Origin of the sequence: Pseudomonas sp. Irchel 3E20 (assembly GCF_900187645.1) — a bacterium.
Lineage (GTDB): Bacteria > Pseudomonadota > Gammaproteobacteria > Pseudomonadales > Pseudomonadaceae > Aquipseudomonas.
Genome location: NZ_FYEE01000001.1, coordinates 512131 through 569801 on the forward strand (window position 1 = coordinate 512131; position 57671 = coordinate 569801).

The 57671-nt window shown below is 62.4% G+C and carries 39 protein-coding genes and 3 pseudogenes (2 of these 42 only partly in view); 22 read left to right on the forward strand and 20 right to left on the reverse strand.

Annotated elements, in window-relative coordinates:
• The 5 genes from CKW13_RS02195 to CKW13_RS02215 form a co-directional block, all read left to right on the forward strand.
• On the forward strand, nt 1–29 hold the end of the coding sequence (locus CKW13_RS02195; protein ID WP_095106520.1) for a LysR family transcriptional regulator ArgP. It extends 859 nt beyond the left edge of the window; only the last 29 of its 888 coding nucleotides appear in the window; its start codon lies off the left edge, out of view; the stop codon is at nt 27–29.
• A gap of 124 nt (nt 30–153) precedes the next feature.
• Complete coding sequence (locus CKW13_RS02200) at nt 154–1146, forward strand: NAD(P)-dependent oxidoreductase (protein ID WP_095106522.1); 993 nt, start codon at nt 154–156, stop codon at nt 1144–1146.
• A gap of 81 nt (nt 1147–1227) precedes the next feature.
• Entirely contained in the window at nt 1228–2097 is an 870-nt protein-coding gene (locus tag CKW13_RS02205) for an ATPase (protein ID WP_095106524.1), read from the forward strand.
• 114 nt (nt 2098–2211) lie between these two features.
• Nucleotides 2212–3048: a cache domain-containing protein gene (locus CKW13_RS02210; RefSeq protein ID WP_095106526.1), complete on the forward strand. Its 837-nt coding sequence runs from the start codon at nt 2212–2214 to the stop codon at nt 3046–3048.
• A gap of 206 nt (nt 3049–3254) precedes the next feature.
• Nucleotides 3255–4145: a helix-turn-helix domain-containing protein gene (locus CKW13_RS02215; protein WP_095106528.1), complete on the forward strand. Its 891-nt coding sequence runs from the start codon at nt 3255–3257 to the stop codon at nt 4143–4145.
• On the opposite strand, the gene CKW13_RS24380 is transcribed toward CKW13_RS02215, so the two are convergent.
• Nucleotides 4146–4322, reverse strand: a complete 177-nt coding sequence (locus CKW13_RS24380; RefSeq protein ID WP_176465026.1) for a hypothetical protein — start codon at nt 4320–4322, stop codon at nt 4146–4148.
• Between the two features lie 141 nt (nt 4323–4463).
• A complete protein-coding gene (locus CKW13_RS02220; RefSeq protein ID WP_095106530.1) occupies nt 4464–5369 on the reverse strand; it encodes a LysR family transcriptional regulator in 906 nt (301 codons plus the stop codon).
• A gap of 113 nt (nt 5370–5482) precedes the next feature.
• Here CKW13_RS02220 and CKW13_RS02225 point away from each other — a divergent pair, with 113 nt between their 5' ends.
• Nucleotides 5483–6367 carry an MBL fold metallo-hydrolase gene (locus CKW13_RS02225; protein WP_095106533.1) on the forward strand — a complete coding sequence of 295 codons (885 nt, stop codon included), beginning with the start codon at nt 5483–5485 and terminating at the stop codon, nt 6365–6367.
• A gap of 26 nt (nt 6368–6393) precedes the next feature.
• Nucleotides 6394–7008 carry an NAD(P)-dependent oxidoreductase gene (locus tag CKW13_RS02230; RefSeq protein ID WP_095106535.1) on the forward strand — a complete coding sequence of 205 codons (615 nt, stop codon included), beginning with the start codon at nt 6394–6396 and terminating at the stop codon, nt 7006–7008.
• Nucleotides 7009–7125: 117 nt separating this feature from the next.
• Here the strand turns inward: CKW13_RS02230 and CKW13_RS02235 are convergent, their stop codons facing one another.
• The gene (locus CKW13_RS02235; protein ID WP_095106537.1) at nt 7126–8049 is read right to left on the reverse strand and encodes an AraC family transcriptional regulator; all 924 of its coding nucleotides are present in this window, start codon (nt 8047–8049) and stop codon (nt 7126–7128) included.
• Between the two features lie 337 nt (nt 8050–8386).
• On the opposite strand from CKW13_RS02235, the gene CKW13_RS02240 reads away from it, so the two are divergent.
• Together CKW13_RS02240 and CKW13_RS02245 are read left to right on the forward strand one after the other, a co-directional pair.
• Nucleotides 8387–8719, forward strand: a complete 333-nt coding sequence (locus tag CKW13_RS02240) for an antibiotic biosynthesis monooxygenase family protein (RefSeq protein ID WP_095106538.1) — start codon at nt 8387–8389, stop codon at nt 8717–8719.
• Nucleotides 8720–8761: 42 nt separating this feature from the next.
• Nucleotides 8762–9001, forward strand: coding sequence for a hypothetical protein (locus tag CKW13_RS02245; RefSeq protein WP_095106540.1), 240 nt, complete (start codon nt 8762–8764; stop codon nt 8999–9001).
• Here the strand turns inward: CKW13_RS02245 and CKW13_RS02250 are convergent.
• Complete coding sequence (locus tag CKW13_RS02250; protein WP_095106541.1) at nt 8994–9623, reverse strand: flavin reductase family protein; 630 nt, start codon at nt 9621–9623, stop codon at nt 8994–8996. The two genes, CKW13_RS02245 and CKW13_RS02250, sit on opposite strands and share 8 nt — an antisense overlap.
• A gap of 172 nt (nt 9624–9795) precedes the next feature.
• On the opposite strand from CKW13_RS02250, the pseudogene CKW13_RS02255 reads away from it, so the two are divergent.
• A pseudogene (locus CKW13_RS02255) lies at nt 9796–9990 on the forward strand (hypothetical protein); the annotation flags it as partial.
• A gap of 146 nt (nt 9991–10136) precedes the next feature.
• On the opposite strand, the gene CKW13_RS02260 reads toward CKW13_RS02255, so the two are convergent.
• From CKW13_RS02260 to CKW13_RS02295, 8 genes are all read right to left on the reverse strand, one after another.
• On the reverse strand, nt 10137–11456 hold the full coding sequence (locus CKW13_RS02260; RefSeq protein WP_095106543.1) for an MFS transporter: 1320 nt from the start codon (nt 11454–11456) through the stop codon (nt 10137–10139).
• A gap of 424 nt (nt 11457–11880) precedes the next feature.
• Complete coding sequence (locus CKW13_RS02265; RefSeq protein ID WP_095106545.1) at nt 11881–13212, reverse strand: sigma-54 dependent transcriptional regulator; 1332 nt, start codon at nt 13210–13212, stop codon at nt 11881–11883.
• The gene (locus tag CKW13_RS02270) at nt 13206–15014 is read right to left on the reverse strand and encodes an ATP-binding protein (protein ID WP_371856205.1); all 1809 of its coding nucleotides are present in this window, start codon (nt 15012–15014) and stop codon (nt 13206–13208) included. Before CKW13_RS02270 ends, CKW13_RS02265 begins: the two co-directional genes overlap by 7 nt.
• Before the next feature lie 69 nt (nt 15015–15083).
• Nucleotides 15084–17804: an RHS repeat-associated core domain-containing protein gene (locus CKW13_RS02275; protein WP_095106549.1), complete on the reverse strand. Its 2721-nt coding sequence runs from the start codon at nt 17802–17804 to the stop codon at nt 15084–15086.
• Nucleotides 17801–22357: a SpvB/TcaC N-terminal domain-containing protein gene (locus tag CKW13_RS02280; RefSeq protein ID WP_095106551.1), complete on the reverse strand. Its 4557-nt coding sequence runs from the start codon at nt 22355–22357 to the stop codon at nt 17801–17803. The genes CKW13_RS02275 and CKW13_RS02280 overlap by 4 nt, the downstream gene beginning before the upstream one ends.
• Nucleotides 22357–27153 (reverse strand): neuraminidase-like domain-containing protein, encoded by a 4797-nt coding sequence (locus tag CKW13_RS02285; RefSeq protein WP_095106553.1) that lies wholly within the window; start codon nt 27151–27153, stop codon nt 22357–22359. The genes CKW13_RS02280 and CKW13_RS02285 overlap by 1 nt, the downstream gene beginning before the upstream one ends.
• 3 nt (nt 27154–27156) lie before the next feature.
• A complete protein-coding gene (locus tag CKW13_RS02290) occupies nt 27157–30687 on the reverse strand; it encodes a Tc toxin subunit A (RefSeq protein ID WP_095106555.1) in 3531 nt (1176 codons plus the stop codon).
• A 232-nt stretch (nt 30688–30919) separates the two neighbouring features.
• Nucleotides 30920–32443 carry a fumarate hydratase gene (locus tag CKW13_RS02295; protein ID WP_095106557.1) on the reverse strand — a complete coding sequence of 508 codons (1524 nt, stop codon included), beginning with the start codon at nt 32441–32443 and terminating at the stop codon, nt 30920–30922.
• A gap of 434 nt (nt 32444–32877) precedes the next feature.
• Here CKW13_RS02295 and CKW13_RS02300 point away from each other — a divergent pair, with 434 nt between their 5' ends.
• Nucleotides 32878–33984: a diguanylate cyclase gene (locus CKW13_RS02300; protein WP_095106559.1), complete on the forward strand. Its 1107-nt coding sequence runs from the start codon at nt 32878–32880 to the stop codon at nt 33982–33984.
• Nucleotides 33977–34909 (forward strand): iron-sulfur-binding ferredoxin reductase, encoded by a 933-nt coding sequence (locus CKW13_RS02305; RefSeq protein WP_095106561.1) that lies wholly within the window; start codon nt 33977–33979, stop codon nt 34907–34909. The genes CKW13_RS02300 and CKW13_RS02305 overlap by 8 nt, the downstream gene beginning before the upstream one ends.
• A 170-nt stretch (nt 34910–35079) precedes the next feature.
• On the opposite strand, the gene pyk is transcribed toward CKW13_RS02305, so the two are convergent.
• On the reverse strand, nt 35080–36531 hold the full coding sequence (gene pyk, locus CKW13_RS02310) for a pyruvate kinase (RefSeq protein ID WP_095106564.1): 1452 nt from the start codon (nt 36529–36531) through the stop codon (nt 35080–35082).
• 148 nt (nt 36532–36679) lie between these two features.
• Between pyk and CKW13_RS02315 the strand changes: the two genes are divergently transcribed.
• Both CKW13_RS02315 and CKW13_RS02320 read left to right on the forward strand, forming a co-directional pair.
• Nucleotides 36680–37054 (forward strand): tol-pal system YbgF family protein, encoded by a 375-nt coding sequence (locus CKW13_RS02315; protein WP_095106566.1) that lies wholly within the window; start codon nt 36680–36682, stop codon nt 37052–37054.
• Nucleotides 37055–37286: 232 nt separating this feature from the next.
• The gene (locus CKW13_RS02320; protein WP_095106568.1) at nt 37287–37646 is read left to right on the forward strand and encodes a PilZ domain-containing protein; all 360 of its coding nucleotides are present in this window, start codon (nt 37287–37289) and stop codon (nt 37644–37646) included.
• 45 nt (nt 37647–37691) lie between these two features.
• Here the strand turns inward: CKW13_RS02320 and CKW13_RS02325 are convergent, their stop codons facing one another.
• Nucleotides 37692–38045, reverse strand: coding sequence for a DUF6124 family protein (locus CKW13_RS02325; protein WP_095106570.1), 354 nt, complete (start codon nt 38043–38045; stop codon nt 37692–37694).
• Between the two features lie 461 nt (nt 38046–38506).
• On the opposite strand from CKW13_RS02325, the gene CKW13_RS24120 reads away from it, so the two are divergent.
• Nucleotides 38507–43618, forward strand: a complete 5112-nt coding sequence (locus CKW13_RS24120) for a hypothetical protein (protein WP_141233938.1) — start codon at nt 38507–38509, stop codon at nt 43616–43618.
• A gap of 106 nt (nt 43619–43724) precedes the next feature.
• Complete coding sequence (gene sbcB, locus CKW13_RS02340; protein ID WP_095106576.1) at nt 43725–45152, forward strand: exodeoxyribonuclease I; 1428 nt, start codon at nt 43725–43727, stop codon at nt 45150–45152.
• Between the two features lie 87 nt (nt 45153–45239).
• Here sbcB and mvaT read toward each other — a convergent pair whose 3' ends face one another.
• Nucleotides 45240–45617, reverse strand: a complete 378-nt coding sequence (mvaT, locus tag CKW13_RS02345) for a histone-like nucleoid-structuring protein MvaT (RefSeq protein WP_095106578.1) — start codon at nt 45615–45617, stop codon at nt 45240–45242.
• 326 nt (nt 45618–45943) lie between these two features.
• Here mvaT and purU point away from each other — a divergent pair, with 326 nt between their 5' ends.
• Both purU and CKW13_RS24930 read left to right on the forward strand, forming a co-directional pair.
• A complete protein-coding gene (gene purU / locus CKW13_RS02350) occupies nt 45944–46792 on the forward strand; it encodes a formyltetrahydrofolate deformylase (RefSeq protein ID WP_095106580.1) in 849 nt (282 codons plus the stop codon).
• Between the two features lie 23 nt (nt 46793–46815).
• Complete coding sequence (locus CKW13_RS24930) at nt 46816–46986, forward strand: hypothetical protein (protein WP_371856206.1); 171 nt, start codon at nt 46816–46818, stop codon at nt 46984–46986.
• Here CKW13_RS24930 and CKW13_RS02355 read toward each other — a convergent pair.
• The 4 genes and pseudogenes from CKW13_RS02355 to CKW13_RS24940 all read right to left on the reverse strand — a co-directional run.
• A pseudogene (locus tag CKW13_RS02355) lies at nt 46983–47720 on the reverse strand (DUF2334 domain-containing protein); the annotation flags it as partial. The gene CKW13_RS24930 and the pseudogene CKW13_RS02355 overlap by 4 nt on opposite strands.
• Nucleotides 47713–48834, reverse strand: a complete 1122-nt coding sequence (locus CKW13_RS02360) for a glycosyltransferase family 1 protein (RefSeq protein ID WP_095106584.1) — start codon at nt 48832–48834, stop codon at nt 47713–47715. The gene CKW13_RS02360 and the pseudogene CKW13_RS02355, both read right to left, overlap by 8 nt.
• A gap of 123 nt (nt 48835–48957) precedes the next feature.
• Nucleotides 48958–49722 (reverse strand): methyl-accepting chemotaxis protein, encoded by a 765-nt coding sequence (locus tag CKW13_RS24935; RefSeq protein WP_371856214.1) that lies wholly within the window; start codon nt 49720–49722, stop codon nt 48958–48960.
• Between the two features lie 93 nt (nt 49723–49815).
• A pseudogene (locus CKW13_RS24940) lies at nt 49816–50847 on the reverse strand (cache domain-containing protein); the annotation flags it as partial.
• A 194-nt stretch (nt 50848–51041) separates the two neighbouring features.
• Between CKW13_RS24940 and CKW13_RS02370 the strand changes: the two are divergent.
• Nucleotides 51042–52529: a helicase HerA-like domain-containing protein gene (locus CKW13_RS02370; RefSeq protein WP_095107024.1), complete on the forward strand. Its 1488-nt coding sequence runs from the start codon at nt 51042–51044 to the stop codon at nt 52527–52529.
• A gap of 32 nt (nt 52530–52561) precedes the next feature.
• Here CKW13_RS02370 and CKW13_RS02375 read toward each other — a convergent pair whose 3' ends face one another.
• The gene (locus CKW13_RS02375; protein WP_095106588.1) at nt 52562–53017 is read right to left on the reverse strand and encodes a DUF721 domain-containing protein; all 456 of its coding nucleotides are present in this window, start codon (nt 53015–53017) and stop codon (nt 52562–52564) included.
• A gap of 305 nt (nt 53018–53322) precedes the next feature.
• Between CKW13_RS02375 and secA the strand changes: the two genes are divergently transcribed.
• The 3 genes from secA to CKW13_RS02390 form a co-directional block, all read left to right on the forward strand.
• The gene (secA, locus tag CKW13_RS02380; RefSeq protein WP_095106590.1) at nt 53323–56058 is read left to right on the forward strand and encodes a preprotein translocase subunit SecA; all 2736 of its coding nucleotides are present in this window, start codon (nt 53323–53325) and stop codon (nt 56056–56058) included.
• 136 nt (nt 56059–56194) lie between these two features.
• On the forward strand, nt 56195–57412 hold the full coding sequence (argJ, locus tag CKW13_RS02385; RefSeq protein ID WP_095106592.1) for a bifunctional glutamate N-acetyltransferase/amino-acid acetyltransferase ArgJ: 1218 nt from the start codon (nt 56195–56197) through the stop codon (nt 57410–57412).
• Between the two features lie 74 nt (nt 57413–57486).
• Nucleotides 57487–57671, forward strand: the 5' portion of a protein-coding gene (locus CKW13_RS02390; RefSeq protein ID WP_095106594.1) for a glutathione S-transferase. The gene runs 448 nt beyond the window's last position; the window shows 185 of its 633 coding nt (coding positions 1–185); the start codon lies at nt 57487–57489; its stop codon lies beyond the right edge, outside the window.

A 57671-nucleotide genomic window follows, 5' to 3' on the forward strand; every position in this document is an offset into this window, starting at 1 on the left:
GCTCAACCAAACAATGGCTGGTGGCTTGAACACCCATGCCAGCGTCAACAACAACCCAGTAGTAGCTGCAAGTTGCAAGCTCAAAGCTAAAGCCAAGGCTTGAGGCTTGAGGCTTACAGCTCAAAGCTTGCAGCTGCTTTTTAAGGAATATGAATGAAAATTCTGGTCACCGGCGCAAGCGGCTTTATTGGCGGGCGTTTTTCCCGTTTTGCCCTGGAGCAGGGCCTACAGGTACGGGTCAACGGGCGTCGGGCCGAAGCGGTCGAGCATTTGGTGCGCCGTGGTGCCGAGTTCGTCCAGGGCGATTTGAGCGATGGCTTGTGGGTGCGCGAGTTGTGCCGCGACGTCGATGCGGTGGTGCATTGCGCCGGTGCGGTGGGGCTGTGGGGGCGTTATCAGGACTTTCACGACGGCAACGTGCTGCTGACCGAAAACGTCGTCGAGGCGTGCCTCAAACAAAATGTGCGGCGCCTGGTGCACCTGTCTTCGCCCTCGATGTACTTCGACGGCCGCGATCACTTGGGCCTGACCGAAGAGCAAGTGCCCAAGCGCTTTAGCCACCCCTACGCGGCCACCAAGTACCTGGCTGAGCAGAAAGTCTTCGGCGCCCAGGAGTTCGGCCTCGAAGTGCTGGCCCTGCGCCCACGCTTTGTCACCGGCGCCGGCGACATGAGCATCTTCCCGCGCCTGCTCAAGATGCAGCGCAAGGGGCGCCTGGCGATTGTCGGCAACGGCTTGAACAAGGTGGACTTCACCAGCGTGCAAAACCTTAACGAGGCCTTGCTCGCCAGCCTGCTGGCCAACGGCTCGGCCCTGGGCAAGGCGTACAACATCAGCAACGGCGCGCCGGTGCCGCTGTGGGATGTAGTCAACTACGTGATGCGCCAGATGCAGGTGCCCCAGGTCACCCGTTACCGTTCCTACGGCCTGGCCTACAGCGCTGCGGCGCTCAACGAAGGGCTGTGCAAACTCTGGCCCGGGCGCCCCGAGCCGACGCTGTCGCGCCTGGGCATGCAGGTGATGAACAAGAACTTCACCCTGGACATCAGCCGCGCCCGGCATTACCTGGGTTATGAGCCGAGCGCCAGCCTGTGGTCGGCCCTTGATGAGTTTTGCGCCTGGTGGCAAGCCCAGCACCCTGCCTGAAAACCGCCGCGCCCGCTCAACGGGGCGGCTTAGGGGTTTATACTCGCGCCATTCATTCCGGCCGCTCACAAAGGTTGCCCCATGCGTAACGATGCACACGACGACTTCGATGACGTTCCGAGCCTGCGGGCCGACCCCCTCGATGACGACTTCGCCCCCAACCCCGCAGCCCGCGAACGCACCAGCGTGCACTCGCGGCCCGTACCGGCGGCCAAGGTCAAGGTGCCGAGTACCGGGCCGCTGTGGGCGTTGGTCGGCGCGCTGTTCTTCGCCTTTGTCGGCCTGGCCTGGTGGAGCTTCCAGCAAATCTCGCTGATGGAGCAGCAACTGGTGGCAACCCAGGAAAGCTTTGCGCGCATCAGCGAAGAAGCGGCAGGGCGCTTGCAGGCGATCTCCGGCAAGGTGGTGGCCAGTGAGTCGAACGTCAACAGCGGCAGCGAAGCGCTGAAACTGCAAATCAAGCAACTGGAAAGCAAGTTGCTGGAGCAGAACAACCAGTTGCTCGAACAGAACAAGCAACAACAAGGCGTGGCGGGGCAGGCCACCGACCTGGACAAACGCCTGGCGCAGATCAGCAGCCAAGCCAACACCCACGCCACTGAATTGCAAACCGCCACCAGCCAGTTGCAGGCGCAGGTCAAGGCCCTGGGCACCGAACTGGCCGCCCTCAAGAGCGCCCAACCGGACACCAGCAAGGTCGATGCCCAGCTCAAGAGCCTGGGTGGTGAGATCGCCGCGCTGAAAAAACAGGGCAACCCGAGCGCGGCCATCGAACGCCTTGAACAAGACCTGCTGGTGCTCAAAAGCGAGCAGGACAACCGCCCGGCCAGCCCGGCAGGTGGAGCCAGTACGGCGGAGTTCGACGCCTTTCGCGGCCAGGTCACCCGCAACATCAACACCTTGCAAAGCCAGATCCAGAACCTGCAACAACAGATCAGCGCCCGCCGCTGACCTCTGGCCCACCCGGGCGGCGATGCCGCCCCGACCCTACAAAACCTGAATACCCTCCCATAGCCGCCAACCCGTCTACGCTGTTCACACGTCAACAGGAGCGAGGAATGGGCAATGAAGTACCTGCACAAAATGGCATGGTTGGGCTGTTTGCTGATGTTGCCGCTGGCGCCGGCCCACGCGGCCGATGATGGCCAAGCCGCGCGGGCCTTGCTGGAAAAGGCCCTGGCCTACTACCACGACAACGGCGACAAGGCCTTCGCCGCCTTCAGCCGTCAGGGTGAGTTCGTCGACAAGGACCGCTACGTATTTGTGGTCGACACCAAGGGCACGATGCTCGCCAGCGGCGGGCCGTCGTCGGCGCTGATCGGCCGCGATGTCAGCGAAGTGCTCGGCCCAGACCTGCAAAAAACCTTCAAGGACGCCCTGAAAATCCCCGAGGGCAATGGCATCCAGCAAGCCGAATACCGCTGGCGCAACTGGGCCGACGGCAAGGTCGAGCGCAAGCATGTGTACTACCAGCGCATCGGCCAGCGCATTCTTGCCGTCGGCTACTACCTGCCACGGGCTTCGGCCGAACAGGCCAAGGCGCTGCTCGACAAGGCCGCCGCCGACCTGGCCAAGGACGAAAAGGGCACGCTGGCGGCCATCAACACCCTCAAGGGCGGTTACCTGGAAGATGACCTCTATGTTTTCGTCGTCGACCTCGACACCCGCCGCTACGTGGCCCACGGCACCCAACTGCGGCTTATCAACACCGACTTTGGCAAGGTCGTAGACCCCGAGGGCAAACCCGTGGGCGAGCCGATCCTGGCGTTGATCGCGGGGCAGGATGAGGGCGAATACCAATACCGCTGGAAAAACCCGGTCACCGCCAAGGTGGAAAACAAACACGCCTACCTGAAAAAGGTCGGGCACTTCCTGGTGGCGGTGGGGTACTACAGCCCTTGAGGTCACGCACCAAGCGCTGTACCTGACAAAGCCGCCCCACGGGCGGCTTTGTTCATGGGGCCGTCAGACGTTGCCTTGAGAAAAGGCTGAACTGGCGCCCAATGCTTGCATTTTGGCCATGGCTCCCCTTCAAATGCAGGAGCAATGATGGGTAACCCGCTCAGCGGTATGTAAACCGCTCCACTCCCAGAGGCCTGGATGCAGTTATGAACAAGCCTGCCCTACCTTCCATCCCAGTGTTCACGCTCTATGGCGAAAGCCTCGGCTGGCCGACCCCGGACCTGCTGCACTGTGAAACCATCTCCCACCGCAGCCGCGAGCACCAATGGGAAATCAAACCCCATCGCCACGCCGACCTGTGCCAGTTGTTGTTTGTGCACAAGGGCCAGGCGCAGATCGAGGTCGACGGCCAGCACTGGCAGGTGGACGAGGCGGCGATCCAGATCCTGCCACCGCAGAGCGTGCACGGTTTTCGTTTCAGCGAAGAGGTCCAGGGTTATGTGCTGACCCTGGCCGCGCCCTTGCTCGCCCATTTGCAGGCGCAACTGGGCCAGGCCCTGGGCACCCTGACCGTGGCCGAAAGCTACCCGGTGGGCGCCGACGGCGATTACCTCGAAGGGTTGTTTGGCGCCTTGCAGCGTGAGTACGTCGGCCATCAGCCGGCGCGGGACATGCTCATGCATTCACTGCTCAGCGTGATCGTGGTGTGGCTGGGGCGCCAGGTGCAGCAGCGGCGCCAGGGTGAACAACGCCCGCAACGGGCGCGCGAGTACCTCAACGGCTACCTGCAACTGGTCGAAACCCACTACCGCGAGCATGTCAAAGTCGAAGACCTGGCCCATCAACTGGGCATCTCGGTGTCGCACCTCAATGGCACTTGCCGCGAACTGGCGGGGCAACCGGCGTTGCAGATCATGCACGAGCGCCAGTTGCTCGAAGCCAAGCGCCTACTGACCTACACCAGCATGACGATCTACGAAATGTCCGAAGCCCTGGGTTTTTCCGACCCGACCAACTTCACCCGCCTGTTCCGCCGGCGCGTGGGCATCTCGCCCAAGGCTTTTCGCGACCGCCTCAAAGCCGGCCCGCGCGGCTGACTACCTCAGCGCATTGAGGGTTGCGGTGTGTGGGATGCAATGCTCGGCACCGCAACTGGCGGCAATGCGCGGCTCCTGGCGTGCCTGCTCGACGCGATAGGCCGCGGCGCCGTACAGCGCCAGGGTGAACGTGCAGGTGACAAAAATGGCGAAGAATCTTCTTGTTTTGATGTTCATGGCAGCGACCTCTGAACGAATACCCGGGGGGTACAGGTTTGAGCATAGGCCAGCCGTGGGTAGATGCCATGAGATTGCTATCGGGGTATTCAGGCCGCTGATGGGCCTGTTGTTTCTGTAGCAAGCGGGCAAGCCCGCTTGCTACAGGCCCACGTCCCAAATCGGTTCCTGGGGAAAGCGCAGCACCAGAAAATCCAGCACGCTGCGCAGCGCCGCCGGCATGTGTTTGCGCGAGGCGTAGACCGCGTAGATGTTCATCTGCCGCGGTTCGGCTTGCGGCAGCAGGCGGATCAACTCGCCGCTGTGCACATGCACGCCGGCCTGATAGCTGGGCAGCATCGCAATGCCGGCGCCGGCCAGGGTGGCGCGTAACAGGGTGCTGGCCTCGTTGGCGCTGATGTTGCCCTGTACCGGCACCGACAGCGGTTCGCCGCCCTGCTCGAAGTGCCACAGGCTCTTGCCGAAGTAGGAATGGGTCAGGCAATTGTGCTGGCTCAGGTCCTCGACCCGCCGGGGCGCCGGGTGTTCGCGCAGGTACGCCGGGGCGGCGCACACCAGCGAGCGGCACACCGTCAGGCGCCGGGCGATGAGGTTGGGGTCCAGGTCGTTGCTGGTGCGGATCGCCAGGTCGATGCGCTCGTCCACGAGGTTCACCGTACGGTCGAGCATTTGCAGGTCGATGCTCACCCCGGGGTAGCGCTTGACGTACTCGGCCATGGCGTCGGCCAGTTGCGCCTGGCCGAACGAGGTGCTTACGCTCAGGCGCAGCAGGCCGCGCGGGGCGTCATCCGGCTCGCTGACGGCGGCTTGCATGTCGGCGCTCAATTCCAGCATCTGCCGGCAGCGCGGCAGGATTTCACTGCCGGCGGCGGTCAGGCTCAACTTGCGCGTGGTGCGGTGCATCAGGCGCGCACCGACCCAATCTTCCAGTTCCGCCAGATACCGCGACACCACCGGCCGCGACAGGTCTAGGTGCTCAGCGGCGGCCGACTGGCTGCCCAGGTCCACCACCGTGACAAACACCCGCATTGCGTGAAGACGATCCATGATTTGCCCGCTTTCAGAAACAAACTATGTTCGAGCATCGCATTTTTCAGTGCCAATGACCTCACTAAGCTGCACCGATGCCATTCCCGGCCACCGCCTTCTGGAGCACTGCCATGATCGGATTTTCCACCCTCAAGCGCCTGTTACTGGCCACCGCCGCCCTCGGTTTTGCCGCCCACGCCGCCGCCAGCGAACCGGCCCTGAAGCTGGACGTGTACAACCCCGGCGAGGCGGCGATCTTCCCGGTCAGTTCGGTGCTGGTCAGCGGCCAGAAGGACGCCATCCTGGTCGATGCCCAGTTCGGCAAGGCCCAGGCCCAAGCCGTGGTCGACAAGATCCGCGCCAGCGGCAAGCACCTGACCACCATCTACATCAGCCACGGCGACCCGGATTACTACTTCGGCCTGGACACCCTGGTCGCCGCGTTCCCCGACGCCAACGTACTGGCCTCTGCGCCGACCGTGGCCCACATCAAGGCCACCGTGGCCGGCAAACTGGCCTTCTGGGGGCCGCAGATGGGCGCCGACGTGCCGCACAAAACCATCGTGCCCCAGGTGCTTGAAGGCAACAGCCTGACGCTCGAAGGCCAGTCGTTGCAGGTCATTGGCCTGGACGGCCAGCAGCCGGACCGCAGTTTTGTGTGGATCCCCTCGATCAAAGCCGTGGTCGGTGGGGTGGTGGTGGCCGAGAACATTCATGTGTGGATGGCCGACACCCAGAGCGCCCAGTCCCGCGCCGATTGGCTGGCGACCCTGCAACGCATCGAAAGCCTGCAACCGGCTACGGTGATTGCCGGCCACTATTTGGGCCAGGGCAGCCGTTCATTGGCGGCGGTGCGCTTCACTAGCGACTACATTCAAGCGTTCGACCAAGAGGCCGCCAAGGCCAAGGACGCCGCGCAACTGATTGCAGCAATGAAAAAACGCTACCCCGACCTGGGCGATGACAGCTCCCTGGAGCTGAGTGCCAAGGTCGCCAAGGGCGAAATGAAGTGGTGAAGCGAGTCCAACCAACGGAGAACGTCATGAGCACAATCGCAATTATCGGGGCCACCGGCCGCGCCGGCAGCCAATTGCTGGAAGAGGCCTTGCGCCGGGGCCATAGCGTCACAGCCATCGCCCGCAATACCGCCAGCCTTGGCCAGCGCCCCGGGGTGGTGGCCAAGGAGGTCGACGTACTGGACGCCAACGCCCTGCAAGCGGCCCTCGCCGGGCACGATGCGGTCATCAGCGCCGCACACTTTGCCACCATCCCTGCCAGTGCCATCCTCGGCCCGGTCAAACAGGCTGGGGTCAAGCGCCTGCTGGTGGTGGGTGGCGCCGGCTCATTGTTGCTGCCCGGCGGTGGAAAAGTCATCGACAGCCCCGGTTTCCCCGAGGAGTACCGCGCCGAGGCCAGCGCTGGCGGCGTCTACCTCGACACGCTGCGCCAGGAGCGGGACTTGGACTGGACCTTCCTTTCGCCCTCGGCGGAGTTCGTCGAAGGCGACCGCACCGGTAAATTCCGCCTGGGCCAGGATGAGTTGCTGATCGACGCCCAGGGCCGCAGTTGGATCACGTTCGCCGACTTTGCCATCGCAATGATCGACGAACTGGAAAACCCCCAGCATTCGCGGCAGCGATTTACGGTGGGGTATTGAGCCCCTGAGCCGGTAGCTTTCATGTGGGCGTGAGCCTGCTTGCGATAGCGGTGGTTCAGGCACATCGCTCTCGCGAGCAGGCTCGCTCCCACAGCGGTTCACGCTTACACAAAGTCCTCAGGAGCGCAGCCGCGCCAGATCCCGCAACGGGGGCGCGCCGAACAGGCGGCTGTATTCGCGGCTGAATTGCGAAGGGCTTTCATACCCCACCCGGTAACCCGCCGCCGAGGCGTCCAGGCCTTCGGCCAGCATCAGGCGGCGGGCTTCCTGTAGGCGCAATTGCTTCTGGTACTGCAACGGGCTCATGGCCGTCATGGCCTTGAAACGGTGGTGCAGGGTCGACACGCTCAGGTTCACCGTGCGCGCCAGGTCGTCGATGCGCAGCGCTTGCTGATAGTTGCCGTTAAGCCATTTGATCGCCTGGCCGATGCGGTGGCTCTGGCTATTGGCGCTGGCGATTTCATACAGGCGATAACCCTGGGGGCTGCGCAACAGGCGATAGAGAATTTCGCGCTGCACCAGGGGCGCGAGCATGGCCACGTCCTTGGGCGTGTCCAGCAGGCGTGCCAGGCGCAGCACCGCGTCCAGCATCGCCGGGTCCAGGGGTTCCACGTACAACCCGCGGCCCGTGGGCCGGGCGGGTACGCCCAAGGGGCCGGCGTCGGCGATCAATGCGGTGATTTGTGCCGGGTCGATGTCCAGGCGCAAAGCCAGGATCGGCTCCTCGCTAGTGACATTGACCACCCGCCCGCTCAGGGGCATCGACACCGAGACCACCAGGTAATTGAGCGGGTCGTAGTTGAACAACTCGTCGGCCAGGCGCACTTCCTTGCGGCCCTGGGCGATGACGCACAGCGCCGGTTGCGCCAGCACCGGGGCGAACTCATGGCAATGGCTGTGGCGCGACATGAACAGCGAACCGATGGCCGTGGCGTAGGTGCCGTCCTGGGCGGTGTTGCGGGCGATCAGCGCGGCCAGCTCGGCGCGCTGTTTTTCCCGGTCGGCGTCCAGCGGGGCCGGGGGGTTCTGGGGCGACAGCATGGCGGGCATCCTCGGCGGCGATCGGGGGAAACCCGCACAGCTTATGTTTGTGCAAGGCCAGCGGGTAGACCATTGCTGCACAAAAGTTGCCTGATCCTGCCGGGTTTTGCGCCTATCGCCGCCGCCCAGGACCCGCCAGTGGTAAAACTTGCTTGAAACCGCGACCCTCGCGGCCTTCGAAGGCCGACCGCCGGCACCAGCACGAAAAAACGCCCGGCGCAGGATCGTGCAATAAACCGGCAGAAATCGACTAACGGCCCTGGTCCGCGCCCCTTAACCTTTGATCCTGCCGTCACCCGGCTCCGGGTGGCGCATCGACACCTGCGGAGGATCTCCCATGACCATGCCTTTACCCGTCAGCCACATGGCCCTGGTGCGTGCCCGCGCCGGGCGCTCGATGGACCTGGGCGCGCGCCTGAGCAGCCTGATCGAACCCACCCTCGGTGCCCCTGGTTGCCTGCACTTTGCCTTGCAGCATTCGCTGTGCGACCCGGACCTGTGGCAGGTCTGCGGGTTTTGGCGCGACGCGCAGGCCATGACCGCCCACTTCAACTCGCCCGCCCTGAACGTGTTCGCCCAACTGGTGCAGGACGGCGTGGTCGAGCGCCTGGATTTCCACACCTTCAGCGAGGTGTCCCGCCCACAGGACATGCAGCGCCTGGCCGGTTGAGCCGCTAGAATGGCCGCTTTTCATTTGCCCAGGAGCAGTGACATGGCACGTAGAGAGTTCGCGCAATTCGAGGCCGTTTCGGCCGCTGTGCGGGGGGAGGAGGGCTACCACGCCGCCATCGCGGTCAAGGGCCTGGGCGCTTCGGGGGCGCCGCGTTTCCATAAGGTGCTGGCCGAGCAGACGTTCAACACCGCCCTGGCCGCCGACGAAGCCGCCGAGCAGTCATTGGCGTTGCTGGGCGATGTCGACGACGAAGGCGAACTGGTCTGGCGCGCTATTTGACCGCGCCGGGTCGGTACATCTTGAACAGGGCCTCGGGGCCTACCTGGAAGTAATCCGCCGGGCCGCCGCCGCGCAGAATCGGCTCGGCGGCGGCGGTGTCGTAGACGCCGTCCTTGAGCAACCACTTGGCGATATGCACCGCCACCACTTCGCCCAGCACCAACCAACTCGGCACCAGCGCCTGGTCGGCCCGTTGCAGTTGAATGATCTGGGTGACCTTGCATTCAAACGCCACCGGGCTCTCGCCCACCCGCGGCACCGCGATCACCTTCGACGCCACCGGCGTCAACCCCGCCAACGCGAACTCATCCACCTCGGCCGGCACGCTGGCGCAGCTCTGGTTCATCTGTTCGGCCAACGGCCGCGTGGCCAGGTTCCAGACGAACTCGCCGGTCTGCTCGATGTTGTTGAGGCTGTCTTTGCGCCCGACGCTGGAGAACCCGATGATCGGCGGAATGTAGTTGAAGGCGTTGAAAAAACTGTAGGGCGCCAGGTTCAGGCGGCCGTCGCGGTCCTGGGAAGAAATCCAGCCAATGGGCCGCGGGCCGACGATGGCATTGAACGGGTCGTGGGGCAGGCCGTGGCCGTGGGCGGGTTCGTAGAAATGGATGTCGTCCGGCATGGGCGGGTTCCTGCTGGGTGGCTCGGGGAGGCGCCATAGTGCTATCGGGGGCGGTGCAATTCCATGGGGAACATGGAATTTTCATACATCGGCCACCTATTTTTCACAGCGCCCACTTCAGTCTGCGCCCTAGCTCGACACCTTTGCGGTGAACACGCTGCCGCAGATCACCCTAGTGTTCTGGATCATGAAGAACAGCGCCACGACCCTGGGCGACTTCCTGACCCAACCCCATGAAAAGGGTGGGCTGGATTTCGGCACCATCGGTTCGTCGGCGGTATTGGCGTTGGTGCTGGTGGCGATGATCGCCGGGGCGTCGTATGCGCAGCGCCGCTATGGGCGCCCGGTGGCGCCTGAGTTGAGCTGAAATCGGTTAACCGTGGGTGTAGCAAGCGGGCTTGTGTGGGAGCGGGCTCGCCCGCGATGGCGATGGCACATTCACAGTGAATGCCGGCAGTTAAACCGCCCTCGCGGGCGGGCCCGCTCCCACAACAAACCCATGGCTACAACAGGTCAGTCTGTCTCGATCCGCGAGTGGGTGCGGGTGTCTTTCATCGTGGCGTAGACCATCAGGGAGATGGCGATGCACCCGGTCACGTACCAGTAGTAGCCGGTTTCCATGCCTACGCTCTTGAACCACAGGGCGATGTATTCAGCGGTGCCGCCGAAGATCGACACGGTCAGCGCATACGGCAGGCCCACGCCCAGGGCGCGGATTTCGGTGGGGAACAGCTCGGCCTTGACCACGGCGTTGATCGAGGTGTAGCCGCTGACAATAATCAGCGCCGCCATAATCAGGAAGAACGCGCCCCACCAGGTCTGGATGGTGTGCAGGGTGGTGAGGATCGGCACGGTGAACAGGGTGCCGAGCACGCCGAAGGCGATCAGGATCGGGCGCCGGCCCACTTTGTCCGAGAGCCCGCCGATGATCGGTTGCAGGCACATGAACAGGAACAGCGTCGCTGCCGAAATGGTGGTGGAGTCGGAGATGCTCATGCCCACCGTGTTCACCAGGTACTTCTGCATGTAGGTGGTGTAGGTGTAGAACGCCAGGGTGCCGCCCATGGTCAGGCCGACCACGGTCATCAGTTCCTTGGGATGGCGCAGCAAGGTGCGCATGGAGCTTTCCTTGGCTTTTTTCTTCTTGGTGAACGACTCGGTTTCTTCCATGCCACGGCGCAGGTACAAGGCCACTACCGCGCACAGCGCGCCGATGGCGAACGGAATGCGCCAGCCCCATGCGTACAGTTCTTCGGTGGTCAGCACTTGCTGCAACACGATCAGCACGCCCAGCGCGATGAGCTGGCCGGAGATCAGGGTCACGTACTGGAAGCTGGAGAAGAAGCCGCGACGTTCCTTGGTCGCCATTTCGCTCAGGTAAGTGGCCGAGGTGCCGTACTCGCCGCCCACGGACAAGCCTTGCAGCAGCCGCGCGAACACCAGCAAGATCGGCGCGCCGACGCCAATGGTCTCGTAGCCGGGGGCCAGGGCAATAATCAGCGAGCCGAAGCACATCAGCAGCACGGAGGCCATCAGCGCCGATTTACGGCCCACACGGTCGGCGTACAGGCCCATCAGCCAGCCGCCGATGGGGCGCATCAAAAAGCCCACGGCGAAAATCGCGGCGGTGTTGAGCAACTGCGCGGTGGTGTCGCCCTTGGGGAAGAAGGTCTTGGCGAAGTACAGCGAGAACGCGGCGTAAACGTACCAGTCGTACCACTCGACCATGTTGCCCACCGAGCCACTGAAAATCGACTTGATGCGGCTGGAGGTGGTTCTTTCTTTTGCGGGCGCAGCGGTCGCCCCGCCAGGCAGGGTATTGGAGTTATCCATTGAAGGATCCTTCATCGTCATTGTTGTTGTGGAGCGCGTCGAAGCGCAGCCTGGCAGGGCTATAGCAGAACCCGTGCCAGCAACCGAAGGCCCGGGCTAGAGGGGTTTGACAGGTTTTGTGAGCGGTAAACCGCTGACGGCGGGAGATGGATGAGCGGAAAACCGCCTATGCCGAACGGGTGACAGGCCGATGTTGGAGGGGGCAAGCCTTTGTGGGAGCGGGCCTGCCCGCGATGGCGGCAACCGGGGCAATGAAGAGGTTGGCTATTAGGGCCCTATCGCGGGCAGGCCCGCTCCCACAGTTGAACTGGGGTGTGGGTGGGATTTTCATTTTCCTCTGTGGGAGCGAGCCTGCTCGTGATGGCGGTGACGAATGGCAGGGGTAAGACAGTTGCCCCACAGCGGCCCGATCTTTTTACGCAGGCTATGGCCCTAGAAACATCTCCCGGGTCAGCCCGTGGCGTTGCATTTTTTCGTTGAAGGTACGCCGGGGCAGTTGCAGTTCGGCGAGGACGGCTTTGATGTCGCCGTGATGGCGGGTCAGGGCGGCGCGCAGGCATTGGGCCTCGAAGGCTTCCTGGCGGGCGGCGAGGGATTGATTGGGCTGCGGCTCGTCCTCGGCCGGGGCTTGCAGGCCCAGCACCTGGCGCTCGGCGACGTTGGCCAGTTCGCGCACGTTGCCCGGCCAGTCGTGGCTGAGCAGGCGGCTCAGTTGCGCGCCGCTGCTAGGGGCGGCGTTGCGGCCCAGGCGTTGGGCGGCGGCGTGGAGGAAGTGCTCGTAGAGCAGGGGAATGTCTTCGCGGCGCTCGCGCAGGGGCGGCAGGCGCAGTTCGGCAATGTTCAGGCGATAGGCCAGGTCTTGGCGAAAGCGCCCCGCGCGGGCCTCATCCAACAGGTCCGGTTTGGTCGCGGTGATGATGCGCAAGTCCACGCTGATGCTCTGGTTCGCGCCCAGGCGTTCAAGCTTGTGTTCCTGCAACACCCGCAGCAATTTCACTTGCTGGGCCAAGGGCATGCTCTCGATTTCATCGAGAAACAGCGTGCCGCCGTCGGCGTACTCGAGCTTGCCGATGCGCTTGCCCTGGGCGCCGGTGAAGGCGCCGCTTTCATGGCCGAACAGCTCGGCCTCGAACAGGTGTTCGGGGATCGCCGCGCAGTTGAGCGCCACGAAGGGTTTGTCGGCGCGCGGGCCGAAATCGTGCAGGCAACGGGCGATCAGTTCCTTGCCGCTGCCGGTTTCGCCACGGATCAGCACATTCACCGGCAGCGCCGCCAAGTCCAGCACCTGGCGGCGCAGGGTCTGCATGCTTTGCGACACACCCAGCAGGCGCGCATCCAGGCGTGCACGGTGGTCGGCCTGGGTGTGCAGGCTGCGGTTTTCCAGCACCAGGGCGCGTTTGTCCAAGGCGCGGCGCAGGCTGGCCAGCAGGGTTTCGGGGCTGAAGGGTTTTTCCAAAAAGTCGTAGGCGCCGTCGCGCATGGCCTCCACTGCCATCGGCACGTCGCCGTGGCCGGTAAGCAGGATCAGCGGCAGGTCCGGGTCCAGGGCGCGCACCTGCTCCAGTAACTCCAGGCCGCTCATGCCGGGCATGCGCACATCGCTGAGGATCACCCCGGGAAAATTCCGCGGCAGTTGTTCAAGGCATGCCTGCGCACGGGCAAAGCACTGCACCGCGAACCCCGAAAGCCCCAGCCATTGCTCCACGGCGTCGCGGATACTGGCCTCGTCATCCACCACCATCACGGCGTTCAACATGGCGCGCTCACCTCAAGGGCAATCGGCAGGGTCAGGGTGAACAGCGCACCGCCCGGAATGTTGGCCACGCTCAAGCGCCCACCGTGTTCATGGACAATGGCGAACGACACCGCCAGCCCCAGGCCCAAGCCATCACCTACCGGTTTGGTGGTGAAGAAGGGGTCGAAGACGTTGTTCAGGTTCTCGCTGGCGATGCCACCGCCGCTGTCGGCCACGGTCAGGCGCCACAGGTGCTGGTCGGCTTCGATGCGGATTTCCAGGTGTTTGAGGGGTTTGTCGGCCATGGCGTCGAGGGCGTTGCGCAGCAGGTTGATAAGCACTTGTTCGAGGCGGATTGCATCGCCCTGGACCCACGCTGGGCGGGCCAGGTGCAACGTGGTGCTGATCTGTTCATCACGCAGGCGCGCTTCGAGCAGGTGCAGGGACTGGTCCACCACCGCGGCCAGGTCGAGGCGTTCGCGCAGGCCGCTGGGGCTTTTGCGGGCGAAGGTCTTGAGGTGGCCGGTGAGCGCGGCCATGCGGGTGAGCATGGCGTCCAGCGGCCCCAGGGCTTTATGGGCGTCATCGACGCGGCCGTGGTCCAGCAGCAGGCGCAGGGTGGCCAGTTGGGTGCGTTGGGCGGTCAGCGGTTGGTTGATTTCGTGGGCCAGGGCGGCGGACATCTGCCCCAGGGCCGCCAGTTTGGCCGATTGCACCAGGCCATCCTGGGCGGTGCGCAGGTCGCGGGTGCGTTCTTCGACCAGTTTCTCCAGCTCTTCGCGGCTGCGTTGGCGCAGGCGGGCCAGGCGCCAGCGCTGGTTGAGGAACAGCAACAGGAACACCAGGGCCAGCCACGCCCCGGCGGCGGCGAGCCCGGCGTTGCGGCTGTCTTCCAGGGCGGCTTGCGGTTTGCGCAACAGGTGCAGGGTCCAACCCTCGGCGGTCAGCGGCAAGGATTCCCACAGGTAATCCTGCTCGCCGTCCGGGCCATCGACCCGCGCCAGGTAGCTGTTGTCGTCAAAACGTCGCACCGCTTGGTAGGCCAGGGGCGTGAGGGGTTGTTTGTCGTATTGGCGGGTGGCTTGCAGCTCGGCGCGGTCGGCGTCCGACAGGGGTTGCAGGTAGCGGTAGCGCCAGCCGGGCTGGTTGGCGATAAATACGATGCCGCGTGCGTCGCTGACCAACAGGGTGTCGCTGCCCTGGCGCCATTCGCGTTCCAGCTCGGGGAATTCGAGTTTCACCACCATGGCCCCGAGAAACTCACCGGCGCTGTTGTGCACCGCGCTGGCAAGGAAGTAGCCGGGAATGCCGCTGGTCACGCCCACCGCGTAGAAACGCCCGGTGCCCTGGCTGCGGGTTTGCATGAAGTAGGGGCGAAAGCCGTAGTTGTGGCCCACGTAGCTGCTGGGCAGGCGCCAGTTGCTGGCGGCCACGGCCAGGCCGGTGCGGTCCAGCAGTTCCAGGGTCGAGGACTGCGCCGCACCGTTGATTTTTTCCAGTTTGCGGTTCAGGGCGCCTTGCTGTTCGGTGCCCAGCGGGCCGTCGAGGGCGGCGATCAGTTCCGGGTCCAGGGCCAGCACGGCGGGCAGGGCGCGGTAGCGTTCGATCAGGGTGTGCAGCGAGTTAGCGTACAGGGCCAGTTGTTCATTGGCCCGGGCGGCGTCCTCCACCAGCGCCTGGCGCTCGGCGTGGCGCATGGCAAACCCGGCCGCGAGGGCGGCGCCGGCAAGAATCAGCAAGGTGTAGAGCGTCAGGCGCAAGGGGCGAGAGGTCAGGTTCATGCTGTCGGAAATAGGCAGGAATGGGGGCGGGCACCATACCATGGCGGCCCGCGTGCTTCATTGATCCGGCGACGTTGCGTGGTGATCGGGCGCTCTGGCGGATGAGTGAACTCAAGTGGGTGGACGCAACACATCTATCGCCCGCCCTATTGACACAATGGGCCTGGCGAACGTTATCAAGTCGTCATGGCTCAGGTGCGCCTCATGCATTCGGTTGGCCCCTCCGGTCTGGTTGTAGGGGCTGAAGTCAGGTGTTTGGTCGAGATGTTTGAGCAGCGGTTCGTTGTTCAACACCATGTTTTCAAGCAAGGACACGCCGCGTACATCGGTGGCGTCAATTTCATACAGGTAGTACTGGGTGGGGTGGTAAGCCGCGTACTCCAAAACCCCCGTCAGGGATTCGGCCACTATCAAGGCATCGCCGCCGATCATTTTGGGGATGGCGGTAAATTCGTCCGAGGGCTTGAAGCCCTCGCGCGCCACTTCGGCGGGGGTGCGCCGATCCGCCCGGTAGACCTTGCCGCCAAAGTTGCCGCGGGCCAGCAGGTTCCTGTTGTTCAGGCTGTATTGGAACTGAGGCGTGTGAGTGTTTAAACGCTCTAAAAGGCTGTGTTGCTCGGCGGTCGGTGGCGGCGGGTTCAGGCTTTCGGGGGTTGCCGGGTTACTGGTGTCGGAGGGGGGCGGCGAGCCTTGGCTTTGCAGGGACGCCGGCGAGTCCTGGGTCTGCATCGCCTCCTCGTCATCGCTGTGTTCCGAGGCCGGGGAGGCGATGGGGGGCAAGCCATATTGGTAGCGCAGGCTTTGTTCGTGTTCGACGAACTCGTCCAGTACCCGATCCAGCGCCGGATCATCGTCCTGCCACATACGCCCATCGGGGTCGGTGCGGCTGATGGGGTTGCTGCCACAGAAGCCGTAGAGGTTCAGCCCATCCACCGCCCCCGCCGGGTCGGCGCTGGCCCAGCGCTGCAACCACGGCGCGTAGTAGCGGGCGCCGTAGTAATAGAGGCCGCTGCTGTCGCGCTCCTTGCCTGAGTAGCGCACCGTTTTGTACTCGGCCTCTAGCTGGGAGCGGGCCGCTTGCCACGCGGTGCCGCCGAACGGGTAGTAGCCCTCGCGGCTTATCACGTGGGCCTGTTGGTCGAGTTCGGTGTCCAGGGAACCTAAGGGGTCGGTCAGGCTGTAGCGCAGTTGATCGGCGTCGATGCCGTCGGGTTTGCCCGCCGCCCAGTGCAGGCAGCGCACATGGATGTGGCCTGCTTGCAGGGTGACCACGTGCAGCACCTGCTGCTCGCCGTCCACCGTGCGCACTTCTAGGCCCGTCAGGTAGCGCACTTCGCGGATGTGTTCGACCGCCGCGGCCCTGGCCCGTTGCCAGGTGCGCAGGCGTTGGCCGGTGCTGTCGTAGACGTAGCACTCGCGATCATCGTCGCCGTGGGCGCGGGACACTTGGGTCAAGCCTTGTAACTGGTTGCGCACGGTCCAGGCCAGGGCCTGCCCGCCCGGTTGCAGGGTGAGCAGGTTGCCAGCGGCGTCGTAGGTCATCTCCAACTCAGCGCCCTGGCCTTTTTGCCAGCCCAGGCAGCGGTTGCTCTGGTCGTGCGGGCGCATGTGCACGGTGTGGGACTGGCCGGGCAGGGCGCTGACGTGGGTGAGGCGGGTCAGGTTATTGCCGTTGTCGTACGCGAACGTTTGCGTGTAGCCGCCCAGGCGCGTGAGGTCGATGGGGCTTATCAATGGCGGCAACTGCGGCTGGGTGCTGGCGCCGGGGCCCTCCAGGCCGGTGGCGCTGGCCAAGCGATAGAGGCTGTCGTAGGTGAAGGCGCGGCTGCCGTCCAGGCGTTGGTTGGCGGCGTAGCGGATGGCTTGGGTGTGGTCGGTGAGGGCGATAACGTTGCCGACCGGGTCGTAGGCCTGGCTCAGGTGTTGAAACACCGTGCTGCCCTTGAACGCCTTGAGTTGCCTGAGGCGGCCATCGGCCGGGTCGAAATCGGTGACGCTGACCACGCCGTTCCCCGCCACTTGCGCCTGGATCTGGCCATCGGCGTTGTACTCGATGCCTTCCACCAGGGTTTGCACGGTGGCTGCACCGTGCAGTTGCAAGGCCAGGCGCTTGGGGCGGCCATCGAGGCCGTAGGTCAAGTGCTGGCGATGGTTGCGGGCGTCGGTTTGCTCCAGCGGGACGCCGCTGGCGTTGTAGCGCCATTGGGTCAGCCAGGTGTCGGGTTCCAGCAACGCTTCCTGGCCGGCGGCGGTGGGTGGCCAGTCGGGCATGTCCAGGCCCTTGAGAAAGCGTCGGCCCTGGCGTAGGGGCGCGCCATTGACGGCGTACTCATCCATGCTCAGGCGCCCGGCGCTGTCGTGCTCGGCTACCAGGCGCCCGCATTGGTTGTGCTGGGCGTAGGCCGCCGAGCCGTCGCCATAGGTCAAGCGCTGCACGGTTTGGGCGGGGCCGGCGCGGGCCTGTTCGACAATGGCGGTGGGCCGCAGCAGAGGGTCGAATGTACTGCGCTGGTGGCTGCCACGTTGGTCCCAACGTTGCAACGCCTGCCCGGCCACACCCGGCAGGTCGATGCGCCAGCCGCTGTCGACGCTGATACTGCACAACACCGCCCCACCCAGGCTGTACAGGTTGTTCAGGTTGGCTTGTGGCCCGTTGTGGCGTGGGTCGTATTGCGCCACCACGTGTGCGGCGGCGTCATGGTGCTGGCGGCTGACTTGGGCTTGCGGTGCATCGGCCGCGGTGGCGCGCAGGTACTGCACCTGGCGCACCACCAGGCCCCGGCCGTCAATCGCGGCCAGGGTCGGGGTGTGGTGATGCACGCCGGGGTTCATGCCTTGGCGTCCTTGGCCTTGCGTGCCATGACGTCTTCATAGGTGTCGTTTTTGTCTTCGGCAATGGTGTACCAACCCAGGTAGGTTTGGCGGTCTTCTAGGTCGTCCTTGGCGGCGACGGTGCGTACCAGGCGCCCAGGTGCGTCGTAGTAGAGCCGGTCGCAGTAGCCGTGCTGGCGAAAGGATTGGTCGTTGATGTAGCGCGTCTGGTCGGCGAAGTACGGGCGATAGACCCGTACTGTCACGCCCTTGTTGTTGTATTCGACCCGTTCGCTGACTCGCCAGCGCCGTGCGGCCTGCTGTTGCACGGGTTTGCCGTCGGCGCCCAGTTTCAGCGCGCCGTTTTCGTCCACCACGTAGGCCAGGCCCGGCTCGACTTCCTGTTTGGTTTGCAGGGTGCGGGCAAAGCCGTCGAAGCAGGCGATAGCGATGCGTACCTGGGCCTCGGGGTCGCCGGGGTAGCGGTCGGCTTGCAGGGTGGCGACGTGCACTGGCTCACGCTGGGCAGCGTCGAGTTGCTGTTGCAGGATCACTTCGTTGGGCGAAGGGTTTTGCAACCCCAGCATATGCTGGCGGGCACGGTCGCACAGGTGCCCGCTGGGCAGGATGAAGCCTTCGGCCCTGGCCCAGGTGCGCCACGCCTCGGGCGGCGGTGAGGCCTGCGAGATCCGGCCCATCCAACTGAATGGGTCGGAAAATATCGCAGTGGCGTACTCGCCGATCGCGGCCACCGGGTTGGCAATGGCGGTTGCCGGGCTGCGGTCGGCGGGGGGCACGTAATCGGCTAGGGGCTTGAAGCCCACTGGCAGGCCCAGTTCGGTGCCATGGAAGCTGCTGACCTGAATCTCGCCCAGGGCGTTGTAGCGCGCCTCTTGGATATTTTCGTTGGGGTCTTGGATGCGCCCGGGCAGGAAGGTGCGGTAGTCGATGTCCAGCACCTGCGTGACGCAGCCATCGGGTAATTGCACGGCTGTTTGCAGGCACCAGTAGGGGTCGTGGGTGACCTGGGTGATGCCGTGGCTGAGGGTCTGTTGCACGTGGGTGATGCTGTAGAAATCCTCCAGCTTGGCGTAGGTGGCAAAGCCCTGGCGCACCGACCACAGGTTGGTCTTGTTGTCTTCTTCCTGGTCGTACGGCAGGAACAGCTTCATCGGCTGGTAGCCGACCTCGGGTTCGAGCAGACGCGCCTTGAGGTCGAAATTCGGGTCGATGTCTTTGACCCGGTCATAGGCGCTCAGCGCGGTGGCATCGAGTTCGGCGTGCTCTTCGTAGTCGGGCAGGGCCTCGAAGGTGGCCGCGCCCACGGGCAGGGTAATGCCGCTGTCCGGGTGTTTGTAGCGCTGCAGGCTGAGGCCGGTGAGCACGGCTTGTTGCGCCCAGGGGCCGCCGTCCTGGCTCAGTTCGAGGAATTTTTCGTGGCACAGGTCATTGGCGTGCAGGTCGGTTTTGGCCAGCACCAGGGCATTGCTGCGCGAACGGTACGCCAGGCCCAGGCGCCAGGCTTGGGGGTCGTTTTGGTGGATGAACCCGACCTTGGCCTGGGTCAGGTACCAGGCCTGCTGGGCCTCGTCGTGGGTATCGCTCCACCAGGTGTTTTGGTAGGGGTCGCTGAAGGGTGGCGCGTCGCTGCGGGTTTTACGTCGCGGGCAGTAGACCACCCAGCCGTGGGTCAGGGTGCCGTAGTCGTCCCACTCCAGGTTGATGCTGTGCTGGCACAGCGGGTCATCGGCGACGGATTGTTCGTAGTGCAGGCTGCGCGACTCCAGTGTCAGTGGTTGCACCACGGCGTAGGGCTGGTGCTGCCCCGCCGGGCGCAAGAGGCGCACCAGGTAGCGGTGCTGCTGCACGCCGTAGGGCACGGCGGGAGCGTCAGCGTTGTAGATTTCGCTGCGCAGCACCGAGCCGCTCAGGGCCCGGGCGACTTCCCGGGCCAGGGTGTCGTCGATGGGGTCGAGCCCTTCGCTGGCATGGTCGCGGCTGTGGTAGCGCTGCACCAGGGTCGGGCGCAGCGCCGCGGCGCCAGGGTCGCCGGCGTAGCCGTCGCTGGGCGGCATGTCCACGGCCCGGCCGGTGTGGAACCAGGTTTTGCTCAGCACGGGGGCGGTAAAACCGTCTTCCAGGCGTTGGGCCGGGGCGCCTTCGGTATCGGTTTGCAGCAGCAGGCCGAAGCCGCGGAACTCGCGCTCGTGGCGGTCGTAATAGCCCTGGCGGTAACTGAAGTGCTGGCTCAGTTGCTGGCCGCTGATTTCATCCAGTTGGGTCTGCTGGCTGACCAGGTGCAGGGCGAAGGGCAGTTCGCATACAGGCTCTTGCTGGGCGGCGCGCAACTGGGCTTTTTCGTCGAGCCATTCCTGGGCTGAACTGCGATAGCTCACGCCGTTGCGGGCGCCCATGTTGTTGTTGGCGCGGCTGAGCAGGTAGGGCTTGGCCTGGACGAAGTCATAGCGCCAGTGCCGCGGCGACATGTGCGGCACGCTCAGCACCAGGCTGGAACAGCCCAGGCCTTGCAGGTCGGCGAAGCTGACTTCGCACAAACGGTCGTAGCGCACACCCTCGGGCCAGGGTTGGGTCTGGGGCGTGTCGGGGTAGCCGTTGCCGGCGTGGTTCATGAACACCTCAAAGCCATCGCTCTTGAGGTAGATCAGGTCGGCGGCGCCGGAGCCATCGAGGTCGGCCAGGCGCACCTGCGCCGCCTCGAATTCTTCGTAGGCAAACGGCAAGGTACTCAGTACAAAACCTTTGCCGAAGCGCCCGTGGCCCAGGTTGGGCCAGCATTTGACCTCGTTGTGGCGGATGCGCACCAAGTGTTGTTGGCCGCTGCCCAGCACATCGCTGAAGGCCACCAGTTCCGTGGGGGACGGGCTGAGCAGCGGGAGGGCATCGTCGTCGTCCCGGCGGGGCACATCCACACCCCGAGCAAAGCCATCCTCGCGGCGGCTGGCGTAGAGGCGCACGCTGCGGCTGCCGATCAGGGTCAGGTCCGTGAGGCCATCACCCACCAGGTCGGCCAGTTGGGCCTGGGGGTGGAAAAACTCCGTGGGAAAGGCGTTGAAGGGCACGAATTGGGACCAGGTGCGGTCCGGGTTGAGGGTGAAAAAACCACTCATGCCGGGCATCGCCACGACCCAGTCGAGCTTGCCGTCGCCGGTCATGTCGCTCAGGGATTGGCGCACCGCTTTGCTGCTGTCGGCCGCGGGCAAGTGGGGCAGCAATTTCCATTCGTCATAGCGCACTTGATCGCCGCCGTCCGGGCCGCGCTGGGGTTCGCGGTAGTACCAGGCCTGGTCGATGCGGTACAGCACACCGGGCAGGCCTTCGCCGTAAAGGTCCACCAGTTGATAGGCCTGGCCGTCATTCAAACCGGGCATCGACGGGAATGGCGTATAGCCCTGGCGGTCGGCCACCAGGGCAAAGGGGTTGTAGCCGTATTCCATGGGCGGGCGGTTCTCTACCTGGCCTCGGCCGTCATAGGCTTGCAGGTGGGCGGCCGTGAGGTGGTTGTAGCCCAGCGCGTCGCTGCGGTGTTCCAGCAGCAGGCGTTGTACCAGCACCGGGTGCTGCCCCAATTCGGGGAACTGGTGGAACAGCAGCACCTGCCGGCACAGGCGCCGGGTGCCCAGTTCAAAACCGTAGGCGTAGTTCCAGAACGGGTCGCTGCGCACCTTCCAGGGCCCGAACACATCGCCTTCAAGCCCATAGGGCGGGCCATAGGCGGGTTTTTCCGTCAGCTCGGCGCTGCGCTCGCCGTAGTCGAACAGCAGGTGGAAATGCCAGCGCACGGTGCTCCAGCCGTCGGTGCTCCATGAGTAGAGGTCGGCGCTGGCGACCTCGTTGCCGTAGCACACCCGTTTGAGATAGCGCTGGGCGCGGTAGTCGCGAAACTGCGGGCCAACCGGCGCTTCGGTTTCGGCCAGGTACTCATACACCACATGCTCACCCCGGCTGTTGAGGCTTTCGTCCAGCAGCCACACGCCGACCCGTTCGTGGGCGTTGGGGTCGGCGCGGCGTGAGGCGAGGGTCTTGCCGTACAAGTGCAGGCTGCCATCGGCACCATGCAGCAGCCAGAACCCGGCTGCGTCGGCGTTGGTGGCCCAGTGCTCGATCAGGGTGAAAGCGCCTTCGACTCGTGGGTGGTAACGCACCACCCGGTGTTCGCCCACCGTGACGCCGCGATACTCGGACACCGTGCGGGCCACGGGTTGGCCATCAGTTTCATTGCGCTCGGGCATCCACACGTCGCCGTCGGGGCCGACCGCCAGGTCGCTGCCGTCATAGCGCGGCACGCCTTTGGTGGTGCGCAGGGTGATGGCGTTGGAGCTCATCCGCCAGCCGATGCCGAACGGGCTGTTACCCACGTCGCTGCTGTAGCCCAGGCCCAGGTTCGGCACCAGGCTGCGGTTGGGCGCCCCGGAAATCGGCAGCGGCAGCTCCAGCGACGCCGCGCCGCTGGTGCCCACCGCCCCCCAGCCCTTGCCGATGCTTTGAATCGCCCCGCCGCCCTTGGGCAGGGCGGGGGCGTTGACTTCCAGCGCAGAGGTAGTGGGTTCGTTCATCACTGGCCTCCGCGGCGGCTGGTGTAGCTGAACTTGACGATGATGTCAGTCAGGGATTCGAGCATGGCTTTTTGCGTGCCGCCGTGGCCGGGGAACGTCAACTGCCACTTGGACACGGCGCCGGTGTACTCGAAGGGCAGGTACTGCTCGTCCTGAAAGTTGAGGCTGAACATCCCCGAATCGTCGATGCCGCTAGACAGCGCGATCTGTTGGCTGGCGCGCAGGTTTTCCTTGGCCACCGTGCCGGCTGCGTCCATCTGCACCGTGCTGTAGGTCTGGGCCAGGGTCGCCCGCACATCTTCGTAGGGCCCCAGCAGCACCGGCAGGAATACGCTGATGGTCTTGATCCGGCGCAGGTAGTGGCCGGGGTAGTCGGCCTCGAACATTTTCTGGGTCAGTTCGAATTCACAGCTGCCGGTACTGAGCAGATCCGCGAGGATGTCCGCCCAGGGCTTGTTGATCGTCGAATCGCTGTCCTTGTCCTTGAGTTGGCGCAGGGACACGGTTTTGCGGATCTCCAGGTCGCGCTCGTTGCTCAGCAAGCGGCGGGTGTTGAGCTCCAGCAAGCCGAGCTTGAGGCTTTCACCCGCGCCCAGGCCGCGGTAGCTGGCGTTCCAGGCCGAAGCATTGAACACGGAAGGGCGCCGGTAGTCAGCCTGCTCGTAGCGCCACGCTGCCTCCGTGGCCTGGCACAACGACTGGGCAAAATTGAACGCCTGGCCGTACAACCGGGTGAACTGGTTGTTGAGCCAGTCGTAGGTCTGGCTTTTGCCAAAGCGCTTGTTGCCGAGCAGGTAGTCGTGGGTGGCCTTGGCCTGTTCCAGGCTGGTCTGGGCCATACGCAGTTGCAAGCGGGTGGCTTTTTTCTGCTCCTGGAAGGCGTCGAGTTGGGCCTGTACCTGGGCGGCTTCCAGGGTGGCCTGGTCGAGGGCTTGTTGCCATTCCTGGGCGCGGCGATCGAATTGGGCTTTGTACGAGAGCGTGTCAGCCGTGTCGCTCGCCACCATCGCAGTGCTGCTAGTGAGGAGGGCGGCCGCTCTCGCAGCTGCTTCGCTACGACTACCTCCGGCAGCCACGCCAAAAATGTTAGGCAGCAGCTTCAGGAGTTCCCCTCCCGACTCTATTGTCATGGCAGTAATCCTTGCGACCCGAGAGGACAGGGAGGAGGCGCCGGCCGATATCTCTTCAGGGAACATGGTCAAATTTTGGTAGTAGCCAACCCGCTGCTGGATGATGTTCTGACTCGCCTTCAACGCCAGCTCGTTCTTGTTATCGGTTTCCCCAGCCTGCACCTGAATATCCACGGCGATTTTCGCCAGGTTCCACGCCTGTTGCTGTTGCAGCTCCAGGTACTCGGCCTGTTCCTTGCGCTCGATCAGCGACAGCAGGGTGGCGCCGAACTGGATCACCACCTCTACCGCGTTCATGCAATGGGCGTAGAGGAAGTTGAAGCGCGTGGGCGCGATGCTCGGGTTCAGGTATTGGTTGAGCGCCGCGCCCGAGAGCCCTGCGGCGCGGGCAGCGAGCAGGGCGCGCGGGTCCAGGGGCGGGGCGAACAGCGGCAGGTGCAGGGCGTTGCCGGCCATGTCCAGGTTATGGCGCAGGTTGTACAGACGGCTTTCGGCCAGGTCCCAGCGCTGCACCAGTTCAGGGTTGAAGGGCAGGCGCAGGTAGGGGTTGTCCACCGTGGGCAGCGACGGGTCGTCGGCCCAGGGGCGCAGGCACAGCTGCGGCACCACTTGCGGGTGCGGCCCGCCAAACTGGGGCCGGGGGTTTTCCAGCAGGTATTGCTCACGCATCAGCAAGCGCTGCTCGAAGTTGCGCAGCTCGGGGTTGGTGGCATCGCTTAGCGCCTTGAGTTTGATAGGGGCCCAGGTGTCCACCGTTTGCACATCCGGGCGCGGCCCCAGCAGGTCCAGCACCTGTACGTAGCCGAGCTTGGCCACCACCAGGGCATCGGGGGTCAACTGGCGGTAGGCGCTGTCGGCGCGGCTGAGGAGGATATCCAGGTATTGCAGATACAAGGCCTTGCGCAGGTGCACCGGGTGGCTGAGGCCGATTTGGTGCGGGTCGTTGGGCGCTCGGGTGGCGTGGCTCACGTCTTCTTCGGTATCCACCAGATGGGGCACCAGCGGCACGGCATTCCAGAACGGCGGATGGCCGCTCTCGCCCTGTTGGCGCATGGGGTCGAAGAGGTAGGCCAACCAGTGCAGCGCCTCGTCGAACTGTTCTTCCTTGTTCAAGCGATAGGCCACCAGCCAGGGCAGGTACAGGAACAACTCCAGGAAATACAGATAGTAGGCCCCGGCGAAATCCATCAGATCGTCACCGCTCAAATGTTCAATGGGTGGTTCTTTAAGGTGCTGGGTTTCCCAGGACAGTAGGCTGTCCATGCCTTCCTCCGCGCGCTGGATCAGGCTGCGGGCGAAGGTGGTGTTCATCCGGATGGGTTGGCGATAGTCCGTTTCACTACCGTCGGAAAACTCGATGCTTGAGCCGAAGAAGTCGATGGACTCGGCGTCGCCCAGTGTCGTACTGGGGTTATGCAAAATCATCGGGGCGATTTGCTCGGGGGTCTCGGAACTTTCGCTCCAACCCATTTCGACTATTTTGAATGCACTGCCCAGATAGATAGGACCCCCCAAATAATAGGCGCTGTAGACGGCGATACCATGAATCAACCGAATCGAGTTATGCCCGTCTGGCCAGTCAACAGGCCAATCTTCCGGTAATAGCGTATCGCGGTTAATTGGGAATGACAGAGAGAGGGCGTCGTTCTTTTCTATGGTCTGGCTAATAGTGGATCTGGCTAGTTGACGTAGGTCGTTGAAGTTTTCTGGAATGTCAGAGGGTTTGAGTGGGTGCAGAATTAGATGGCTATATAGAAGCGGCCCTGTTATCTCGACTGTGGTGCGGCTGATTTTTATCTCATTTATATTGTTTTTATAAAGCTTGGTAATTTTGCTTGTGTTTGTGTTTTGAGGATTTTTTAGAATAAATTCGAGGGTTTTTCTCGAAATTGAAGTTTTTATTAGTGCGGTGCTTTGTCCGGAGTTAATAGGGGGGATCATAAATGAATTTATATTGTTCTGGGTAACTATGAGTTGGCTGAACGGTTTGTCCAACTTGTCAAATGTATAGAGTACAGGGGGCGTCTGATTGTAAAAGTCCGTGTTCAATGCGGTGATTGTTGACCCTGGCAGCAGGGTGATCCATTCATTCGCGTTATCGTTGGAGGCAACAATAAGGTCGAATTTGACAAGTTCTCGGAACTCGTCAAAAAGCGTGATGGTAAGTGTCGTGTGGCTGGTGATGTTGTCGGTTACTCGCGATGTTACTTGGATGGTCGAACTTTCCGGGTCATAGCGAATATCATTGGTAGTGAGGCTGGCTATCGTCGACTGCAAACCTTCGTAGTTCCATAACGCTTCAGGCGTCGTCGGTACGGGCGGTAAAGTAATAGTGCCGAACTGTTGTTTTCCATGGGGCAGCCAATACTGGAAGCGGCTGGCGCCATTTTCGTCGTGTGCAAATAAGTGGCCTACCCTGCGTACGTGGGCTTCGTCATCTTGTATTGGAATGGAACTTTGAATGACAGGGGGTGGGTTTACATAACCCTCAAAAGGGAATAGGGGCGTGAGGGTGAAGTTTTTGTCGATGCGTAATGTTCTAAGGAATGTATAAGAATCCTTAGCGCCATTGTCGGCATTGCCATGGTGGTGGCCATAGTACAGTGCAAGAAATAGCGTTTCCGGGGACGTTGTATTGTCGTACACCGCGATGGTGTCGGTTGCTTGTTCTACCAAGTGGGGGTCCAGTTTGGGGTCGAACATGTCTTTGGAAGTGCCGTACTCTTCAATATAAGTACGGGGTGTGCTCCAAGTGTTGTCGTATTTTTTATAGGAGCCATACAGCCGAAACAGTGGGCTGGCGGGGGTGGTTTCCCGCACTTGTGCATTGGGTGCTGCCGGGCGGGGGTCTTCAAAGGTCACATCGGCCCAGAAGATGAACAAGCGGTTGTTGAACCATACCGGGCGCACGCTGTGGGTGATGGCATGTTCGCCGATGGGCACGTTGGCCTTGTTCCAGTCCGACCAGGCCGCAGGCAGGGGTTTGTCGTACTTGGGCGCAGGTTGGTCGGGGGAAAGGGCGGGGGCCTTCTGCGGGCGTTGACTCATGTCCAGGGAGCGCCAGTAAAACTGGTTTTCCGCCGGCGACTTGGCGACAAAGTAGTAGGGGCTGTTGGCAAAATCCTGGCCGTCGATATAGCCATTGAGGCATTTGAGGTTGGCGATTTCCTCGAAGCGCGCCAGGTATGCCAGCACGGCGGCTTGCACGGTGTCTGGCTGGATTTGGGCCTGGTTGATGTCGTTTTCCAGTTGCTTGAAGTTTTCGGTGCGGGTCTGGCGCAGGGTCGGGTCCAGGTAGATGGACGGGAAGTAGTGCAGTTGCTGGTTGGCGGCCCACAGCGGGTATTGATACATCTCTTCGCGCCAGCGCTCCAACTGCTCGGGGGTGAGGCTATTGGAGGCGTAGCCGGGTTCCATGTTCATCAACATGCCGTGGATGTATTGCTGCAGGCTGGCGATGGCGCAGGCCACGGGGCTGGTAGGCACGTCCTGGCTGACCAGCACGTCGAGCAGCAGGTACTCGTAGAGATCGTTGGCGGTTTCGATGCGGTGGTTCAGTTGCAGCTCGATCAAGGTGGGGTCGGCGGGCACCACTTCGTGCAGGTACATTGCCACCAGGGCATCGCGCAGGGATTCGTTGAGCTGTTTTTCAATAGAGGCGGTCATGACTCACTCCTTGACTGTCAGGGTGCCCGGCTGGGGCGCAGAGGCCGCGGCAATCACGGCCTGGCCGACCTTTTTCCAGTCCGTGAAGGCGCTTTGGGGCGTCAGCGCGGTGGCGGCGAGCAAGCCACGGGTGGACAGGCCGCTGGCCAGGCAAGTGGCTTGGCAGCGGCGCACCCAGTCCACGTCGGCCATGGACGTGGCGTGTTTGGACGCCAGCAGGTCGGTCAGTTGTGCGACTTCCTGCTCGTTCCAGGCCAAGAGGTAGGCCAGGGCGGCGTTGGCGTTTTCGGCGACGTTGGCCCGTAGTTGCTTGTTTTTCAGTTCGGCTGCGGGCGGGTTGGCCATCACGAAATAGCTGAGCAAGGTGGCTTCGGGCAGAGGCTGGGAGCGCTGCCAGTGGCCGAAGCGTTCCAGCAGGTAGAGTTCGGCCAGGGCCGGTTTTTGCGTGGCCGGTGGGTTGTAGCCCGAGGCGCCGAGCCAGGTGGGGTGAAGCAGGAACAGGCGCAGGGTGCTCTGGCTGATTTGCAATGCCAGTGCCGCTTCGCCATGGCGCGCGACCCGCGAGTACAGGAAGTTCAAACTGCCGTCGTTGAACAGCGCCGCGAGCAGCAGGTCGTAGACCGAGTCCTTAGCCCAGGCCAGTACGGGAGGGGTCAATTCCTTGGGCAAGGCCAGGGTTTCCTGCAGGAGCCCTTCGATCAACTGCTGCTGCCGGTCGTGTGCGGCGATCACCAGCGGCTTGAGGGTTTGCACCGCTTGGGCCTTGACCGCATCGGCCAGGGTGAGCCGGCCGACCACGGTGACCAGCGCGGTTTCGAAGTGTTCCGGCACATCGCTGGCCAAGGGCAGCGCTAGGAACAGGCCTTTACGGTCGATCAAGGGTTTTTTCGCCGCGCCGCCTTTTTCGTCCAGCAGCACGTTGAACCAGTTGATGGCAGGCGTGCCGGCGCCGTCTTCCTTGGCGGGCAACGCTAGGGTCGCCAGTTCCTGCGGGGTCAGCACCGCTTGGGCGGCGGCGTCGTGCAGTTGTAGCAGGCGTTGGGCCAGTTCTTGGGAGATGGGCGTCTTGTCGCGGTCCAGGCCCAGCAAGTGGCGCAGCCGCGGCACGCTGAGGTCGATTTCTCGCAGCCAGCCCAAGGCCCAGTCCATTTGCAGCAGCACGTCGAGGATATCGGTGCTGCCTGCCGTGGCCTGGTCCGCCAGGGTGCCGCGGCTCAGGTGGCTGCGGTACGCATCGCCACCCAGCACCTGGGCCAGGCCCAGGGTGTCGGCCGGCGACAGGCTGAACATCTGGCCGATTCGCGCCTGGCGGTACAGCGACGACACGGTGGTGAGGTCGCGCGTGAGCGCCTTGAAGTCGGCTAGGGTTTGGCGGGCCAGCAACAGCAACGAGTCTTCGGCCGGTTGCAGGCCGAGCCCGGCGGCGAGTTGCAGCAGGGTTTTCTGTGCGGCGGGGGTGGCATCCAGGGCGAATGGGGTCTGGTCCAGCACCAGCGGTGTATCGAATACCTGCAAGCGGTTGAATACCTGGTCGAACAGCGGCAAGCGATCGTCCGTGTTGTAGGGCGTCAGGTCATGCAGGAATGCGGCGAATTCCTCGGGCGCCAGTTTGGGGTAGCGGCGGCTCAGGTACTGATACAGGCCTAGGGCTCGCAGGGTGTTGGCGGTCAGTTGCAGGCCCAGGTTCAACGGGCTTTCGGCGCGGATGGCGCTGATAAGCAGGGTGTCCAGCTCGGTGAAAGGGATTTGCGTCCAGCGTTGCAGGCGGATCATGCGTTGCATGCGGTCCAGGCGGTCGGGTGAGGTCTTGGTGATGCGCCAGCCGTTGTGATCGCCCACCTCGTAGGGCACCAGGGCCATGGCGTTGTCGTACTGGTCGTTCTGGATGGAAGTGGCATCCGGCGTGGTGGCGGTGTCGTAGTTGCCCGAGCCGGCGCCGTTGACATAGCAGGCGCCGTAGTGGGACGAATGGGGGAAGCCTCTTGAGTAGCCAGCCCCCGGGCTGGCGGGGTTTTTGCTGGGGACGTTGGCGGACAAGCGCGGGAAATGCCGGCGCTGGGCCAAAAGCCGTTCCAACTGTTCGGAATTAAGGGCTGTGCGGTGCATGAACTCGTTTGCGTCGGTCAGCGAAGGCGCGGTGATCGAGAGTTCGCTGGCGCCATAGTGCGTGGCGAAAAATGCCTGCTCTTGTGCGTTGAGGCTCAAGTGTTCGTCCAGGGTCAGGGTGAAGCTATGTTGTGCGACCCTTGCCCCTGCACGATCTACTTGTACCTGGAACGACACGCGATAGCCGTCAGCGATGTTGGGCTCAAGGGCTGTTTTCAGCAGGATGCTCATGTTCGCCGGTTTGCTAGATGCCGGGTGTGTCTGATTCAGCACATACCCGCCCGTTGAACCGATGCGGTTCGAATTCAGAAAGAACTCCACCGGTTTGTCGGGGTTTGTCGCGCTGTTGAATGTGAGAGGCACGGTGGTGTTTCCACTGCCGGAGCCTGGTGCATCGGCCTGTGGCGTGACCACGCCGACCCCAGGTTGATCCTTGGGCAACAAAAAAGACGTGTTCTTGTTGGTATGTATGGCTGAAAACTCGGGCGCGGGGCTCGCCCATGGCTGCCCGGCTGCGAAGTCGTTGAGGGCCAGGTAGAACGTGGTAAACGGCGCCTCCTGGGTCAGTAACTGCTGCTGCTCCGGCCCCAGCCCCGACATCAGTTGCTGGGCGATGGCGCTGTCTTGCTGCACACGGCCGTAGGCGTCGCTGGCGGTGGTGCTCAGGGGCAGCTTGAGGCTGATGCGCAGGTTCAGTTCGCCCAGCCTGGGCTTGCTTCCCGTCAGGCCCTGGACGCATTGCTGGTGGTGCAGGTTGTAAGGGAACTCAAAGGGGTAGCGGCGGCTGGCGAGCACTTCATAGAGGTCTTTGTTCTTGTCCGGGGTGCTGGCCAGGTGGGCATTGATGGTTTTGCCCAGGATGTCGTTGACGAGGTCGAGCATGGGCAGCGGGGTGAAGGTGCTGTCTTGGTCGATCAGCAAGTCCTTGAGGTCGGGGCGGCGTTTGTCCAGCAGCGCGCGGGGTGGCAGGTCGGGGTCCAGGGGGGTGGCCTCCAGTTCGCTGGCAAAGTTGTACAGGCGGCTCAGGTAGGCCACCGGCGAGTCGATGGCGGCGATGGCGCCGACGGAGCAGAAGTCGTCCCAGTTCTCTTTGAACAGGTTTTGGTACGAGGCGCCGATGCTCACCAGCGAACGCACGCCCGTGCGCTGCCCGGCGCTGGACCCTTGCCCTGATGAGGTTTGGTGTTCGCGGTACTGGCGGGCGATCTGCACCGCATACGACATGGCATTGTCGTAGGCCTGCCCGGCGTCGGCGTCACTGTATTGACTCAGCTGCGCGGCAAACACCTGGCGCGACAAGCGGATGATGTCGAACACCGAGGTCAATCCCATCTTCTTCATCGCCACCTTGAAGCTGTGCCGGCCGCTTTTGGCGCGAGTGCTGTCGTCGACGAGGGCTGGGAGTGAAGGGGGATTTTTCTCGTCCATGAAGCGCTCCTACCTTTGAAGGGGGCAGGCGACGGCATGCCCGGCAGGGTTCACGGTAACGAGTTGTGCTAAGGCTGTGACCTGTCAGATCTGACAGTTTTGTGGGGTTTTTTAGACCGAATGGGGTTTAGTGGCGGGTTGTTTATTGCCGATTGAACTGCGTGCCAGCGAGGCAAAAAAAAGGCGAGCGGGTTACCCCGTTCGCCTTTTCATTGACCCGTGGGCGAGGTGCTTAGTGCACTTCTACCGCCAGGCTTTCACTGATTTTCTGTTGCCAGATGGCCGGGCCGGTGATGTGCACCGACTCGCCCTTGCTGTCCACGGCCACAGTGACCGGCATGTCCTTGACGTCGAACTCGTAGATCGCCTCCATGCCCAGCTCGGCGAACGCGACCACGCGGGATTTCTTGATGGCTTGCGCCACCAGGTAGGCCGCGCCACCCACGGCCATCAGGTACACGGCCTTGTGGTCCTTGATCGCCTCGATGGCGGTCGGGCCGCGCTCGGACTTGCCGATCATGCCCAACAGGCCGGTTTGTTCGAGGATCTGGCGGGTGAATTTGTCCATCCGCGTGGCGGTGGTCGGGCCGGCCGGGCCAACCACTTCTTCGCGCACCGGGTCGACCGGGCCGACGTAGTAGATGAAGCGGCCCTTGAGGTCCACCGGCAGGGTTTCACCCTTGTTCAGCATCTCGACCATGCGCTTGTGCGCGGCGTCGCGGCCGGTGAGCATCTTGCCGTTGAGCAATACGGTTTCGCCCGGCTTCCAGCTCTGCACGTCCTCTGGGGTGAGGGTGTCGAGGTTGACGCGGCGCGCCGATGGACCGGCCTCCCAGACGATCTCGGGGTAGGCTTCCAGGGGCGGCGCCTCCAGGGCGGCCGGGCCGGAACCGTCGAGCACGAAGTGGGCGTGACGGGTGGCGGCGCAGTTAGGGATCATGCACACCGGCAGGGACGCGGCGTGGGTCGGGTAGTCCATGATCTTTACGTCGAGCACGGTGGTCAGGCCACCCAGGCCCTGGGCGCCGATGCCCAGTTGGTTGACCTTCTCGAACAGCTCCAGGCGCATTTCTTCGATGCGGTTGGACGGACCACGCTTAATCAGCTCGTGGATGTCGATGGACTCCATCAACACCTGCTTGGCCATCACTGCGGCTTTTTCGGCGGTGCCGCCGATGCCGATGCCCAGCATGCCCGGCGGGCACCAGCCGGCGCCCATGGTCGGCACGGTCTTGAGTACCCAGTCGACGATCGAGTCGGACGGGTTGAGCATGGCCATCTTCGATTTGTTCTCGGAGCCGCCGCCCTTGGCTGCCACGTCCACTTCCACGGTGTTACCCGGGACGATGGAGTAGTGGATGACCGCCGGGGTGTTGTCCTTGGTGTTTTTGCGGGCACCGGCCGGGTCGGCCAGGATGGAGGCGCGCAGGACGTTCTCCGGCAGGTTGTAGGCGCGGCGCACGCCTTCGTTAATCATGTCGTCCAGGCCCATGGTGGCGCCGTCCCAGCGCACGTCCATGCCCACGCGCACGAACACGGTGACGATACCGGTGTCCTGGCAGATCGGGCGGTGGCCGGTGGCGCACATACGCGAGTTAATCAGGATCTGGGCCATGGAATCGCGCGCGGCGGGCGACTCTTCGCGCAGGTAGGCCTCGTGCATGGCCTGGATGAAATCCACGGGGTGGTAGTAGGAAATGAACTGTAGGGCGTCGGCAACGCTCTGGATCAGGTCGTCTTGCTTAATCACGGTCATGAGTCGCGCTCCTCTATAAAGACGGGAACATTTAATAAGGTGGGGCCGGTTGGGTGGCGCTGGTCGCCGACCCCACCTTTGAAGCCACGCCGCTGTGGCAGGCGCGACGCTAAAAAGGCGCGGCAGTATACCCCGCCCCGTGCCCGGGCACACCCGCGGGGCGATAGACCATGGTCGCGGGCGTAGCGGCTGCGTGGGAGCGGTGGTGTGGGTGGGAGTTTCTTTTTCCTCTGTGGGAGCGAGCCTGCTCGCGAGGGAGGCACTCAGTGGCGGTGACGAATAAGGGTAAGACAGTTGCTCCCACAGCGCAGGGATGGGCCCACAGCCGTCGCGCTAAAAATTGAATAGTCATTTGTGGGCCGCATCTCTAAAGTGGCGCATGGCTTGTAGGGTAGGAAACCCGTTCAGCATCCTTTCGCACGGTGAGTCAAAGATTGACCCATAACGTCATCCAAAGCCTGTTGCTCAAGCGTTTCACCCTCGCGGCGGGCACCTATGGGCTGGCATTGCTCCTGCTCTGGCTGGCGTTGCTCAGCGGCCATTTCAAAGCATCCGTGTTCGGCGCCGCCCTGGGCAGCGGCTTGGTGGTGCTCAGCCAGGGCGTATTGCTGGCGCTGTTTCTGACCGGGCGCAACCTGCGCCTGCGCGACCCCAGCCTGACCGAAGTGCAGATTCTGCTGGGCCTGGCCTGGCAAACCTGGCTGATCGCCCACCTGGACAGTGCCCGCGGCGCTTTTTTGGTGTTCTACGTACTGATCCTGCTGTTTGGCCTCTTTCACCTGTCGCGCAAGGCCTTCGTGCGTTGCGCGGCGCTGGTGTTCGTCAGTTTTAGCGCCGTTAACCTGTGGGAGGGCTACCAGTTCCAGCTCCAAGACCCACTGCTCGCCGCGCTCCAGGTGTGCGTGCTGTTTGTCGTGTTGGCCTGGCTGTGCCTGTACGCCAGCTATGTGCAGGCTTCACGGGCCCGCATGCGCCAGCGCCGGTTTGCCCTACAAGCCCACCAGGACACCCTGCGCGGCATGATGCGCCAGCTTGAAGACCTGGTGGCCACCGACGAACTGACCGGGCTGTTCAACCGCCGCCACTTCCTGCGCCTGGCCTCCCGCGAGCTGCACACCCTGAGCCACGGCCAGGTGCATGGCCTGGCGCTGATCGACCTGGACCACTTCAAACGCATCAACGACGTCCACGGCCATGCCGCCGGCGATCAGGTGCTGCAAGCCTTCGCCGCCGTGGCCGGGGCCTGCCTGCGCGAGGGCGACGTACTGGCCCGTTATGGCGGCGAAGAATTCGTCCTGCTGTTACCCGCTTGCGATGCGCAGCGCCTGACCGCGTGCTGCGAACGCCTGCGCATCGCCTTTACCGACGTGCAATTGATCGGCCTGCATATTCACGACCTCAGCCTGTCGGCCGGCATGACGCTGCTGGAATTGGGCGACGACCTCGACGACGCCCTGCACCGTGCCGACCAGGCCCTGTACCGGGCCAAGCGCGACGGGCGTAACCGTTGCGCGGCGGCCTGGGAGAGCGTCGATGCCTGAGCTGCGCGTGGGCGAGCGGCGCTGGAGCGTGGCGCCGGGCAGCAACCTACTCGACGCCCTCAACCGCGCCGGGGTGAACGTGCCTTATAGCTGCCGCGCCGGCAGTTGCCACGCCTGCCTGGTGCAGTGCGTGGGCGAGGTCAACGACCGCCGCCCCGACGCCTTGAGCCCCGAGCAGCGCCAGCAGGGCTGGCGCCTGGCCTGCCAGTGCGCAGTGTTGGGCGACCTGCACGTCAGCGCTTTCGACCCGCTCAAGGACGGCTTGCCCGCGCGGGTCGAGGCTCTCGATTGGCTCAGCGCCCATGTGTTGCGCCTGCGCCTGCGCCCCGAGCGGCCCTTGCGCTACCGTGCCGGCCAGCACCTGGTGCTATGGGCCGGGCAGGTGGCGCGGCCTTATTCCCTGGCCAGCCTGCCGGGCGAAGATGACTTTCTGGAGTTTCACCTCGATTGCCACTTACCCGGGCAATTTTGCGATGCCGCCCGGCGTTTGCAGGTGGGCGAGCCGATTCGGCTGGGTGAACTACGCGGCGGCGCGTTGCACTACGACCCCGACTGGCAGGCCCGGCCCCTGTGGCTGCTGGCAGCGGGCACCGGGCTGGCGCCGCTGTTCGGTGTGCTGCGCGAGGCCTTGCGCCACGACCACCAGGGGCCGATCCGCGTTATTCACCTGGCCCATGATGAGCAGGAGCACTACCTGGCCAAGCCCCTGGCGGCATTGGCGGCCCATCACGCCCACCTGACGATCGACCTGCTCACCGCCGCCCAGGCGCCTGCGGCCCTGAGCCAACTGCGCGTGCCCTCGCGCCAGACCCAGGCCCTGCTGTGCGGCGCCCCCGACAGCGTCGAAGCCTTCGCCAAACGCCTGTACCTGGCCGGGCTGCCGCGCAACCAACTGCTGGCGGATGTGTTCTTGCCCCACGGGTAGGTACGCCAGGGCAGGCCCCATCGCGAGCGGGCTCGCTCCCACAGAATGTCGACGACCCGTTGTGGGAGCGAGCCTGCCGTGCGATGGCGGTGGCCCAGGCAATGCACATGCCCATGCAAAAAGCCCCGGCACTTGCATGCCGGGGCTTTTGGGGTGTTGCGGGGCTGGGCTTAGACCATTTTGTCGCCAACGTGCAGGATCTTCATGCCGTTGGTGCCGCCAATGGTGTGGTAGCTGTCGCCCTTGGTCAGGATCACCCAGTCGCCTTTTGCCACGACGCCCAGCTTGAGCAGTTCGTCGATGGCCGCTTGGCTCACTTGCTCGGGCGGCAGCGAGGCCGGGTCGAACGGTACGGTGTACACGCCGCGGAACATCGCCGCGCGGGCCTGGGTTTCACGGTGCGGGGAGAACGCGTAGATCGGCACCGACGAACGGATGCGCGACATGATGAGCGGCGTGTAGCCACTTTCGGTCAGGGCGATGATCGCCTTCACGCCCGGGAAGTGGTTGGCGGTGTACATCGCCGCCAGGGCGATGCTCTGGTCGCAGGTCTCGAACACCTGGCCGATGCGGTGGCTGGAGGTTTTGCTGGTGGGGTGCTTTTCCGCGCCCACGCAAATGCGCGCCATGGCTTGTACCGCTTCGAGCGGGTAGAGGCCGGCGGCGCTTTCGGCCGAGAGCATCACGGCGTCGGTGTAGTCGAGCACGGCGTTGGCCACGTCGGACACTTCGGCGCGGGTCGGCATCGGGTTCTGGATCATCGACTCCATCATCTGGGTCGCCACGATCACCGCTTTATTGTGGCGGCGGGCGTGCAGGATGATTTTCTTCTGGATACCCACCAGCTCGGCGTCGCCGATTTCCACGCCCAGGTCGCCACGGGCCACCATGACCGCGTCGGAGGCCTTGATGAGGCCGTCCAGGGTTTCATCGTTGGCCACCGCTTCGGCGCGTTCGATCTTGGCCACCAGCCAGGCTGTGCCGCCGGCTTCGTCACGCAGTTGGCGGGCGTATTCCATGTCGGCTGCATCGCGCGGGAACGACACCGCCAGGTAGTCCACTTCCATCTCGGCGGCGAGCTTGATGTCGGCCTTGTCTTTTTCGGTCAGGGCCGGGGCTGTCAGGCCGCCACCGCGACGGTTGATGCCTTTGTGGTCCGACAGCGGGCCGCCGATGGTCACGGTGCAGTGCAGCTCGGTGGCCGTGGCGGTATCGACGCGCATCACCACGCGGCCGTCGTCGAGCAGCAACTCATCGCCTACGCCGCAGTCCTTGACCAGGTCCGGGTAGTCGATGCCGACCACTTGCTGGTTGCCTTCGGTCAGCGGGTGGCTGGTGGAGAAGGTGAACAGGTCACCGATTTTCAGCTCGATTTTCTTGTTGGCGAACTTGGCGATGCGGATTTTCGGGCCTTGCAGGTCACCCAGCAGGGCGACGAAGCGGCCGTGCTTGGCGGCCAGTTCACGCACCAGGCGCGCGCGGGCCTTGTGCTCGTCGGGCGTGCCGTGGGAGAAGTTCAGCCGGGCAACGTCCAGGCCTGCCAGGATCAGTTGTTCGAGCACTTCTGGCGAGTTACTGGCAGGGCCAAGGGTGGCGACGATTTTGGTACGACGAACAGACATGCACAGACTCCTGAGTTCAAGGGCCCGGCAAGGCTACTCCGCTGCAAAGCTGTAGTCATTGTTCGCATGCACTACCTTATGGCTTTGATGCCGAACTGAAGAAATCCGCCAAGGGGCCGATACAGGCCACAAGACAGGAGAACCTTTTATGCGATTCGTGCTTATTGCCGCCCTGGCCCTCAGCGTTGTGGGCTGCACCCGTTGGTCGATGGACCACCATTTGAACAGCGCCTACCGCGCCTACGAGCGTGGTAACTGCGACCAGGTGATGTTGGAGTTGTCCAAGGTCGAGCGCGAAAGCCGTACCCGCCGCTACGTGCAGCCGGAAGTGTCGCTGCTGCGCGGCCAATGCCTGGAACGCCAGAAACTGTTCGTCGACGCCGTGCAGACCTACCAGTTCATCATCAGCCAGTACCCGGCCAGCGAATACGCCTACCGCGCCCGTGCGCGCCTGGAGACATTGCAAAGCCTGGGCCACTACCCGACCCGCAGCGCGGCGGCCGTTCGCCCGACTGCCTTTTGATGCTGAGCATCATTTAATAGCTGGCCGTCAGCCAGCTTTGCGCTAGTCTTCGATATCAGGGTGTTTAGAGTGTCAACCCTAAAACCCGATCCTACTTGGGAGCGGCAGCAGTCAGCGCAGGGCCCTGGGCCGCGGGCGCACCACGACCGAGGAGAGCACGCCGGCCAGCACGGGCGCGTTCCGAAGCATTAGTGTGGCCATGCTTAATGGCCTTTGTAGGGCGAGCCTGCGTATGTTCACTAACCGCCGGATTGAGCGGCATCAACTGCCGTATTTCCTCAAGGTTTTCAACAGCATCACCGACAAACCCATTGGCTACCTGGGCAACGTCTCCGAAGACGGCCTGATGCTCATCAGCCAGATCCCCATCATGACCGACGCCGACTTCTCCCTGCGCCTCAAGGTTCCTGACAGCGAAGGCGCGCTCCAGGTCATCGATCTTCAGGCCCGCTGCCAGTGGAGCCATGAAGACGCCACGCCAATGCACTACGACGCCGGTTTTGTGGTGCTCAACGCCGCCCCCGAGTACCTGCAACTGGTGCGGGCCCTGCGTTGCTACTTCAGCTTTCGCTCCTTGTCGGAATCGGCCTAGGGGCCCTTCAGTGCCGCTTGCCCGCTGGCGGCAGGGCCAGCGCGGTTAGGAGCCCAGCGCGGGTTCCTGGTCCAGGGCTTTCTCCAGCAACAACCCGCCCAACTCCATCAGGCTGTAGATCGCCAGTGCCAGGTTGCGCTGGCGCCCGTCCAGGTCGTCGGACAAATCCAGGGTCAGGGCGCTGGCCGAGGTCAGGGTTTCAAAGGCATGGGCCAGTAAGGCCTGGGGGTTGATATCCGCCGCTACCGCAAACAGTTTCGCCCCCGCAGGGCGGCGTGGCGTGTCGGTGGGCGTTAGCAGGTAATAGTCCAACGCCCGGTTGGCGGCGTCGTGCAGTTTGTGCGGGTGCAGGTCGTCGTAGGGCGAGACTTCGGGGGGGCTGGGGGTGATCTTGAACATGCTTTCGATTCCTTGAGTGGGCTGCCACCGCTTCGCTACTAAACGAAGGGTGGCGGCTGTACGCAGGTTAGTAGACCGGGGAATCGAAGAAGCCGGCGCGCCGAAGCGCCCTGCGCACAGCCACCATCAAGTACAGGCGTAATGCCTGATTGCTTGCAGGTGTTGAGTGTCTTCAATTACCAAGGGCTACTAAACCCGGCCGCTGATGGGCAGCGACAGGGGCGAACATTAGCCACGACAACCCAGGCACTCAAGCGAGCGGATTCTGGGGGATCTGTAGATTCTGGCGCAAGGTGGCGTAGGCGGTGTAGGTGTTGAGGCGGGGCTAATAGGGCAGCACACGGACGGGGCGCGGGCGCTATGCCGTTGGTCGGAACTGTCAGATCTTACAGGTAGTTGAGAGGTTGATGAGGTGTTAGAGCTATACAGCAACTTCTATCGATTTGATTGGGTGCGCAGTTATGAATACTGAAAATAATATTCCGACTACTCCATTGGCAGTTCCCCAAGATGTATTCCCCCAATCAAATGCCACGTTGCCTTCGTATTTTAATGTTAAAGCTAGGGCGGAATCGTTAAGTGCCCACAGATGGGAGCTGGAATTTTTTGATTTGCAAGATTCGGTGCGTTTTATATTCGATTCAGCATCACCCTGGCTGTCGGCTTGGATAGAAGTCCCACCAGGAGAATATGATTATTTCAGGATTCGTTACTTTGCGTCGGCGGGCGCCAGTGACTGGGCGTATATGAGAAATATTAAAATAATTATAGATAAGCCGAGTGTCATGTTTCCCGAGGAGAATGAAGTACTTGAAGTGGGGACTATTTTTTATGGGTATGCCTATCCAGGCTCAAGAATTTCGGTAAGTATGCCTGGAGGCGGAGAAGTTGCAAGTGCTAGGACTAACGATGAGGGGGCATGGGATTCAACGCCACTGCCTGCGCAGTATGGCCCCGGGTCACATGAACTTCATGTGGCGGCTATCTATAATGGTCAAATTTCGGCGTGGGTATTTAGAAAGTTCAAACTCAGGCCGCCAAGGCTGACCATTTTGGATTTCTCATCAGATGTTTATCCAGATCAGACTCTGGTGGTTTCCGGAGTCTACCAAGGTTTGGCAACGGTGAAAATTTTTGATGGTAATAATCGTGAGGTGCCTGGAAGTATTACAGGGACCGGGGCTTTTCGCACATTTACGCCGAATATTCCGTGGGCACTCGGTAGTCACTCAGTCAAGGCGGTGCAAATTATCGCCAACCTGGAATCCACCCCAAGTAATATCAAGGCGTTCTGGGTGCGTATTCCTAAACCTCATATTTTTTCTCCCGCAGAAGAGGGCACGGTTAATCTTCTACCGGTTTTCTCAGGGAACAACGGTTGGGCTGGACTTGGCTCAAGAGTTTCAGTTCAACAGGAGGGCGGACATGAATGGGCGAATGCTGTGCCGCTTTCATCAGGCAATTGGATGACGCAGCCGTTACCCGCGGATTTTATAGCGGGTACCCACACTCTCTATGTCCGTATTGATAAAGGGGCAGAGCATTCGGATTATGTCGTTCGCACCTTTCATATCAGGCCGCCAAGACTCGTTTTATCTACGCCCGAATGTTCGTGTCTGCCTGGGCTTACCCTTAATCTGACAGGGCTTTATTTGGACGGTAATGATCTAACCCTGGCAGTGTTTGATAATTACGGAAAAGAAATACCGGGTTCTTTTTCTGGAGGTGGCACAACCAGGATATTTACGCCTGCTGTACCGTGGCCGATAGGTGAAAATATCGTTTACGCGACTCAAGTTTCGGGCGGGGTGAGTTCATTGCCCAGTGACCCGATTACTTTTTTTATCATTATTCCTTCACCTGAAGTATTAACGCCTGGGGAGGAGGGGATAGTCGATCTCGGCTCGATTTTCTCCGGGCGCAATGCGTATGTGGCGGCGATGTCGAGAGTGTCGATCAGAAATTCCACCAACCATGTTGAACAAGCCTGGGCTACACCATTGGTAGACGGTCGCTGGACTTCGACACCACTCTCATTGGCATCGAATCCTGGCCAATACATCGTTTATGTGGTGGTGGAAGTCGGTACGCAAAGCTCAGCAAAGGTCTTTCGCCGTTTTAGTGTCAGGCCACCTAAACCAGTAATCATTGCCCCCAGTGCTCCTGTGTTTCCCGAGCAAACACTGGTCATTACAGGCGTGTATACAGGCCAGGTTTCATTAAAGGTATTTACCAGCGCTGGTATTGAAATACTCGGAAGTTTTACAGGGGCTTCAGGAAGCAGGACTTTTACGCCGAGCACCGCTTGGTTGCCCGGTAGCAATGCGGTCAAGGTTGTACAGAGTGTTGCGGGAGTGGAATCACTGCCCAGCGATGTTCGCACGTTCATTGTCAGTATTGCGGCGCCGGAAATTCTCGAACCCCTAGAAGATGGAGTAGTTGATATTGGTTCATCGTTTTCCGGGCGAAAGGGCTATGCAGGTGTCGGTTCAAAGGTGACATTGCAAGAGTCTGGCGGTTATGAGCGGGCGACCGCTGAAGCGGCTCTCGATGGAAGTTGGACTTCAACGCCGTTACCCTCGAGCTTAGTTCCTGGGAGCTACACGCTGTATGTGCGTGTAGATAAAGCAGGCATGCCTAGTTCTGCGTATGTTGCTAGGTCTTTCAGAATACGCCCGCCAAAGTTGACGATCACTGCGTTAGAAAGTGTAATTTTGCCAGACTCGTCACTTCAGGTGGCGGGGGTTTTTGCTGGCTCGACAGAGCTAAAAGTCCTCAAGGAGCAAGATGTTGTTGTACCAGGCGATTTTTTGGGAAGTGGAGCAGTTCGAACATTTAAGCCGGAGCTACCTTGGGCTCAAGGTGAAAATAGAGTTCAGGCGGTACAGGTTTCTGGTGGAGTGGAATCACTGGCAAGTGACGAGTGTGTCTTTCAGGTAGATGGCAGAACACCAGTTATCCAAGTGCCAGCAGAAAATGAAGTTGTTGATATGGAATCTCCCGTTTCCGGTACTGACGGGGTGCCAGGGTACAAGGTTGTTCTCTACCTGGAAGGAAATCCTGATCAATGGCGCAACACAACAGCCGATCAGTGGGGCGGCTGGGAGATACCCAGTTTAAGGTTGGGTGCCGGCGAGTTTGGTATAAGTGTTCGTAATATTTTGGGTGATCTGGAACTGCCTTTGAGCCCGGTTCGGTATTTCAAGTTTAGACCGTTGGTTCCGCAGATTACTTTCCCCGAGCAAGGCGCTGGAGTTGAGTTGGGTGCAGCTGTGGCCGGAGTCAGGGGGCATCCTGGAGGTAAGGTTGCTGTTAAGGATGCGCGTAATAATCTGACCTTGAGAGAGGCCGTGGTGAACCAGGATGGAACGTGGAGCACTTCATCATTGAATTTCGATGCAGGTGAGTATGAAGTTCAGGCACTTAGTATTTACAACGGCATTGAGTCCGCGCTGAGCAATTCACTTGGATTTTCAATAAAGCCTGCTGCACCTAACATTATTGCGCCGACTGGCGATGTTACTCCCGACGTGATTTTGGAGATCTCCGGGGTGCATGCTTTTGCTTCAAGGCTGGAGATGTTCGATAGTGAAAATGTACCTGTACCAGGCGTTTTTACTGTAGAGGGGGCAATAAGGAAGTTTACTCCTTTAACCCCATGGGCTGAGGGCGAGCATAGGGTCAAGGTTGTTCAAGTTGTCAATACGGTCACCTCGGATCCAAGTGAATTGTGTACTTTTTTAGTGAAGGCAAAAATTAGCCCCCCCGTGATTGTTTTTCCTGTGAGGGGGGGTGAGTCATCTTCCAGCCCGGAAATTAAAGGCAGTCACGCGCATCCGTATGCCGATGTTCACGTGCGCCATGTTGAAACTAAGGACCAACTGTTCCACGGCCCGGCCGACGCGGATGGCAACTGGTCATTTGTGGTTACGGACCATTTCCCTCTGGGCCATCACGCTCTGGAGACCATGCAACTGGACCGTGGCAGTACTTCCGAGTGGAGCGCGCCGCACCCCTTCGAGGTGGTTCGCACTGCGGTTGGGCTGCCTGATATCAATCGGCCAAGGCCCAATCAGAACATTTACCCTGTGTTTGTCCAAGGTAGAGGTACGCCTCAGGCAACGGTGAACTTGCGACTCAAGCAGGCGGGTGTCCTCGTGGCCAGCTCAAGCGTGCGTGTATCGACTTCACAAAGCTGGAGTTGGGCTCCTGGAGCTGGATTGCTGCCGGGCAGCTACACGGTCGAGGGCCAACAGGTCTATGGCGCGAATGAATCAGGATGGACGGTACCTGCGGTGTCTTTCAACTTGGTGGCCCCCACGATCCGGTTTGCCGAGGCCGCCCCGGTGATCGGGCATCCGGTAGTGGAAAACGGCGAGTGGGTGTTACTGCGTACCCGGGTCGTGGATACCCTTACGTCGCAGCCGGTGGTTGGGCAGCCAGTGGACTGGCGCGAGGACAACGACCAGCCTCTTGGTACGACGGTGACTGACCAGGATGGTTGGGCCAGTTATCGTTATGTGCCGGTGAATGCCGAGTCGCATTGGGTGGTGGCGACTATCACCCACCCGGATAATCCGTTGACAAGGTTTGTTCAGCCATTTGAGATCCATCCGGATCAACGTAATCCCTGGTTACGTGAGTTCACCCTGTACCTCAACGATGAGCCCGTGGACTTTGCGGCGGAGGGCGTCGTGTTGCGTTCGGGCAGGTCCTATCAACTGAAACTTGTGGTGCGCCCAGGCAGCCCACTGATCGAGCAGACCACCGTGGCCCTGGAGGACGAGCAGAATGCCGAGCTCCTGGGCATCGAGGCGTCGCCGGCCCTAGGCAGTGAGCTGTTAATCACAGCGCAGCCGTTGGTATGGTCGGTTGCGGTCGAGGGGGTGGAAAGCGGCTATTTCGGCTTGAAAATAAGCTCTCCAAAACTGCCGGACTGGGTGCTGCCTGGGCGCGTTATCGGGACGAACCTGGCGGGTGATGTGGCGTTGGTGTTGGATGAGGTGATCGCCCTGAAGTTCGGCAGTACGGGTTACCCCTGCCATGGCGTCGAGCACCGGTTGATGCTGCACCCTACAACGGGCAGCGCCTTGCTGGGCCAGACGGTGATACTCCACTGGTCGGGTGAAAGTGAGCAAGCGCTGGGGATTGCCTTGCTGCCGCGCCCCGGCCAGGCATTTGTGTTGGGCGAGGAGGGCATAACCTGGCAGTTGGACTGTCGCAACAGCATTAAAGACGGGGTGTTTTCATTGCGCCTGGAGGTGCCGCAGTTGGGTATCAGCTCGGCCGAGCTACAAATGGAGCTGGGGCATAACAAGGTCTACGTCAGCAAGCACACTGGGCCGACTCAGGTTAATCCGCCTTGGGGCTATTGGGTGATTGGCATTGAGGTCAGATCATTCTTTACCAAGCAGTTGGCGGCGGGGGCTCGCATTAAAGTTACGCGTGAGGGGCAGCCACCCACCTACGAGCGTGCGAATGCTCAAGGGCAGGTTTCGGTCAGCTACCCGCAGGGGTCATCGGCGGAGCTGTCGCCCGATAACAGATACGACGGTAAGTACGAGGAGCCATAGCGGCCCATCCGTTTTTTCCACACCAGGTGACGTGCCAGCCTGAGGGCTGGCCGCCACCCCCCACGAGCGCCTAGACTTTGCCGGTCTTTTGCACAGGAACGCGCCCGTGACTTCGATTTTTTGGTACGACTACGAAACCACCGGCATCAACCCCCGTTGTGACCGCCCGCTGCAAGTAGCGGGCATTCGCACCGATGCCCAGCTCAATGAAATCGGCGCGCCGGTCAACCTCTATTGCCGCCCCAGTGCCGACATCCTGCCGCACCCGATGGCCAGCCTGATTACCGGCATCACCCCCCAGCGCTTGGCCGAGCAGGGCCTGGATGAGGCGGATTTCATCACCCGCGTACACGCCGAACTGGCAACGCCCGGTACCTGTGGTGCGGGCTACAACACCCTGCGTTTCGACGATGAGGTGACGCGCTACAGCCTGTACCGCAATTTCTTCGACCCCTACGCGCGGGAATGGCAGGGCGGCAATAGCCGTTGGGACTTGATCGACGTGGTGCGTACCGCCTACGCCCTGCGCCCACAGGGTATCGAGTGGCCTCAGGAGGACGGCCAGGTGACCCTCAAGCTCGAACGCCTGACGGCCGCCAATGGCATCGACCATGGCCAGGCCCACGATGCCCTGTCGGATGTACGCGCTACCATCGCCCTGGCCCGGCTGATCCGCGACAAGCAACCGCGCCTGTATGAGTGGCTGTTCCAGCTGCGCAGCAAGCACAAGGTTATGGAGCAGATCACCCTGTTGGAGCCGATGGTGCATATCTCCGGGCGGTTTTCGGCGGCGCGCCATTATGTGGGTGTGGTCCTGCCCCTGGCCTGGCACCCGCGTAACCGCAACGCGCTGATTGTCTGCGACCTGCACCTGGACCCCCAGGGTTTGCTGGAGCTGGATGCCGAGACCTTGCGCCAGCGCCTCTACACCCGCCGCGAGGATCTGGCCGAAGGCGAGTTGCCGGTGCCGTTGAAGCTGATTCACATCAACCGCTGCCCGGTGGTGGCACCGCTGAAGGTAGTGCGCGGTGACGATCAACAGCGCCTGCAACTGGACATGGCGCTTTATCAGGCCCGGGCGCAACAGCTAAGTGCGGCGCAAGAACAGTGGCTAGATAAACTCCAGGCCATTTATGCCCACGAGGATTTCACCCCCAGCGAGGACCCGGAACAACAGTTGTATGACGGTTTCCTGGGGGACCGTGATCGGCGTTTATGTGAGCAAGTGCGCACCGCCGACCCCGCGCTATTAGGCAAACAACAATGGCCGTTCGATGATGAGCGTTTGCCAGAATTATTATTCCGCTACCGGGCGCGTAACTTTCCCCAAACCCTCAATGATGAGGAGCAAGAGCGTTGGCGAATATTCTGTCAGCAGCGTTTGTCAGTCCCGCAGATGGGCGCGCCCAATACCTTGCAGGCCTTTAACGACGCTACCGTGCAATGCCTGGAAACTGCCACGCCGGCGCAACGCCAGGTGCTGGAACAATGGCAGGCATATGCCCGCGCATTGGGTGAGGCTTTTAATCTTTGAACCCCGCGCACTAAATCGCAGGCATAAAAAAACGCCAGTCACCTGGCGTTTTTTATCGTCGCAGAGCACCTGCGCCGGGGGTGTGGCTTAGCCCAGCAGGGTAGCCCAACCTTCTACAACATCACCGCCCCACTTGGCTTTCCACTCTTTCAGAGTCTTGTGGTTGCCACCTTTGGTTTCAATGACTTCGCCATTGTGCGGGTTTTTATATTGTTTAACCTTGCGCGCACGTTTGGTGCCGGTAGTTTTCACGGCGCCGCGTGGGGTCTTGGCGGTTTTGGATTCTGGGTCCAGCAGCGCAATGATGTCGCGCAGGGATTTGGAGTATTCGCCCATCAGGGTGCGCAATTTGCCTTCAAATTCCAGCTCGGTTTGCAGTTTGTCGTCTTGGGACAGATTCTTCAAACGGGCCTGCAGCTCTTTGATGGCTTCTTCGGTGGCGCGATATTCGTTAATCAGGGACATGAGGATTACCTTATGTTGGGCGCTGGATGATAAGTGCGGTGGCGCAATAATAGTCAGGCAGTTTGACCAAGTAAACATTTAACCGGGTTTTTATTTAATTTAATTAGATCGCTTAGTCAAAACTGCGCTAATGCCAGAGTTAAGTAGCAGGCCCGGCTGTTGCCAATAGCGCAGGCAACCGCACGGGCCCCTCTGCCTGGCCGCACCTGCCCCAGGCTGGTCGGGGGCGACGATTGGCCCGCGAAGAAGAGCTGTCATCAATACTGCAGTTTTGCCGCGCAATCGCTAGAATGGCGGCCTTTGCGAAGTTCTGGAGTCTCCCCCTAATGCGCACTTTTCGTCTGGTGATTGCTTGCCCGGACCGCGTCGGCATCGTTGCTAAAGTCAGTAACTTTCTGGCGTCCCATAACGGTTGGATCACTGAAGCGAGCCATCACTCGGACAACCTCAGCGGTTGGTTCTTCATGCGTCACGAGATTCGTGCCGACTCCTTGCCCTTCGGTATCGAGGCCTTGCGCGAGGAATTCGCGCCCATCGCCCAAGAGTTCTCGATGAACTGGCGCATCACCGACACCGCGCAGAAAAAACGCGTGGTGCTGATGGCCAGCCGCGAGTCCCATTGCCTGGCGGACTTGCTGCACCGCTGGCACAGCGATGAACTCGATTGCGAGATTTCCTGCGTGATCTCCAACCACAATGACCTGCGCAGCATGGTCGAGTGGCACGGCATCCCGTACTACCACGTGCCGGTCGACCCGCAGAACAAACAGCCGGCGTTCGCCGAAGTCTCGCGCCTGGTCAAACAGCACGAGGCCGAAGTGGTGGTACTGGCACGCTACATGCAAATCCTGCCGCCGGACCTGTGCAGCGAGTACGCCCACAAAGTCATCAACATCCATCACAGCTTTCTGCCCTCGTTCGTCGGCGCCAAGCCGTACCACCAGGCTTCGATGCGCGGCGTGAAGTTGATTGGTGCCACGTGCCACTACGTCACCGAAGAGCTGGACGCCGGGCCGATCATCGAGCAGGACGTGGTGCGCGTGAGCCACAGCGACAGCATCGAGGACATGGTGCGTTTTGGCCGTGACGTCGAGAAGATGGTGCTGGCCCGAGGCCTGCGTTATCACCTGGAAGACCGCGTGTTGGTGCACGGCAACAAGACCGTGGTGTTCTGATACCCACCCTGGAGGTGTTTGCGATGGCCGACCCGCTGGACAAAGCCACCTCCCAGGCCCCGGCGACCCTGGGCGAGGGTTGCCTGAGCCGTTACGACCCCGACGACCTGAGCCCGGAGGATGGCACCGAGTTTCCCGGTGCCGCCGAACTCTGGGACCAGCTCAAGCCCGACGCCGAGGCCCCTGCCTCCTGAGCCGCCAGCCACCCGGCCTTGGTCATGGGCCGGCGACCTTCTTCCAGCAATTGCCCCAGGGTGTCGAGCCAATAGCGGCGCGACCGCCCGTGGCGCATGTCCACCGGGTGCAGCCCCAGGCGAATCACCGGCTCCTGGCGCCAGCGCTGGCGCCGTTGTTCGCACACCCAGTGCGAAACGCTTCGGCGCCAGGCACTGCGGGCACTCCACACCAGCCCCGGGGCGGCCACGGCGGTGAAATCTGGTAAGCGGTACAGGTGCTGCATGTCGCTGGTGTAGCGCAGCGGTAAGCGTCGCAACGCCTGGCGCGTGCCTGCGCTCATCAACCACGCCGGGGCGACGAAGCCCTGCACCGGCCAGCGGTAGCGCTCGAACAGCTCCAGGCCACGGTGCAGGCGCGTCAGGGCCGCGGCCTCGGATAACCGATAAAACTCGCCTTCGTGGGTATACACCCGGCGCATGAACCAATCCCGTGGACCGCTTGGCGGCGGGCCGTCGTCGGCGTGGAAGTAGCCATGCAGGGCCAGTTCGTCGCCGCGCGCCAGGCGTTGCTCGAGCAGGCTGCACAACGCGGGGTGGGCCTCGAGGGGCGCGCGGTGGTGAAAGTGCGGCACCACCAGCCAGGTCATGGGGATGTTGCCCAGGGCATCGACGGCTTGCACCAGGGGTTGGTAGTCGGCCCAGGTGTGTGGCGCCACATCGTGCAGCACCAGCAACAGGCTGCGTTCAGCCATGGGCGCGCAGTGGGGCCTGGCCGGCGACTACGGCCCGGTAGTGGTGCAGCAGGCTATCGACCACCCTGTCCCAGGAGTATTGCTGTTCGACGTGGCGCCGCGCCTGCCGCCCCAGCCGTTTAGGGTCGTGGCGCAGCAGTTCGGCCACGGCGCTGGCCATGGCTCGCGGGTCGCCGGGGGCGCAGAGCAGGCCGCACTCGGGGGTGACGATTTCGCTGAACGCCCCGGCCGCCACCGCAACCACCGGCAGGCCGCAGGCCATGGCTTCGAGCAGCACCAGGCCGAAGGTTTCCTGGTCGCCGGCATGCAGCAGCGCATCGGCGCTGGCCATCAGGCGTGCCACTTGGGCGGCGGGGCAGAATTGATCGACCACGGTGACGTTGTCCGGCACCGCCGTGGGCATGGATGAGCCCACCAGTAGCAGGTGGTAGCGCTCCCCCAGGTGCTGCATGCAACGCAGCAACACCGGCAGGTTTTTCTCCTTGGCGCCGCGCCCGGCGAAAATCAACAGGTGGGTGTCGGCGGCGATGCCCAACTCGGCCCGCAGGCCCGGGTCGCGGGCGGCGGGGGTGAAGGTGTGCAGGTCCACGCCCAGGGGTTGGACGTGGACGTTGCGCACCCGTAAGCGCATGAGTTTGTCGGCGATCACCTGGCTGGGGGCCAGCACCCGGTCGAAATGGCCGTAGAGCTTGCGCACGTAGGCTTCGACATTGGGCGTGCACCAGGTACCCATGCGGTTACTGGCCAACAGGGGCAGGTCGGAGTGGTAGAAACCGATGACCGGCACGTCCCACTGGCGCCGCGCGTCGAGGGCCGCCCATGCGGTCAGGTAGGGGTCGCCGACTTCAATCAGGTCGGGCTGCAAACGACGCAACGCCTTGCACCACGGCGCCAGGCGCACCGGGAAGCGGTAGCCCTTGCCGAAGGGCACGGCTGGGCTGGCGACGGTGTGGACGCCATCGTGCTCGCCACTGCGCGCGCCGGGTATCAGCAGGCTGTGTCGAATGCCTGGGTGAGTGCCCAGGCGATGGTGCTTGGCATCCAGGTAAGTGCGCACGCCGCCGCTGGCCGGGGCGTAGAACATGGTGATGTCGGCGATGTGCACGGTGCGTATCCCTCCCGTCGAGCCTGATGTTCAGGGTTGACCTTGATGAAGGATAGTTGTTCGGTTGGATGTAGGCGGTGAGCGCCCCTGACGTAGGCAAAGGCCTGGTCAGGGGGCTTGAGGGGCGTCAGGTCAGATGCGGAAGCTGCCGACCAGGTGCTTGAGGCGGGCGGCTTGCTGTTCCAGGTCGGAACAGGCGCGCAGGGTGGCTTGCAGGTTTTCCACGCCCTCTTGGTTGAGGGTGTTGATTTCGGTGATATCGACGTTGATCGACTCGACCACGGCGGTTTGCTCTTCGGTGGCGGTGGCCACCGATTGGTTCATGCCGTCGATCTCGCCGATGCGCTGGGTCACGCTGGTGAGGCGTTCGCCGGCCTGGTTGGCGATTTCCACGCTGTCCTGGCTGTGGCGCTGGCTTTCACTCATGGTGCTGACCGACTCGCGGGCGCCCACTTGCAGCTCTTCGATCATGGTTTGCACCTGTTGCGCCGACTCCTGAGTGCGGTGCGCCAGGTTACGCACTTCGTCGGCCACCACCGCGAACCCGCGCCCGGCCTCACCGGCCCGTGCCGCCTCGATAGCGGCGTTGAGCGCCAGCAGGTTGGTCTGCTGGGAAATGCTGGTGATGACTTCCAGGATCTGCCCGATGTTTACGGTTTTGCTGTTAAGCGACTCGATATTGCTGCTGGAGGCGCTGAGCATCACCGACAACTGGTTCATCGCCGCGATGCTGCGGTCTACCACCTGCTGGCCATCGGTGGCCAGGCTGCGTGCCTCGCTGGAGTGTTGGGAGGCGAGGGCAGCGTTCTGGGCGATTTCCTGGGCGGCGGCGCCCAATTGATTGATGGCGGCCGCGACGCTGCTGGTGCGCGAAGACTGCTGGTCGGAGTTGAACATCGACGAGTTGGAGGCACTGACTACCCGCAACACCACCTCGTTGACGTGCTCGGTGGCCGAGGACACTTCGCGGATAGACGTATGAATACGCTGCACGAAGTGGTTGAACGCGGTGCCCAGGGTGCCGAATTCGTCGTGGCTGTGGATGTTCAGGCGGCGGGTCAGGTCGCCTTCACCGTCGGCAATGTCCTGCATGGCGCGGGTCATCACGTGCAGCGGTTGCAGCAGGATGCGGATCAGCATGCCCAGCAGGGCGATGATGATGACCACTGCGATCACCGTGGCAATGATGGCCGAGGTGCGGAACTTGCTGAGCATGGCGAAGGCTTTGCCTTTGTCCATGGACAGGCCGATGTACCAGTTGACCGAGGGCAGGCCCTTGATCGGGGTGAACGAGACGATGCGCGTGACGCCGTCGAGTTCCACTTCGCTGAAGCCGCCGCCGATACGCGGCGCGTTGTGGGGGAACACGTCGCTCAGGCTTTTCATCACCAGGGCTTTATTGGGGTGGACGAGGATCTTGCCGTCGCTGCTGACCAAAAAGGCGTAGCCCATACCGCCAAAATCCAGGGCGTTAATGGTCTCGACCAGGGTTTGCAGGCTCAGGTCGCCGCCGACCACACCCACGCTTTGCCCGGCCTTTTTCGAGGCGCTGGCCACCGAAATAATCAACTGCTGGGTGGCGGCATCGATATAGGGTTCGGTCAGTGTGGAGCCGCTGCTGGCCTCGGCACCTTTGTACCAGGGGCGCACACGGGGGTCGAAACCGTCGGGCATCTTCGCGTCGGGGCGGATGGTGAAGCTGCCGCTGGCATCGCCCAGGTAGGACGCCATGAAGGTGGACGACAGGGCTTTTTGTTCCAGCAGGCTAGCAACGGCGGCAGGCTCGGGGTTGATGGCAATGTTCTGGGCCAGGTTTTCCACCAGCAGGATGCGCCCGCTCAACCAGGTCTGGATGTTGCCGGCGGTGACCTCGCCCATTTCGTGCAGATAGTCATCCAGGTCGCTGCGGATCGCGTTGCGCTGTAAATAGTCGTTGTACAGCGTGAAGGAGGCGAAGGCAGCAATGACGATGAGGGCGGCGGCAAGCAGGATTTTATGGCTGAAACGCAGATTTTTGTTCATCACTTGGGGTGTCCGCTAAGGTCTTAATGTCCGGGGCGTGCAATGGCAAAAGCACGCAAAATGGCCAGCATTGAAAATAAGCTGATACTTCCACCGCTCCTTAGGGAATTATCTGACGTTAATTTCAGTCTTTTCCGGTCTCTCGCTACTCTCTATCGACCGTTCAGAGCCAAAGCTTAACCATGGGTGACAAAATGCCTGATTCATCGCAACTCGTTATCGGTGCCGACCTCACAGGGCAGCCCATTGCCCAGGCCATGCGCTTGGCCAACCGCCACGGGCTGATCGCGGGGGCGACCGGCACCGGCAAGACCGTGACCCTGCAACGCCTGGCCGAAGCCTTCAGCGACGCGGGCGTGGCGGTGTTCGCCGCCGACATCAAGGGCGACCTGTGCGGCCTCGGCGCCGCCGGCAACCCCCAGGGCAAAGTGGCCGAGCGCATCGCCGGCATGCCGTGGCTCAACCACGCGCCGGCGGCCTACCCGGTGACCCTGTGGGACATCCACGGCAAGAGCGGTCATCCGTTACGCACCACCTTGAGTGAAATGGGCCCATTGCTGCTGGGCAGCCTGCTGGAACTGACTGACAGCCAGCAGTCGGCGCTCTACGCCGCGTTCAAGGTGGCGGACCGCGAAGGCCTGTTGTTGCTGGACCTCAAGGACCTCAAGGCGCTGCTCAACCATTTGCGCGACAACCCGCAGTTGCTGGGCGACGACAGTGCATTGATGACCACCGGCTCCAGCCAGGCACTGATGCGCCGTTTATCGAGCCTGGAGCAACAGGGCGCCGAGGCGTTGTTCGGCGAACCGGCGCTGCAACTGCAAGACATCCTCGCGCCGGCCAGCGACGGCCGCGGGCGCATTCATTTGCTCGATGCCAGCCGCTTGGTGCACGAAGCGCCGAAGGTTTACGCGACCTTCCTGCTGTGGCTGCTGGCGGAGCTGTTCGAGCAATTGCCCGAACGCGGCGACAGCGAAAAGCCGTTGCTGGCGCTGTTTTTCGACGAGGCGCACTTGCTGTTCGCCGGCACCCCCAAAGCCTTGCAGGAGCGCTTGGAGCAAGTGGTGCGGCTGATCCGTTCCAAGGGTGTGGGGGTGTACTTCGTCACCCAGTCGCCGGGCGACCTGCCCGATGACGTGTTGGCGCAGTTGGGTTTGCGCATCCAGCACGGCTTGCGTGCCTTCACCGCCAAGGAGCAGAAGTCCCTGCGGGCGGTGGCCGAAGGCTTCAGGCCCAACCCGGCGTTCGATGCTTTGGCGGTGCTGACCGAGTTGGGCACCGGCGAGGCGCTGGTGGGCACCCTTCAAGAAAAGGGCACGCCGGGGATGGTCCAGCGAGTGTTGGTGGCGCCGCCGCAGTCGCGCATCGGGCCGTTGACCGAGGCCGAGCGCGGCGCCTTGATCGCCGCCTCGCCGTTGCAGGGGCGCTACGACAAACCCATCGACCGCGAGTCGGCCTATGAAGTGTTGATGAACCGCAAGGGCCTGGGGCCGCAAGAGGACGCGGCGCCCGGTACGGCTGACGCCGCGCAGCCGAGTTTTGTCGACCGTGCCGGGGAGTTCTTGGGTACGCCGACCGGGCGGGCGCTCAAATCCATGGTGGGGCAGATGGCCAACCAGATGGGCCGCCAATTGGTGCGCGGCTTGATGGGGTCGCTGCTGGGCGGGAGCAAGCGCAAGTAAAGAGGGGCGACACGCGAGCAGGCCCGCCGCCCTTACACCTTGGGTTTGGCGTGGGCTGCCAGCCGCTCCAGCGCGGCGCGCAGGTTCGGGTCGCTGATGCCATCGGCCGTGGCCTGGATGGTCTCGGCTGCGGCGCAGGACAAATCCAGGGTGTGGCCGGCAGCGCCTTGCTGCACGGTGGGCGGCTGCACCTTGAACAGAATGCGCGTCAGGCTGGCGAACTCATCGAAGGCCAGTAATTGGCGCTGCAAGCGTTTTTGCTGGTAGCGCAACCGGGTGGCCCAATGCCCGTCGGTGACGATCAACAGCAGGCTGCCTTCGCGCCAGGACGCCACGTGGCAATGCTCGCGGGCGGCCGGTTGCAATTGGCTTTCCACCAGGCGCTGCAAATGGGCCAGGCGTTGGGCGTGGTTGAAAATGGCTTTTAATGGCTTGGCTTCACGCAGCAGGACGGCGGGTGCCCGGGCGGTGAGGGGGCGAAATGCCATGACTGGACACCTGGAGTAACAGAGCGGCCATGGTAGCAGAAACAGCCTGTGGCACCCTGGCCCATTGCGCGGGGCAAGCTTTGCCCATTAAATCAATGACTAACTAATGCCCCGCGCGGGTTGAAGTTAAACAAAACGCCCTTATTTTAAGTGAGCCCCGTCACAGCGCTGTGCCAGCATCGTGGAATAACGCCACTTTCCTCACCACCGTTTCCGGGTAGAATGCTCGTTCGCGCGGCCATGAGGGCTGCTCGGGCGACTCACGGGGCCGCCCTCCATCCCTATGTGTGGAAGAACCTGCCGATATGTTTGCGCCTTTGTTAAAGAAACTTTTTGGAAGCAAGAATGAGCGTGAAGTCAAACGCATGCTCAAAACGGTGCAGCTGGTCAATGCCTTCGAAGAGCAGATGGTCGCTCTCTCGGACGAGCAATTGCGCGCCAAGACCGAAGAGTTCAAGGCCCGCATAGCCAAAGGTGAGACCCTCGACAAGCTCCTTCCCGAAGCCTTCGCGGTTGCCCGTGAAGCGGGCAAGCGGGTCATGGGCATGCGCCACTTCGATGTCCAGTTGATCGGCGGCATGACCTTGCACGAAGGCATGATCGCGGAAATGCGCACCGGTGAAGGCAAGACGCTCGTCGCCACCCTTGGCGTGTACCTCAACGCTCTGTCCGGCAAGGGCGTGCACGTGGTGACGGTGAACGATTACCTGGCCCGCCGTGACGCCAACTGGATGCGCCCGCTCTATGAGTTCCTCGGCCTGACGGTCGGCGTGGTTACGCCGTTCCAGCCGCCGGAAGAAAAGCGTGCCGCCTACGCCGCCGATATCACCTACGGCACCAACAACGAATTCGGTTTCGACTACCTGCGCGACAACATGGCGTTCAGCATGGAAGAAAAATTCCAGCGCGAACTCAACTTTGCCGTGATCGACGAAGTCGACTCCATCCTCATCGACGAAGCCCGTACCCCGCTGATTATCTCCGGCCAGGCCGAAGACAGTTCCAAGCTCTATATCGAGATCAACAAGTTGATCCCGCAACTGGAGCTGCATGTCGAGGAAGTGGAAGGCGAAGTCACCAAGGCCGGCCACTACACCGTCGACGAGAAGACCCGCCAGGTCGAGCTCAACGAAGCGGGCCACCAGTTCATCGAGGAAATGCTCACCCGCGTCGGCCTGCTGGCTGAAGGCGAGAGCCTGTACTCGGCGCATAACCTGGGCCTGTTGACCCACGTTTATGCCGGCCTGCGTGCGCACACGCTGTTTCACCGCAATATCGAATACATCGTGCAGGAAGGCCAGGTCGTCCTGGTGGACGAACACACTGGCCGCACCATGCCGGGCCGTCGTCTGTCCGAAGGCCTGCACCAGGCCATCGAGGCCAAGGAAAACCTGAACATCCAGGCCGAAAGCCAGACATTGGCCTCGACCACGTTCCAGAACTACTTCCGCCTGTACAACAAGCTCTCCGGCATGACCGGTACGGCCGACACCGAAGCGTTCGAGTTCCACCAGATCTACGGCCTGTCCGTGATGGTGATCCCGCCGAACAAGCCGTTGGCGCGCAAGGACTACAACGACCTGGTGTTCCTGACCGCCGAAGAGAAGTACGCGGCGATCATCAATGACATCAAGGAAGGCATGGCCCAGGGCCGTCCGATCCTGGTGGGCACCGCGACCATCGAGACCTCCGAGCACGTTTCGCGCCTGCTTGAGAAAGAAGGCATCGAGCACAAGGTGCTCAACGCCAAGTTCCACGAGAAGGAAGCGGAAATCATCGCCCAGGCCGGTCGCCCGGGTGCGTTGACCATCGCCACCAACATGGCCGGTCGCGGTACCGACATCCTGCTGGGCGGCAACTGGGAAGTGGAAGTCGCTTCCCTGGAAAACCCTACACCGGAACAGATCGCCCAGATCAAAGCCGATTGGCAGAAGCGCCACCAGCAAGTGCTCGAGTCGGGCGGTTTGCAGGTGATTGCCTCCGAGCGCCACGAATCGCGCCGTATCGACAACCAATTGCGTGGCCGTGCCGGTCGCCAGGGTGATGCCGGTTCCAGCCGTTTCTACCTGTCGCTGGAAGACAGCCTGATGCGCATCTTCGCCTCTGACCGGGTGAAGAACTTCATGAAGGCCCTGGGCATGCAGCCGGGCGAGGCGATCGAGCACCGCATGGTGACCAACGCCATCGAAAAGGCCCAGCGCAAGGTTGAAGGCCGCAACTTCGATATCCGTAAGCAATTGCTGGAGTTCGACGACGTCAACAACGAGCAGCGCAAGGTGATCTACCACATGCGCAACACGCTGTTGGCCGCTGACAACATTGGCGAGACCATCGCCGATTTCCGTCAGGACGTGCTCAACGCCACCGTCAGCGCCCACATCCCGCCGCAATCGCTGCCCGAGCAGTGGGACGTGGCGGGCCTGGAAGCCGCCATCGAAAGCGATTTCGGCGTGAAGCTGCCGATCCAGCAGTGGCTCGACGAAGACGACCACCTCTACGAGGAGACGCTGCGCGAGAAGCTGATGACCGAGCTGCTGGCCGCGTACAACGAGAAAGAAGAGCAGGCGAGCGCCGAGGCGCTGCGCACCTTCGAGAAGCAGATCGTGCTGCGTGTGCTCGACGACCTGTGGAAAGACCACCTCTCGACCATGGATCACCTGCGCCACGGCATCCACTTGCGTGGCTATGCGCAGAAGAACCCGAAGCAGGAGTACAAGCGCGAATCCTTCACGCTGTTCTCCGAGCTGCTGGATTCGATCAAGCGCGACTCGATCCGTGTCTTGTCCCACGTCCAGGTTCGCCGCGAAGACCCGATCGAAGAAGAAGCGCGCCTGCGCGAGGAGGCCGAGGCATTGGCCGCCCGCATGCAGTTCCAGCACGACGAAGCCCCAGGCCTCGAAGAGCCGCAAATCCTCGGCGAGGAAGTCGATGTCGCCCTGGCTACCGCGCCGGTGCGCAACGAGCAAAAGCTGGGCCGCAATGAGCTGTGCTACTGCGGTTCGGGCAAGAAGTTCAAGCACTGTCACGGGCAGATCCAGTAAAGCCCCGTTTCACAGGCTGATACACCCGCGCCGCGACCGGCTCCTGCCGTCGCGGCGTTTTGCCATTTAATTCACCGTCCCGCCTCCCTCAATCGAGCCGCGACGGCGCTGACAACATTTATTAAGGAGCGCATTCATGGCTGTTGGTCTTGGTCCTTTGCCCACGCTGCACCCGGTAGCCGGTTTTGAACTCGGCATCGCCTCGGCCGGCATCAAACGTGCGGGTCGCAAGGACGTGGTGGTGATGCGCTGCGCCGAAGGTTCTACCGTGGCCGGGGTGTTTACCCTCAACGCCTTTTGCGCCGCGCCGGTGATCCTGGCCAAGCAGCGCGTTCAGGGCCCGGTGCGTTACCTGCTGACCAACACTGGTAACGCCAACGCCGGCACCGGTGAGCCAGGCCTGGCCGCAGCTGCGCGCACCTGCGCGAAACTGGCCGAGCTGACGGGTGTGGACGCCAGCCTGGTGCTGCCGTATTCCACCGGTGTGATTGGCGAGCCGCTGCCAGTGGAGAAGATCGAAGGCGCCTTGCAGGCTGCCCTGGACGACCTGTCCGTGGACAACTGGGCCGCCGCCGCCACCGGCATCATGACCACCGACACCCTGCCCAAGGGCGCGAGCCGGCAGTTCGTGCATGACGGCGTGACCATCACCGTCACCGGCATCAGCAAGGGCGCGGGGATGATCCGCCCGAACATGGCCACCATGCTCGGCTATATCGCCACCGATGCCAAAGTGTCCCGCGAGGTGCTGCAAAACCTGCTGCTGGACGGCGCCAACAAGTCGTTCAACCGCATCACCATCGATGGCGACACCTCGACCAACGACTGCTGCATGCTGATCGCCACCGGCCAGGCTGACCTGCCGGCCATCACCGAGGCCAGCGGCCCGTTGTTCGCGGCCCTCAAGCAAGCGGTGTTCGAGGTGTGCATGGACGTGGCCCAAGCCATCGTGCGCGACGGCGAAGGCGCGACCAAGTTCGTCACCGTCCAAGTCAACGGTGGCGGCACCCACCAGGAATGCCTGGACGTGGGCTACACCGTGGCGCACTCGCCGCTTATCAAGACCGCCCTGTTCGCCAGCGACCCGAACTGGGGGCGCATCCTCGCCGCCGTCGGCCGCGCCGGTGTGGCCGACCTGGACGTGAGCAAGATCGACGTGTTCCTGGGCGAAGTGTGCATCGCCAGCCGTGGCGCCCGCGCTGCGACCTACACCGAAGCCCAGGGCTCGGCGGTGATGCAGCGCGAGGAGATCACCATCCGTATCGAGTTGGGCCGTGGCCAGTGCAACGAAACCATCTGGACCACCGACCTGTCCCACGAGTACGTGAAAATCAACGCGGAGTACCGCACCTAAGGTGTCCGCACTGCGTGGGGGAGGGCCTGCTCTCTCCCACGGTTACCGCACCTTTTTATCTGGAGGTCCCGACCATGAGCCTGCACCTGATAATCGGCGACAAACTGTATTCATCCTGGTCCCTGCGCGCGGCCCTGGCCCTTGAGCTGGCGGGCGCGGCTTACAGTGAAGAGCGGGTCAAACTCAACCAGCCCGACACCCGCGAGCGTCTGCTCAAGTTCTCGGCCACCGCCAAGGTGCCGTTGCTGCAAACCGAGCA

What these genes read in the sequence shown, in the direction of transcription:
- CKW13_RS02275 (WP_095106549.1), bottom strand. Translation starts at nt 17,804, where the DNA reads ATGAACCCCGGCGTGCATCACCACACCCCGACCCTGGCCGCGATTGAC.
- CKW13_RS24120 (WP_141233938.1), top strand. Translation starts at nt 38,507, where the DNA reads ATGAATACTGAAAATAATATTCCGACTACTCCATTGGCAGTTCCCCAA.
- CKW13_RS02315 (WP_095106566.1), top strand. Translation starts at nt 36,680, where the DNA reads ATGCGATTCGTGCTTATTGCCGCCCTGGCCCTCAGCGTTGTGGGCTGC.
- CKW13_RS02265 (WP_095106545.1), bottom strand. Translation starts at nt 13,212, where the DNA reads ATGTTGAACGCCGTGATGGTGGTGGATGACGAGGCCAGTATCCGCGAC.
- CKW13_RS02215 (WP_095106528.1), top strand. Translation starts at nt 3,255, where the DNA reads ATGAACAAGCCTGCCCTACCTTCCATCCCAGTGTTCACGCTCTATGGC.
- CKW13_RS02210 (WP_095106526.1), top strand. Translation starts at nt 2,212, where the DNA reads ATGAAGTACCTGCACAAAATGGCATGGTTGGGCTGTTTGCTGATGTTG.
- CKW13_RS02320 (WP_095106568.1), top strand. Translation starts at nt 37,287, where the DNA reads ATGTTCACTAACCGCCGGATTGAGCGGCATCAACTGCCGTATTTCCTC.
- CKW13_RS02295 (WP_095106557.1), bottom strand. Translation starts at nt 32,443, where the DNA reads ATGACCGTGATTAAGCAAGACGACCTGATCCAGAGCGTTGCCGACGCC.
- pyk (WP_095106564.1), bottom strand. Translation starts at nt 36,531, where the DNA reads ATGTCTGTTCGTCGTACCAAAATCGTCGCCACCCTTGGCCCTGCCAGT.
- CKW13_RS02220 (WP_095106530.1), bottom strand. Translation starts at nt 5,369, where the DNA reads ATGGATCGTCTTCACGCAATGCGGGTGTTTGTCACGGTGGTGGACCTG.
- CKW13_RS02245 (WP_095106540.1), top strand. Translation starts at nt 8,762, where the DNA reads ATGGCACGTAGAGAGTTCGCGCAATTCGAGGCCGTTTCGGCCGCTGTG.
- CKW13_RS02205 (WP_095106524.1), top strand. Translation starts at nt 1,228, where the DNA reads ATGCGTAACGATGCACACGACGACTTCGATGACGTTCCGAGCCTGCGG.
- mvaT (WP_095106578.1), bottom strand. Translation starts at nt 45,617, where the DNA reads ATGTCCCTGATTAACGAATATCGCGCCACCGAAGAAGCCATCAAAGAG.
- CKW13_RS02285 (WP_095106553.1), bottom strand. Translation starts at nt 27,153, where the DNA reads ATGACCGCCTCTATTGAAAAACAGCTCAACGAATCCCTGCGCGATGCC.
- CKW13_RS02305 (WP_095106561.1), top strand. Translation starts at nt 33,977, where the DNA reads ATGCCTGAGCTGCGCGTGGGCGAGCGGCGCTGGAGCGTGGCGCCGGGC.
- CKW13_RS02225 (WP_095106533.1), top strand. Translation starts at nt 5,483, where the DNA reads ATGATCGGATTTTCCACCCTCAAGCGCCTGTTACTGGCCACCGCCGCC.
- CKW13_RS02375 (WP_095106588.1), bottom strand. Translation starts at nt 53,017, where the DNA reads ATGGCATTTCGCCCCCTCACCGCCCGGGCACCCGCCGTCCTGCTGCGT.
- CKW13_RS02200 (WP_095106522.1), top strand. Translation starts at nt 154, where the DNA reads ATGAAAATTCTGGTCACCGGCGCAAGCGGCTTTATTGGCGGGCGTTTT.
- CKW13_RS02240 (WP_095106538.1), top strand. Translation starts at nt 8,387, where the DNA reads ATGACCATGCCTTTACCCGTCAGCCACATGGCCCTGGTGCGTGCCCGC.
- purU (WP_095106580.1), top strand. Translation starts at nt 45,944, where the DNA reads ATGCGCACTTTTCGTCTGGTGATTGCTTGCCCGGACCGCGTCGGCATC.
- argJ (WP_095106592.1), top strand. Translation starts at nt 56,195, where the DNA reads ATGGCTGTTGGTCTTGGTCCTTTGCCCACGCTGCACCCGGTAGCCGGT.
- CKW13_RS02230 (WP_095106535.1), top strand. Translation starts at nt 6,394, where the DNA reads ATGAGCACAATCGCAATTATCGGGGCCACCGGCCGCGCCGGCAGCCAA.
- CKW13_RS02370 (WP_095107024.1), top strand. Translation starts at nt 51,042, where the DNA reads ATGCCTGATTCATCGCAACTCGTTATCGGTGCCGACCTCACAGGGCAG.
- CKW13_RS02270 (WP_371856205.1), bottom strand. Translation starts at nt 15,014, where the DNA reads ATGGTATGGTGCCCGCCCCCATTCCTGCCTATTTCCGACAGCATGAAC.
- CKW13_RS02290 (WP_095106555.1), bottom strand. Translation starts at nt 30,687, where the DNA reads ATGGACGAGAAAAATCCCCCTTCACTCCCAGCCCTCGTCGACGACAGC.
- CKW13_RS24935 (WP_371856214.1), bottom strand. Translation starts at nt 49,722, where the DNA reads ATGTTCAACTCCGACCAGCAGTCTTCGCGCACCAGCAGCGTCGCGGCC.
- CKW13_RS02325 (WP_095106570.1), bottom strand. Translation starts at nt 38,045, where the DNA reads ATGTTCAAGATCACCCCCAGCCCCCCCGAAGTCTCGCCCTACGACGAC.
- secA (WP_095106590.1), top strand. Translation starts at nt 53,323, where the DNA reads ATGTTTGCGCCTTTGTTAAAGAAACTTTTTGGAAGCAAGAATGAGCGT.
- CKW13_RS24380 (WP_176465026.1), bottom strand. Translation starts at nt 4,322, where the DNA reads ATGAACATCAAAACAAGAAGATTCTTCGCCATTTTTGTCACCTGCACG.
- CKW13_RS02280 (WP_095106551.1), bottom strand. Translation starts at nt 22,357, where the DNA reads ATGAACGAACCCACTACCTCTGCGCTGGAAGTCAACGCCCCCGCCCTG.
- CKW13_RS02250 (WP_095106541.1), bottom strand. Translation starts at nt 9,623, where the DNA reads ATGCCGGACGACATCCATTTCTACGAACCCGCCCACGGCCACGGCCTG.
- CKW13_RS02235 (WP_095106537.1), bottom strand. Translation starts at nt 8,049, where the DNA reads ATGCTGTCGCCCCAGAACCCCCCGGCCCCGCTGGACGCCGACCGGGAA.
- CKW13_RS24930 (WP_371856206.1), top strand. Translation starts at nt 46,816, where the DNA reads ATGGCCGACCCGCTGGACAAAGCCACCTCCCAGGCCCCGGCGACCCTG.
- CKW13_RS02260 (WP_095106543.1), bottom strand. Translation starts at nt 11,456, where the DNA reads ATGGATAACTCCAATACCCTGCCTGGCGGGGCGACCGCTGCGCCCGCA.